We start from the raw sequence: 55,878 nt of genomic DNA, 5'->3' as shown, positions 1-55,878 counted from the left end.
CGGCGTGCCGGCGAACCCCTCGGCCGTGCTGGCAAAGCAGCTGGCGCGCCTCAAGCGCCCGGCGCTCGCGCGCTTCGAGGTGAAGGTGGTGGTGCTGCCGACCCGCTGGGACGCCCTTGATGGGCTCGGCGCGCTGATGGCGCGCGCGCGGCCGGCGGCGGTGCTGATGCTGGGGGTCGCCGCGCGGCGGCGGCAGGTCTGCGTCGAGACCCGCGCCGTGAACGCCGCCCGCGCCGCGCCCGACGCCGCGAAGGCGCATCCGCCCGGGCGCCGGCTGGCGCCGGACAAGGCGGCGGCACGCCGCGCCAGCGCCCGCCTCGCGCCCTTGCTGGCGGCGCTGCGGCGCCACGGCGTGCCGGCGCGCCTGTCGCGCGACGCCGGGCGCTATCTCTGCAACGCCGCCTACTACCGCGTTCTCGGCCTGGCGGGCGGCGCCCCGGCGGTGTTCGTCCACCTGCCCGGCCGCACGGGCCGCCCGCGCGGCACCGACGGCGCGCGCATGGGCCGCGCGCTCGGCGACCTGCTGGTCGCCCTCGCCGCCCAGGCGGTCGCCGGTTCCCGTCCCTAGGCCGGGGGGCGCGGCACCGCACCTGTGGCGGCGCACCGGCGCTCATCCCGCACCGGCCCGCGCGCGGCGCTCACGCCTCCACCAGGTCGATCCGGTCGCGCCCGCTGTTCTTGGCGCGGTAGAGCATCTCGTCGGCCCGTCGCAGCGCATCTCCGGCGGCCACCGCGGCCGGGTTGCGCACGGCGCAGATGCCGATGCTCACCGTGAGGCGCGCGAGACCGGGATCGATGCGGGCCCAGTCCTCCATGCGCAGCGAGCGGCGCATGCTGCGGGCGATCGCCATCGCCTCCTCGCCGGTGGCGTTCGGCAGCAGCACCGCGAACTCCTCGCCGCCATAGCGCGCGGCCACGTCGGCGGACTGCGTCACCGCCTCCTGCACCGCCAGGGCCACCCGGCGCAGGCATTCGTCCCCGGCCGCGTGGCCGAAGGTGTCGTTCACCGCCTTGAAGTGGTCGAGGTCGATCAACATCACCGCGATCGGGCCGCCGCGGGCATCCGCCTTCGCCCATTGCTCCGCCAGCGCCTGGTCGAACCGCCGCCGGTTGGCGAGGCCGGTGAGCACGTCGGTGGCGGCGATGGTGGCGAGCTCGTCCATGGCCCGCTTCAAGTCCGTCTGCTGGCGCTTCAAGATGGTGATGTCGGAGTGGGTGAAGAAGCCGACGCCGTTGGCCGCGCGCCGCGCGATCACCCGCCGCCAGCGCCCGCCCGGCAGGCAGACCTCGAACGGCGCCCCGGCGAAGCGCAGGTTGTCGAGCGCCGCCGCCTCCGCCGCGCGGTCCTCCTGGCCGGCCTTCAGGCACGCCTCGCGCACCACCTCGGCGAAGGTCTGGCCGATCACGGAACGCTCGTCCGGCACGTCGTAGAGCACCCGGAACTCTTCGTTGGTGGCGATGATGCGGTCCTCCTCGTCGAGCACCATGGCGCCGTCGGCGATGTAGCCGAGCAGATCGATGGGGAAGATCGCCCACTGCTGGTCGCGCAGCGGCACGGCCTGCTCGGGCGCGATGTCCTGCCAGATGCGCACCCGGTAGCCGCCCGGCGACGGCTGGGAGGCGACGCGCAGGCGCCGGCCGAGATGGCTGAACACGAACGGCCGCGTCTGGGTGCGGTGGCGCTCGATGCCCTCTTCGACATAACGCTCGATGTTGGCCTGCTCGGCCTGCGAGAGCCGGCCGCGATAAAAGCGCAGGAGATTCTCGCGATAAGGCTCGCCCGCATGGACATGGCCCGCATGCTCGGGGAAGAAGCGCAGGAAGGCGTCGTTCCAGAGCACCGTCCGGTCCTGCGGGTCGAACAGGCACAGCGCCACGTCGAGGGTGTCGAGGATCTCGCCGAAAAACGCGTAGGTCTCTCGATTCCGCACGACTTTCCCTCATCCCGCTGGACGCCATAATTGCGCGCGCCGGGGCCTACAACAAGGCGAGACTTGGGCCACCTTCGGGCTCCCGGCGGCCGGGTTTGAGCAAGGCGCCGGCCCCCCGCCTCGTCCCGTCCCCGGCGCCGCGCCGCGCCCGGGGCGGCGCCGGCCGCGCTCGGCTCCATTAAACCCATTGATTTTATTTGATAAATTATTTCCAAAAGGGCGCGGGCGGGCCCTTCAAATGGCGGCATCAATGCCGTAAAGCGCCCCCACCCCCCGCGTCGCCGCCCGCTCCGCCGCGTCATCAGGACCTGTTCCGTGACCATCTATCTGCCCATCGCCGAGCTGCCGGTCGCCGTCTTCACGATCTTCGCCATGGGCCTCGCGGTGGGATTCATCTCCGGCATGTTCGGGGTGGGCGGCGGCTTCCTGATGACGCCGCTGCTGATCTTCACCGGCGTGCCGCCGAGCGTGGCGGTGGCGAGCGTCTCGCCTTACATGGCGGCCTCCTCCTTCTCGGGCGCGCTCTCCTATCTGCGCAAGGGCATGGTGGACCTCACGCTCTCGGGCGTGCTGCTGGCGGGCGGCCTGGTCGGCACGGCGGCGGGCGTCGCGCTGTTCGCGTTCCTGCGCCGCATGGGGCAGGTCGACCTTGCCATCGCCCTCTCCTACACCGCGCTGCTCGGCGCCATCGGCACGCTGATGCTCACCGAGAGCGTGCGCGCGATCGTGCGGGCGCGGCGCGGCACCGCCGCCCTGGTGCACCGGCCCGGCACCCATTCCTGGTTCATGCGCCTGCCGCTGAAGATGCGCTTCCGCCGCTCGCGCATCTATGTCTCGGCCATCCCGGTGGTGGCGCTCGGCTTCGTCATCGGCCTGCTCGGCGCGGTGCTCGGCGTGGGCGGCGGCTTCATCCTGGTGCCGGCGCTGATCTACATGCTGCGCGTGCCGACCCAGACCTCGGTTGGCACCTCGCTCGTGCTCACCCTCGTCACCATGACCGCGGCGACGGTGCTCCACGCCGAGGCCAACGGAACCGTGGACGCGGTGCTCGCTCTGGTGCTGATGATCGGCGGCACCGTCGGCGCCCAGTTCGGCGCCCGCGCCGGCCAGACCATGCGCCCGGAATATCTGCGCCTGCTGCTGGGCCTGCTGGTGCTCTCGGTGGGGATCCGGGTGGCGGCGGACCTGGTGCGCGCGCCGACGGACGCCTTCATCGTCGCGCCCGTGGAGGGTCCGCCATGAGCCCACCTCGCGCGAGTAGCCCCCCTCTCGTCGGGCGGGCCAAGCCGGGCCGGGCCGCGCGCCGGTCGCTATGGGCGCTGCTCGCCGTCCTCGCCTTGGCCGGCACCGCGCGCGCCCAAGACGGTGCCCAAGACCGCGCCGAGGACCGCGCGCAGGGCGGGGCGGCGGAGCGGGCCGGACATCGCGGCGAGCCGGTGGTCCTGTCGCTCTCCGAGCGCGAGGTGCTGATCACCACCAGCTTCAGCGGCGCCGAGATCACCATCTTCGGCGTGGCCGAGCCGATGGCGCAGGACGGGCCGCAGCCCGACGTGGTCGTCACCGTGCGCGGCCCGGAGCAAACCTTCCTCACCTGGCGCAAGTCGCAGGTGGTGGGGCTGTGGATGAACACCGACAGCCGCGCCTTCCGCGACGTTCCCGGCTTTCTCAGAGTCCTGTCCAGCCGGCCCGCCGCGCTTTTGGCCGCGCCCGAGGTGCTGCGCGCCGAGCAGATCGGCCTCGACCGGTTCCCGCTGCTCCGGCGCGCCGGTCCGGATCCCGCCGACGCGGCGCCGCCCGATCCCTTCCGCGCCGCCTTCCTGCGCATCCAGGCCTCCCACCAGCTCTATCAGGAGGACCCGGCCGGGGTGACCTTCATCGCACCCAACGTGTTCCAGGCCCGGCTCAGCCTGCCGGGGCACGCGCCCATCGGCCGCTACGAGGTGCATCTGCGCGTGCTCCGGGCCGGCCAGGTGGTGGGCGAGGCGCGCACACACTTCGATGTCGCACGCACAGGATTCGAGCAGAGTATCGCGGCTTTTGCCCACACCAACGGGATTCTCTACGGTATTTCCGTGGCCCTGGGCAGTCTCGTCGTCGGTTTCTTCGCCAACCTTCTGTTCCGAAAAGAGTGAGCTTCGGCCCGCTCTACGACGATCGCCGCCGCCTGCCGGCGCTTGCCATCGGCGCATTGCTGACCGGCCCGGACCATTCAGTTACCAGCGGTTGAATTTGTCGATGCTGATCGACATTTTTCGCTTGAAGTTGCTCCATGGAATCGTCACAGAAGGACCGAGGGCCTATCTGCGGCCGATCTCCTTCGGGTGCCAAGCCCTGACCGGCGCCCGTTGGGACGGGACGGTGCTTCGCGGTGCCGTCCCGGCTCCCTCCTGCAGGTTTTCCCCCGCAAGATCGCTGCGATAAGATTGCTCCCTGAGGCGCGCCCGCGGGATCGCGCCGCGCCCGGCCGGAGGCCCGACGTCGCCGGACCGGGGCGGCGCCATGGCCTTGGGACCCGGTTTGCGCCATAGGTCCCCCTTGGGGCATATGTCCGCCTGGTGGCGCACGCGGCGCGACGGCGCCGGGGAGCGAGGGAGGAGCAGGTGGCGGGGACCATCCGTATATCGGTCGAGGGCGGCATCGCCCGGCTCGCGCTCTGCAATCCGGAGCGGCGCAACGCCATTTCCAGCGGCATGTGGCGCGCGCTCAGCGCGTTCGCCGCAGATGCCGGCCGCCACGGCGACATCCGCGTCGCGGTGCTGCGCGGCGAGGGCGATCTCGCCTTCTCCGGCGGCGCCGACATCTCGGATTTCGACACCGCCCGCTCCGACACGTCCGGCGTGCAGAGCTACGACGATCTGGTGGAGGCCGCGTGCTCGGCGGTCGAGAGCCTGCCCTTCCCCACCATCGCCCTGGTGCGCGGCGCCTGCGTCGGCGCGGGCGCCGCGCTGGCGGCGAGCTGCGACCTCAGGATCGCGGCCGACGACGCCTTCTTCGCCCTTCCCGCGGCGCGGCTCGGGCTCGGCTACGATCCGCGGGGGGTCGTGCGGCTGACCCGCATGTTCGGCGGCCAGAGCGTGCGCCGCCTGTTCTTCACCGCCGAGCGCATGAGCGCGGCGCGCGCCGGCGAGACCGGCGCGGTCGATTTGTGCGTGCCGGGCGCCGAGGCGGAGACCGCCACCGACCGGCTGGCCCAGCGCATGGCGGACAACGCGCCCTTGACCCTGCGCGCGGCCAAGCTCGCGATCCGCGCCAGCGAAGGCGCCCCCCAGCAGGTTCTGGCGGAGGCGCGCCGCGTCGCCGCCCTCGCCAATGCCAGCGCGGACTACCGCGAAGGCCGCCTCGCCTTCGCCGAGAAGCGCGCGCCGCGCTTCTCCGGGAGCTGACTGCCAGCAAGAAACGCCGCCCCCGCGGTGGGGAACCGGCCGGCGCCGCGCGGCGCCGGCCGGAGCGCGCTCAGCGGCTGGCCGCCGCCTTCATGCGCTTGTTGCAGGCGCTCCAATATTGCGGCCAGGTCTGCCCCTCGGGGATCTTGCCGGCCTCCTTCTGGGCGCGCCACTGCGCGCCGCAGTCCTTCATGCGCTCGCGCGCGGCGAGCTGGCCCGGCGTCGGCTCGCGCACGCCCTCGCCGGTGTCCTCGTCGTCGTCCACCGGCGGCTTGGCACCGGGCTTGGCGGCGGCCGGAGCGGGGGCCGAGGCGGGGCTGGCGGAGGCCGGCTTGGCGATCGCCGGGGTGCCGGGCTTGGCCGCGGCAGGCGCGGCGGCGGGCGCGGCAGCAGGCGCGGCGCTGCCGAGCCGCGCATTGCACTCGCTGTAGAATTTCGGCCAGGTGGCGCCGGCGGGCAGCTTGCCGCCGGCCTTGGCCTGCTTCCATTCCTCGGCGCACATCGCCTGGCGGCTTTCGCCCGACGGGGCGGCGGGCGCGGCCGGAGCCACAGCCGTCGCCGGCTTGGCGGCGGCGGCCGGGGTCGCCGCGGGCGCCGGCGCTGCCGGGGCTGCCGCTCCGGCATGGCGCGCCGCGCACTCGCTGTAGAATTTCGGCCAGGTGGCGCTGGCGGGCAGCTTGCCACCGGCCTTGGCCTGCTTCCATTCCTCGGCGCACAGGGTCTGCGTCGAATGGCCGTTGGCCGGCTTGGCCGCCGTCGCGGCCGGGGCCGCGGCGGCGGGGGCGGCGGTCTTGGCCGCGCTCGCGGGGGCCGGCGCAGAGGCCGGAGCCGCGGCGGCAGGCGCCGCGGCGGCGGGGGTCGCGGCGGGGGCCGGGGCGGCAGCCGCGCCGAGGCGCGCGCTGCACTCGCTGTAGAATTTCGGCCAGGTCATGCCGTCGGGAACCTTGCCGGCATCCTTGGCCTGCTTCCATTCCGTCGCGCATTGCTGCTGGCGGGACGGGGTCTGGGCGGCGGCGGGCAGGCTCACGGCGAGGGCGGCGCCGAACGCGGCGGCGCCGAACAATGCGATGCGCAACGTCATTGCGCTCTCTCCCCAAATCAGCCGCGCGATCTGCGCAGCGCTGCAACCTAACGCAGATCAGGATGTAAAATCGATGGCGGAATGGCGCGCGGGGGCCGCCGCGCAGCGCCGTTCACAGGCCCCCGGCCGCCGCGCCTGGGCGTTGGACATGCCGCCCGACCGAAGATATGTTCCGCCGCCGCGTTGGGGCGTAGCCAAGTGGTAAGGCAGGGGATTTTGATTCCCCCATTCCCTGGTTCGAATCCAGGCGCCCCAGCCACTGCCGGAGCCCCCCAGAGCCCCCTCTCGGCGCGCGCGGCCTGCAGAATCCAGGCCGTGCGCGGTTCTTGCTACAGCAGCTTGTCCAGCGTGATCGGCAGATCGCGGATGCGCCGTCCCGTGGCGTTGAAGACCGCGTTGGCGACCGCCGCCGCGACGCCGGTGATGCCGATCTCGCCGATCCCGCGGGCCCCGAGCGGGGAGCGCGGATCGGGGATGCCGGTCCACATCACCTCGATCTCCGGCACGTCGAGGTGGGTCGGGATGTGATAGTCGGCAAGCGAGGGGTTCATGATGCGCCCGCTGCGCGCGTCGAACAGCGTCTCCTCGGTGAGCGCAAGCCCGAGGCCCATGATCATGCCGCCGCGAAACTGGCTGGCGGCGGTCTGCGGATTGAGGATGGTTCCGCAATCGAACGACCCCAGGAGCCGGTCGACGCGGATTTCGCCCGTCACCGCGCTGACGCGCAGCGCGCAGAAGATCGCCGACGTGCTGTGCATGGCGAACTTCAGCATTTCGAGCGGCGCGGTCCCGGACGCCGTGACGCTCACCTGCGCGCGCGCCGCCCGCGCCAGGATCGACGCATAGCTCTCATGCCGGGCCGGATCGGCGATGCTGGCGATGCCCGCGCGGTCGAGCATCACCTCCCCCGCGCGCAGCCCCGCCACCGGGCTGTCATTGCCGGCGAGGCGCAGCAGCTCGCCGGTGAGCTTTTCCGCGGCGGCCATGATCGCGCCGGCCACCGATACGGTCTGGGAGGACCCGCCCGCCATCGGCGCCGCGGGCAGCGCGGAATCGCCCAACTCGAAGGCGATCGCCTCGAGCGGCAGGCCGAGGCGGTCGGCGGCGTGCTGCGCCTGCACGGTCGCCGTCCCCATGCCCATCTCCTGGGCGGAACAGGCAATATGCGCCGTCCCGTTTTGATGGAGCGTGATCCGCGCCGCCGCGCCGGGCATCCGCGCATAGGGGAAGCTGCCGGTGGCGCAGCCCAGCCCGATCTGCCATTCGCCCTCGCGCACCGCGCCCGGCTCGGCGCGCCTCTGCTCCCAGCCGAAGCGCCGCGCCCCGTCGGCGAAAGCCTGCTCCAGGGCATGCTGCGAGAACGCGGTTCCGGTGACCGGGTGCTTGTCCGGCAGGTTGCGCAGGCGCAGCGCGATCGGGTCCATGCCCATGGCGTGGGCGAGCTCGTCCACCGCGCTTTCCAGCGCGAAGGTGCCGATCGCCTCGCCCGGCGCCCGCATGAAGGTGTTGGGCACGATGTCGAGGTCGATGTGCCGCTGGACGATCTCGAAGCTCTTCGCGCCATAGAGGCCGCGGCTGGCGCTGGTATATTGCTCGGGACAGGCGCCGTAGGGCGGCATCACCGAATGGCCGGTATGGATCAGAGCGGTGAAGGCGCCGTCGGCGTCCGCGCCGAGCGCGACGCGCTGCTCGGTGGGGGTGCGCCCGCCGATGATGCGGTAGACGCCTTCGCGGCTCAGCATCAGCCGGACCGGGCGTCCGGCGAGCTTCGCCGCCGCGATGGCGACGATCTGGTGGTCCCACAGCCCCTTGCCGCCGAACCCGCCGCCCACGAACGGCGAGACGACGCGCACCTGCTCCTTCTTCAGCCCGAACAATTTGGCGAGGGCGTTCGCGCTCGGCGCGACCATCTGGGTCGTGTCGTGCACGAGCAGCGCGTCGCCCTGCCAGGCGACGGTGACCGCGTGCAGCTCGATGGCGTTGTGGTTTTGGCCCGGCGTCCGGTAGACCTGATCGACGCTGTGCGGCGCCTCGGCCAGTTCCCGCGCGGCATTGCCCACCGACAGATGGTTCTTGTCGATGAGGATCGAGGCCGGGGTGCGCGCATCGGCCTTGCCGTCCTCGAAGCGCGTCTTGGCCGGCGCCGCCGCATAGTCCAGATCGATCAGCGCGGCGGCATGGTCCGCCTGCTGCTGGGTCTCGGCGAGCACCAGCGCGACCACCTGGCCGTTATAGCGGATTTCGCCGTCCTGGAGGATCGGCAGGGCGCTGTTGCCCACGGCGGTGAGATCGGTGACCCCGATCAAAGGGACGGTGCCGAGGCGCGGCATGTTCTTGTGGGTCATCACCAGGATCACGCCCGGCGCCTGCTCCGCCGCCGCGGTGTCGAGCCGCGTGATGCGCCCGCGGGTGATCGGGCTGTGCACCAGCGCGGCGTAGGACAGATGCGCCATGGCGACTTCGGCGGCGAAGCGCGCCGCCCCGTCCACCTTCAGCGGCCCGTCGAGCCGGGACGCCTGCCGGCCGATCGCCGCCCGGCGCTCGATCAGCGGGTCCGGCGTGCCGCCCGGCAGCCACTGCGCCGGCACCCATCCGATCACGGTCCGGACGGAGCCGATGATCACGTTCTGGACATTGCTCATCGCTCGCTCCCGCAGAGAGTGGACAGGACCTCGCGCGCGGTGCGCTGCGCCAGCTCGATCTTGAAGCCGTTCCCCGGCAGCGGCACGGCGTCGGCGAACTCCGCGGCCAGCGCCGCCGCGAAGGCCGCGGGGGCAGGCTGCGCGCCGCGCAGCCGGTCCTCGGCGCGCACGGCCCGCCAGGGCTTGGGGGCGATGCCGCCGAACGCGAGGCGCACCGCGGCGATCCGGCCCTCGCGCAGGGACACGCCGGCGGCGAACGAGACGAGCGCGAAGGCGAAGCTCGCCCGGTCGCGCACCTTGCGATAGGCCCCGCGCGCGCCGAACGGCGCGGGCGGCAGCGTGATCGCGGTGATCACCTCGCCCGGATCGAGCACGGTCTCGATTTCCGGCCGATCGCCGGGCAGCCGGTGGAAGTCGGCGATCGGCACCACCCGCGCGCCGCCCGCGCCGGCGATATGGATCTGGGCGTCGAGCGCCGCGAGGGCGACGCACATGTCGGAGGGGTGGGTCGCGACGCAGGCGTCGGACGCGCCGAGGACCGCGTGGTAGCGGTTGAAGCCGCCGATCGCGTCGCAGCCGCTGCCCGGCGCCCTTTTGTTGCAGCGCGAGCCGGCGACATCGTTGAAATACACGCACCGGGTGCGCTGCATGAGATTGCCGGCGACCGTCGCCATGTTGCGCACCTGGGCCGAGGCGCCGGACAGGATGGCGCGGGAGAGCATCGGATAGCGCGTGCGCACCAGCGGGTGCGCCGCGACCGCGCTGTTGCGCGCCGCCGCGCCGATCCACAGGCCGCCGTCCGGCGCCGGCTCGATCCCGTCCGGCAGCCGCGTCACGTCCACGAGGCGGGAGGGACGCTCGACCCCCTTGCGCATCAGATCGACCAGATTGGTGCCGCCGCCCAGCAGGCGGTGGCCGTCGGCGCCGGTCAGGCGCGCCGCCTCGTCGGCGCAGGACGCGCGGGCATAGCTGAGCGGCATCATGCTGCGCGCTCCCCGGCCACGTTAAGAATGGCGTCGACGATGCCGTTGTGCGCGCCGCAGCGACACAGATTGCCGCTCATGCGCTCGCGGATCTCCTCGCGCGACAGCACCACGGACCCGGCGGCGAGATCGGCCGTGACATAGCTCGGCATGCCGCTTTCGACCTCGCGCAGCATCGCCTCGGCCGCGCAGATCTGCCCGGGCGTGCAATAGCCGCACTGGAAGCCATCGCAGGCGATGAAGGCCGATTGCAGCGGATGGGGGGCGCCCTCCCCGCGCAGCCCTTCGATGGTGGTCACCGACCGGCCGTCCGCCTGCGCGGCGAGCGTCAGGCAGGACAGCACCCGCTCGCCGTCGACCAGCACGGTGCAGGCGCCGCAGGCGCCCTGGTTGCAGCCGACCTTGGTGCCGGTCAGATGCAGGTCGTCGCGCAGCAGATCGAGCAGCGAAACCCGCGCGTCCGCGGGCGGGGGGACGTCGGTGCCGTTGATTCGTATCGCCATGGGCGCTCCATCCGTCGGCGGCGAGCGCGGAGATTGGCGCTCACAGGGCAGATAGACCGTAACTCGTATAATTCAATGATCGAAATATACGATTTTCGTGATCATCGCGATGAAGTGATCCCGCTCGGCCGGCGAAAGCCGCTCCAGCATCAGGCGATACATGGCCTGATGCGCCTGCGCCTGCGCGCCCACATAGGCCTCCCCCTCGGCCGAGAGGCGCAGGGCGACGGCGCGGCGGTCGTCCTCGGCGCGCTCGCGCTGCAGCAGTCCCCGCTTCACCAGACGGTCGGTCGCGGACGAGATCGTCGTGTTCGCCACCCCGAGAAAGCGCGCCACGTCGCTGGGACCGCAGGCGGGATGATCGCCCACATAGAGCAAGGTCTGCTTGTCGAGCTCGTTCAGCGGCTTGTCGAGCCTCAGCGCGTCCGCCAGCTTGTAGCGGCGCGCGAAGGTGTCGAACGCGGCGCCAAGGGTGGCCAGTTGCTCGTCGGTCGGCTTGGTCATGAAAACCGCATACCGCGCCAGGCCGGCATGTGGCCAGTACCTTCGCGGCCCTTTCGGGCGCGGCGCCATGACCTTTGCGATGCCGCCTCCCGCGCCCCGCTCAAGAGCCGCACGGCCGGCGGGGGCGCGCCGCGGCGCCCCGAGGCGGGCGCTCAGCCAAGAGCCGGCAGCGCATCGAGGTGCTTTTCGAGCGTGACCGGATAGTCGCGCACGCGCACGCCGGTGGCGTTGTAGACCGCGTTGGCCACCGCTGCGCCGACGGCCGCAATTGCCGAGCTCGCCGACCCCCTTCGCTTTCATGGGCGAGGACATGGGGTCGGTCTCGTCGAGGAAGATCACCTCCTGGTGCGGAATGTCCGCATGCACCGGCACCTCGTAGCCGGCGAGGTCTTGATTGACGAAGAAGCCGAAGCGCTTGTCCACCTTCAGGTCCTCCATCAAGGCCGCGCCCACCCCATGGCCATGGCGCCGATCACCTGGCTGCGCGCCGTCTCCGGGTTCAGGATCCGCCCGGCCGCGCACACCGCCAGCGTGCGCCGCACGCGGATTTCGCCGGTCGCGGTATCGACCCCCACTTCGACGAAATGCCCGCCGAAGGTGGATTGCTGGGTCGTCTTGCTGAGGTCGCCAGAGTCCAGCGTGTCCTCGCCGGTGAGGCCGGCCAGCCCCGCCGCCTGCGCCAGCGGCACGGCACGGTTGCCGACCCGCATCGCCCCGTCCGCGAACACCGCCTCGGCGGAGTTGAAGCCGAGCTTCTGCGCCACCGCCTCCCGGAGCTTGACGCAGGCGGCATAGACGCCGGCGGTCGCGCCGTTGCCGCGCGCAGGAGGATGGAGGCGCGCCGCCCGTGCGGCCGCGCCTCGTCGTCCCTCAACGCTGCACTGCGGAAATCCAATGCGCCGGCCCGACTTCACATATGAGTTGATCGAAAGTGGATGACGCAGGGGACGCCCCCTGCCGCGCAAGCGCGGGGGCGTCGGGGCGCGGCCTCACCAGCCTTCGAGCACGATCTTGCCGACGGTGCGCCCGCTCTCCAGAGCGGCATGGGCGCGCTTGAGGTTCTCGGCGCCGATGGCGCCGAAATGGGCGCCGAGCGTGGTGCGCACCAGCCCCTCGTCCACCAGGCCGGCGACCTCGCTCAGGAGGCGGTGCTGGGCGATCATGTCGGGGGTCTCGAACATGGAGCGGGTGAACATGAACTCCCAGGCGAGCGCGGCGCTCTTCTGCTTGAGCAGCCCGGCATCGAGGCTCGCCGGATCGTCGATCACGCACACCGTTGCCTGCGGCTTCAGCACCGCGGCGATCTCGCGCCAGTGCTTGTCCGTGGCGGTGAGCGAGAAGATGGCGTCGGCCTCAGGATGGCCGATGCGCGCCATCTCCGCGCTCAGGGGCTTGGAATGGTCGATCACCTGGTGGGCGCCGAGCTCGCGCACCCATTGCGCGCTCTCCGGGCGCGAGGCGGTGCCCACCACGGTCAGCGCGGTGAGGCGCCGGGCGAGCTGGACCGCCATGGAGCCGACCCCGCCGGCGGCGCCGACGATCAGCAGCACGCCGTGGTCGCCGGTCTTGCCGACGGCGAGCTTCAGACGGTCGAACAGGCCCTCGAAGGCGGTGATGGCGGTGAGCGGCAGCGCCGCCGCCTGGGCGAAGTCGAGCGTGCGCGGCTTCAGGGCGACGATGCGCTCGTCCACCAGATGGAGCTGCGCATTGGTGCCGGGGCGGGTGATGCTGCCGGCATAATAGACCGCGTCGCCGGGCTTGAAGAGGCTCGCCTTTGCCCCCACCGCCTTGACCACGCCGGCGGCGTCCCAGCCGAGGATCACCGGCGCCTCGGGCGTGCCCTGGCGGCGCATGCGCACCTTGGTGTCCACCGGGTTCACCGAGATCGCCTTCACCTCCACCAGGAGGTCGCGATCGCCCGGCACCGGATCGGCGGCCTCGAAGGCGAACAGCGCGCGCGGATCGGTGATGGGGAGGGACTCGACATAGCCGATGGCCTGCATGATGGTCTCCGTGGGTTCGCGGCGCTTGCCTTCAGGCTTCCGCGTCGCAATCTCATGTCGTCGGCGCCGGGGTTTGCGCAAGACGGCACAATCTGGTCGCGTGGTATCATTGCTGATACCTGCGGGAAGGCGGATTTCGTCCATGGCTAGGCGCCATTTCAACTATCAGGGCACGGGATGCCCGGTGGAGGCGGCCCTTGAGATCATCGGCGCCAAGTGGAAGGGCGCCACGATATATCACCTGATCGACGGCGAGCTGCGCTTTTCCGAGCTGCGCCGGCGCATGCCCAACGTCACCCAGCGCATCCTCTCCAAGGCGCTGAAGGAGCTGGAGGCGGACGGGGTGATCGCGCGCACGGTCTATCCCGCCGTGCCGCCGCAAGTGGGCTACCGCCTGACCGCCAAGGGCGAGAGCCTGAAGCCGGCGGTGCTGGCGCTGGCGGCGTTCGGGCGCGGCCATCTCAGCGCGCCGTCGTGCCCCCTGCCCCACCCCGAAGCCGGCCGCGCCGAGGCGGCGGAATAGCCCCGGGCGGGGGCCTCAGGCCACCGCGCCGGGCGCGTCCGCCCCGCCTCTGTCCCGCGCCGCCTTCACATCCCGCGCCGGCGGCAGGCCGAACATGCGGCCGTATTCGCGCGTGAACTGGGGCACGCTCTCATAGCCCACCGCGAACGCCGCGCTGGCGGCGCCGGCGCCGTCCTGCAGCATCAGCCGGCGCGCCTCGATGAGGCGGAGCTGCTTCTGGAACTGGAGCGGCGAGAGCGTGGTCACGGCCCGGAAATGCTGGTGGAAGGTGGACAGGCTCATGCCGGCGGCGGCGGCGAGGCGCGCCACCGGCACCGGGCGGGCGAATTCCGCACGCAGGATCGCCACCGCCCGCGCCACGCGCTGGGCGTGGCCGTCCGGCCAGCCGAGCCGGCGGATCGCCGGTCCATGCCGCCCCGCCAGCAGCCAATAATGCATCTCGCGCAGCAGCTGGTCCCGCAGCACCGGCAAAGCCTGCGGACGATCGAGCAAGCGCAGCAGGCGCAGCGCCGCCTCGCTCACCTCGGCCTCGGTGGGCTCGGTGCGCACCGGCGCGGTGTCGGCCCGATGGACCGCCGCCATCTCCGCGCTGAGCTCGGTGATGAGGCCGAGGTCCAGCTCCAGCACGAGCGAGTAATAAGGCCGCGCCGGGCTCGCCTCGGTGATGCGGCTCGCCACCGGGACGTCGGCGGTGATGATGAGGCTGTCCCCGGCGGCGAAGCCGAATCCGCGGTTGCCCTGGGTGACGTGCTTGCCGCCCTGGACCACCAGGCACACCAGCGGGCGCAGGATGTCGTGGGCGATGTCGGTCGGCGCGAGCGCGGTGACGGTTATCAGCCCGGCGATCGGGGTGGTGGCGATGCCGGAGGCGCCGGCATGAGCGAGGGCGTGGGCGCGGACGGCTTCGAGCAGGCTGGTCATGACGCCAAGACTAACGCAAGGGCGCCGGCCGCGCACCTGCCGCGCACCTGCGGCCCGCACCTGCCGCCCGCATCCGCCAGAGGATCAGGCAAGAAATCGCGAGGTTCCGACAACAGGACGGGCGCCGCGGGAGGCATAACCACCGCACCGAAACACCCCCCGACGGAGACCGCAATGACCTCGGCGACTTCCCCCAGGATCACCCTCATCACCGGCGGCAGCCGCGGCCTCGGCCGCAACACCGCCCTCGCCGTCGCCCGCCGCGGGGGCGACGTCGTCATCACCTATCACAGCCGGGCCGATGCGGCGCAGGAGGTGGTGGCCGAGATCACCGCCATGGGCCGCAAGGCGGCGGCGCTGAAGCTCGACACCGGCGCCGTCGCCGGCTTCGCCGGCTTCGCGGCGGCCCTGAAGGCAGCGCTCGGCGAGACCTTCGGCCGCGAGACGTTCGACCACCTGGTCAACAATGCCGGCCATGGCGACTTCACCCCGCTCGGCGAGACGACGGAGGCGACGTTCGACCGGCTGGTGGACGTGCACCTGAAGGGCGTCTTCTTCCTCATCCAGGCACTGCTGCCGCTGCTCGCGGACGGCGGGCGCATCGTCAACATCTCGTCCGGGCTCACGCAGTTCTGCTATCCCGGCTACAGCGCCTATGCGGCCATGAAGGGCGCGGTGGAGGTGCTCACCCGCTATCTCGCCAAGGAGCTGGGGTCGCGCGGCATCGCCGTGAACACCGTGGCGCCGGGCGCCATCGCCACCGATTTCGGCGGCGGCGCGGTGCGCGACGACGCCGCGATCGCCGCCCATCTGGCCGGCATCACCGCGCTCGGCCGCGTCGGCGTGCCGGACGATATCGGGCCGATGATCGCGGCGCTGCTCGGCCCGGAGAACCGCTGGGTGAACGCCCAGCGCATCGAGGTGTCCGGCGGTCAGGGCCTCTGAGCCAGCCCCGGGGCGGGGCCCGGCCTCAGCGGCCGAGCTCCGCCTCCAGGCGATCGGCCACGGTCCTGGCCACCTTCACGCGGGCATAGAGCTTGTCCTCGGCCTCCACCATGGTCCAGGGCGCGGTGGTGGTGGAGGTGCGGTCCACCATCTCGGTGACCGCCGCCTCGTAGAGCGGCCACTTCTCGCGGTTGCGCCAGTCCTCCGGGGTCAGCTTGAAGCGCTTGTAGGCGATGGTCTCGCGCGCCGCGAAGCGGCGCGCCTGCTCCTCCTGGCTGATGGCGAGCCAGAACTTCACCACGATGTAGCCGGCGTCGCTCAACTCGTCCTCGAAATCGTTGATCTCGCCATAGGCGCGACCCCAGTCCTGCGGGCTGCAGAAGCCTTCCACGCGCTCCACCAGCACGCGGCCGTACCAGGAGCGGTCGAAGATGGCGGTATGGCCGAGCGCCGGCACGCGGCGCCAGAAGCGCCACAGATAGGGCCGGGCGCGCTCCTCGTCGGTGGGGGCGGCGACCGGGTGGACGCGGAAGCGCCGCGGGTCCAGCGCGCGGCGCAGCCGCATGATGGCCGAGCTCTTGCCGGCCGCGTCGCTCCCCTCGAACACCACCACGAGCCCGCGCTTCTCGAACCCGGCCGCCGTGGTGAGGCGGGTGATGCGGTGCTGCGCGGCGTTGAGTTCCTCGCGATAGGTCTTCTCGTCCAGCTTCTTCGAAAGATCGAGCGTGGAGAGGATGGAGAAGGGCGGCAGCCCGGCCGGGGTCTCCGCCGGGTTGAGCGGCTGCGCGCGCACCGGCCGCTCGGCTTCGCCGTCGATGGCGCGCAGCATCTCCAGCAGAACGGTGCCCGTCATGGCATCCCGGTATTCCCCATCCACCGCCGGCACCACATGCCAGGGCGCGAACGGGGTGGAGGTGAGGCGCACCACCTCCTCCGCCGCCGTCCACAGGCGCTGGCGCTCCTTGGGGGTGTCGACCTGCGTCCACTGGCGCACCACGGGGCGCGAATAATGGCCCTTGTCGAGCGCCTTGAGCCGCGTCAGCGCCTCGTCGGCGCCGAGATAGAGCCACAGCTTGAGGATGCTCACGCCTTCCGCGTCGAGCATGGCCTCGTAGCGGCGGATATCCTCAAGCGTGGCGGTGAAGACGGACCGGCCGAGCCGGCCGAGCGCCCGGTCCACGAGGGCGGTCTGGTACCAGGAGCCGAGCATGATGCCGATCTCGCCGTAGCCCGGCAGATCGCGCCAGTATTTCCAGGCCGGCGGATGGGCGCGCTCGGCGCCGTCGGGCGTCTCGAACGTCAGGGTCTGGAGCTTTCTGGCATCGAGCCAGCCGTAGAGGCGGTTCAGCACCGCCCCCTTGCCGGCGCCGTCCGGCCCGTGGATCAGCACCAGCAGCGACCGGCGCTTCTTGTCGATGAGCTGGAACTGGGCGTTGAGCAGGTCTTCCCGGAGCGCCGGCTCCAGGGTCTTGAAGGCGGCCTTATCGAGCTTGTGCTCGAACTTCACGGACTCGAACATCGCTCGCCCTTTCCCGCCATCGGAGCCGCTCAGGCCGAGGCCACCTTCTCGACGCCGGAGGACGGCACCTTCACCAGCGCCTCGCCGTCGAGCACCACCTCGTCCCCCACCTTGCAGACGCAGGACAGGCGGGCGCGGAACTTCTCCGGGATCAGCTCGATCACCTTCACCTCCACGTCCACCGTGTCGTCGATGCGCACCGGCGCGCGGAAGTTGAGGGTCTGGGCGATGTAGATCGCGCCGGGACCCGGCAGGCGGGTGCCGAGCACGGCGGAGATCAGGCTCGCGGTATAGAGCCCGTGGGCGATGCGCCCGCCGAACGGGGTCTTGGCGGCGAAGTGCTGGGACAGATGGATCGGGTTGCGGTCGCCGGTCAGCTCGGCGAAGCCGACGATGTCCGAGGACGAGACGGTCTTGGAGATGCGCTCGGTGCGCCCGACCGTGAGGTCCTCGAAATGGAGGTTCTGCAGCTCGAGAAACATGGCGCGCGGGCTCCTGCGGACAACGGCGCGCAGATTAGTGCGGGCGGGCACGGGAGGGAAGCGAGGGGGCTAAAGCCAACGGGGAATCTCGGTTTGCAGGTGGTCATTCAGGCGGCGACGATCGCCCCGGCGCAGCCAGGCACCTGTTGGATGGAGGACGCTAAAGGTTGGTGCGCCCCAAAGATGGGTCTTTCTCGCCAGAATCCGACCACCTTCACCTAGAGCCACGTTCTCCGCGTCGGTCAGCCGCGGCAAGGTGCCAAGGCCGAGGACGACCATGCGCTGGGGCGCCAATGCTCGAACAATCGTCTCCGCTCGTTCCAGGCAGAACTTTTCAAGGCTGGTTCGCGTCTCGCGCGGCACCCGACGCCAATCTCTCGCGCTCGGCGCGCGAAAAAAGTTCACGTTCAAACCAGTGCAGTCATGCAGGCAAGTCTTGGTCCATACGCCGCGCAAGCGCTCAGCCAAGTCCCAGTCTGCCGTCGCATAATCGCATTGGAGGGGCCACCCTTCATGCTCTCCGTTAAGCCGCCCGGCCGACGCGCTTTCCCTGCCTCCCCCCGGCTGTAAGCCAAGGAACAGGATCGGCGCATGGACCAAAGGCGGGCCGTAGAGAATGCGGAAGCCAAAGTCGTGCTCTCCAAGCGCACTGGAATGCCGCGCATAGAGAGCCCGCGTTTCCTGGTAAATGTCGCGGCAGACCTCCTCACTCGACGGCCCGCCCCGCATCCCTCACCCCTCCTTCAGCTTGCGCATGAGGGCCTCCAGCTCGGCGTCCTTCTCCTTGGGCAGGAGGATGTTGACGCGCACCAGGATGTCGCCATGGCCGCCGGCGACGGTGGGCAGGCCCTTGCCGCGCAGGCGGAACAGGCGCCCGCCGGAGGTCCAGGCGGGGATCGACAGGTCAACCGCGCCCGTGAGCGTCGGCACGCGCACCTTGGCGCCGAGCACCGCGTCGGCGAGCGGCACGTCCACCAGCTGGCGCAGATCGTCGCCGTCGCGCTCGAAGATCGGGTGCGGCGCGTAGGCGATGGTCACGTAGGCATCGCCCGGCGCGCCGCCCATCGGGCTCGGCTCGCCCTGGCCCTTCAGGCGCATGCGATGGCCCTCGCGGGTGCCGGCGGCGATCTTGATGTCGATCTGCTTGCCGTTGGGCAGGCCCACGCGCTTGGAGGCGCCCTCGCTCGCCTCCTCGAAGCTGACGGGCAGCGAAATCTCCATGTCCGCCCCCGGCGGCGGCGCAAAGCCCCCGCCCGCCGAGCGGCGCTGCCGGCCGAAGCCGAAAATGTCGCCGACATCCTCGAAGCCGCCCGCCTCGGCCCGGCCGGCGCCGCGCCGCCCGGTGCGGCGCATGCCCTCGGGGCCGAAGGAGAAGCTCTCGAAGATGGTGTCGCCGTCGAAGCCGGAGAAGCCGCCCGGACCGCCGCGCGCGCCGCCGCCGCCGAAGCCGGCGAATTCGGGCGCGCGGGGCTTGCCCTCGGCGTCGATCTCGCCGCGGTCATACTGGCCGCGCTTGTCCTTGTCGGCCAGGATCTCGTGCGCCGTGTTCAGCTCGGAGAACCTGTCCTGGGCCTTCGGGTCGTCCTTGTTGGCGTCGGGATGCAGCTTCTTCGCGAGCCGCCTGTAGGCACGCTTGATCTCGGCCTCGTCGGCGCTCTTCGACACGCCGAGGACGTCGTAGGGATCACGCATGAAGTCTCACCTCACCGGCCGGCGCTAGATCGGGACCCGCCGACCGCCACCGCTGGCGCGCGGGCGTGTCAGCCGCAGATCCGTCTCTATCATGGATTTGGGCTGCGATCCGGTCACGGAGACCCCGAGGCGCACCGTGACCGGATCGCATCCCAGGGCGACCGGCCACCGAAGATGTGGGAGGCGGGCCCTAAATTGCAACGGCGAAGGTCAGGCCCGGCCGAGAATTCGCACCTGGTTGAGCACGTAGCCCGCGCGGGCGCGGCAGGCCTCGCCCTGGAGCCAGCGGTCGCCGGCCTTGGCGTCCACCACCGAGATCATGAAGTCGCGGCAGCCGGCCCGCGGGGCGCCGATCGGGGTGGCGGTGCCGCTCGCCCCGCTCACCTTGTTTTCCCAGGGGATGGACGGGTCCTTGTCGGGCGAGCGCAGCGCCAGATCGAGCGCGGCCTTGGCCTCCGTCCAGTCGGCCTCGGCGATGCCTTTCGGCGGCGATCCCTCGGGCAGCGGCGCGGAGGCCTGGGTCACGCGCGGGCGCACCGAGCCGGTGATGAGGTCGTCGTCCGGCGCCGGCGCCGTCGCGCAGCCGGCCGATGCGAGCAGGAGGCACACGAGCGCGGCGCCGGGGATCGCGCGCCCGCGGCGCGGGAGGGCTTCGCGCGGGCCACGCGCGCTCCTATGATGGGCGGCCTGCCGGCTCTTGCGAAGGCCGGACGGGGCGAAGGACGACACGAGGGGCTCCCACATGACCACGAGCGAGACCATGGAAGCCCACAACCCCTTAACATCCGGTGATTTTACCGAAGCGTCGGAGCCGTTCCGGCTGTTCGCCGCGTGGCTGGAGGAGGCCGCCAAGTCGGAGCCCAACGACCCCAACGCCATGACCCTCGCCACCGTGGACGAGAGCGGCCTGCCGGACGCGCGCATGGTGCTGCTGAAGGGGCTCGATGCGCGCGGCTTCGTGTTCTTCACCAACACCGAGAGCGCCAAGGGGCGCGAGCTCGCGGCGGTGCCGAAGGCGGCGGCGGTGTTCCACTGGAAGTCGCTGCGCCGGCAGGTGCGGGTGCGCGGCGCGGTGGAGCAGGTGAGCGCGGAGGAGGCGGACGCCTATTTCGCCACCCGCCCGCGTCTGTCGCAGATCGGCGCCTGGGCGAGCCAGCAGTCGCGCCCGCTCGAGGGGCGCTTCGCGCTCGAGGCGGCGGTGGCGGCGACCACCGCGCGCTACGGCCTCGGCACGGTGCCGCGCCCGCCGCACTGGACCGGCTTCCGCATCGTGCCGGTGGCGATCGAGTTCTGGCACGACCGCCCGTTCCGGCTCCACGACCGCGTGCTGTTCAACCGCGCGGGCGAAGGCGCCGACTGGGGGAAGACCCGGCTCTATCCCTGAGGGAACGGCGCTTCGACCGAGGGGACGGGCGCCCTCTCCCTCTTGCGGGAGAGGGGATCACCCGCCGGCGCCTCTCATGCCTCAGAGGGTCGAAAGCTGGCCAGGGGCTCCCGCCTCAGGCGGCCTGCTTCTCCTCCGCCGACGACCACAGGCCGAGCGCGGCGAGCGAGTTCATGCGGGCGCGGTGGGTGAAGGCGGACTGGGCGGCGGCGACGTTCTCGGCCTTGCCCGACCACGCCTTCTGCGGCGCCGCCTGGAGCGCGCGGCCGTAGGAATAAGTGAGCTTCCAGGGCAGGCCGCCGCACTTCACCATGGCGTCGAGATGGGCGGTGGCCTCCTCGTCCGACTGGCCGCCGGACAGGAAGGCGATGCCCGGCACCACGGCGGGCACGCAGCTCTTGAGCAGGCGCACGGTCTTCTCCGCCACCTCCGCCACCGACGCCTTCTTGGCGCTCTTCTTGCCGGGCACCACCATGTTCGGCTTCAGCACCATGCCTTCCAGGCGGATGCGCTGGTAGTACAGCTCCTGGAAGGTCTCCTTGAGCACGAACTCGGTGACCTCGTAGCAGCGGTCGATGTCGTGGTCGCCGTCCATCAGCACTTCCGGCTCGACGATCGGCACGATCTTGGCTTCCTGGCACAGCGCCGCATAGCGCGCCAGCGCGTGGGCGTTGGTGCGGATCGCGGTGTAGGAGGGGATGCCGGCGCCGATGTCGATCACCGCGCGCCACTTGGCGAAGCGCGCGCCGAGCTCGTAATAGGCCGCGAGCCGGCCGGCGAGGCCGTCGAGGCCCTCGGTGATGGTCTCGCCGGGGCAGAACGGCAAGGGCTTGGCGCCCGCATCCACCTTGATGCCGGGGATGGACCCGGCCTCGGCGATCAGCGTCACCAGCGGCGTGCCGTCCTTGGCCTTCTGCCGGATGGTCTCGTCGAACAGGATGACGCCGGAAATGTACTTCTTCATCGCCTCGGAGGAGCGGAACAGCAGCTCGCGGTAGTCGCGGCGGTTCTCCTCGGTCGATTCGACGCCGATGGCGTCGAATCGCTTCTTGATGGTGCTGGAGCTTTCGTCTGCCGCCAGGATGCCCTTGCCGTCGGCCACCATCTTCTGTGCGATCGTATCGAGCTCAGCGGTCATGGATCCCTCGTCCTGCCTTGCCGCCCCTCGCGGCGGGAATGCCCTTAAGAAAGTGATGTTGCGCTGCGGCGTCAACGCCGCAGCGCAGATTTCAGCGCCTGGAGCCCGCCCCGCTCCGCCTGCATCGCCGACCGAGCGGAAAACGCGGACCCGTCTTCAAGTCCGGGCGCCGGCCGCCGCGCAAATTCACGCGGATTGCCCGCATCGCGCCCGGAGCGCCTCGACGCCTGGCAGCGCCTTGCCCTCGAGCCATTCGAGGAACGCGCCGCCGGCGGTGGAGACATAGGAGAAGTCCTGCGCCGCCTTGGCGTGGTTGAGCGCCGCCACCGTGTCGCCGCCGCCGGCGACGGAGAGCAGAAGGCCCTCCTTGGTGAGCCGCGCCACCTCCTGCGCCACCTGAACCGTCGTGGCATCGAAGGGGGTGAGCTCGAACGCGCCGAACGGCCCGTTCCAGACCACCGTCTTCGCGCCCTTGAGCTTCTCGCCCACGAGCGCCGCGGTCCTGGGGCCGGCGTCGAGGATCATCTCGTCGTCGGCCACCGCGTCCACGCCGACGGTGCGGTGCGGGGCGTTGGCCTTGAACTCCTTCGCCACCACCGCGTCCACCGGCAGCACGATCTCGCAGTGCGCCGCCGCGGCCTTCTCCAGGATGTCGCGGGCGGTGCCGAGGAGGTCGTGCTCGCACAGCGACTTGCCCACCTTCTTGCCCTGCGCGGCGAGGAAGGTGTTGGCCATGCCGCCGCCGATGACGAGGATGTCCACCTTCGCCACCAGGTTGCCGAGCAGCTCCAGCTTGGTGGAGACCTTGGCGCCGCCCACCACGGCGAGCACCGGCCGCTGCGGCGCCTCCAGCGCCTTGGTCAAAGCGTCGAGCTCGCCTTGCATCGAGCGGCCGGCATAGGCCGGCAGCCTGTGGGCGAGGCCCTCGGTGGAAGCGTGGGAGCGGTGGGCGGTGGAGAAGCTGTCGTTCACATAGACGTCGCCGAGGCGCGCGAGGGCCTCGACGAAATCCGGCGCGTTCTTCTCCTCGCCGGCATGGAAGCGCGTGTTCTCCAGCACGATCACCTCGCCGGCGGCGAGGCGCTCCACCGCGTCCATCGCCTCGGCCCCGATGCAGTCCGGAGCGAAGGCGACGGCGCGGCCGAGCTCGGCCGAAAGCGCCTTGGCGAGCGGCGCCAGCGACTGGCTGTCGTCCCGGCCCTTGGGCCGGCCGAAATGGGAGATCAGCACCGCCTTGCCGCCCTTCTCCGTGATGGCGCGGATGGTCGGCAGGATGGCGCGGATGCGGGTGCCGTCAGTGACGCGCCCGCTCTCCATGGGGACGTTGAGGTCGACGCGGACGAGCACCCGCTTCTTGGCGAGGTCGGCGTCGTCGAGGGTGCGGTAGGCGATCATGATGAAGCCTCCTCCCCTTGGGTTCAGCCGAGCTTGCCGAGCGCCACGGCCGTGTCGGCCATGCGGTTCGAAAAGCCCCACTCGTTGTCATACCAGCTCATCACCCGCACCAGCGTGCCGTCCATGACCTTGGTCTGGTCCATGTGGAAGGTGGAGGAGTGGGGATCGTGGTTGAAGTCGATGGAGACGTTCGGCGCCAGCGTGTAGCCGAGGATGCCCTTGAGCGGGCCGGCATCCGCCGCCGCCTTGATGGCCGCGTTCACCTCTTCCACCGTGGTCGCCCGCTTGGCGACGAACTTGAGGTCGATCACCGAGACATTGGGGGTCGGCACGCGGATGGAGACGCCGTCGAGCCGGCCCTTCAGCTCGGGCAGCACCAGGCCCACCGCCTTGGCGGCGCCGGTGGAGGTCGGGATCATGGAGAGCGCCGCCGCGCGGGCGCGGTAGAGGTCCTTGTGCACCTGGTCCAGCGAGGGCTGGTCGTTGGTGTAGGAGTGCACCGTGGTCATGAAGCCCTTGTCGATGCCGATGGCATCGTTGAGCACCTTGGCCACCGGGGCGAGGCAGTTGGTGGTGCAGGAGGCGTTCGAGACCACGAAATGCTCTGAGGTGAGCTTATCGTGGTTGACGCCGTAGACCACCGTGAGGTCGGCGCCGTCCGCCGGGGCCGAGACCAGGACGCGGCGGGCGCCGGCGGCAAGGTGGGCCGCCGCCTTGTCGCGGGCGGTGAAGATGCCGGTGCATTCGAGCGCGATGTCGACGCCCAGCTCCTTGTGCGGCAGCGTCGCGGGATCGCGCACCGCCGTCACCTTGATCTTGCCCCGGCCCACGTCGATGGTGTCGCCGTCCACCTTCACCTCGGCCGGAAAGCGGCCGTGCACGCTGTCGAAGCGCAGCAGGTGGGCGTTGGTCTCCACGGGGGCGAGGTCGTTGATCGCCACCACCTCGATGTCGGTGCGGCCGGATTCCACGATCGCGCGCAGCACGTTGCGACCGATGCGACCGAAACCGTTGATGGCCACCTTGACGCTCATGTCCATTCCTCCACGGCCGGCTTGAAGCCCGGCCTTTCCATGTGCCCTGCGCGGCAGGCGGCGTTCCGCCCCCGCGCGCCCGTCGCGCTCCGCCGCGCGCCGAAGTTCAGTCCTGCTTCAAACGGTCGAGCGCCTTTGCCACGACCGCCTCCGGCGTAATGCCGAAATGCTTGAAAAGGTCCTTTCCCGGCGCGCTGGCGCCGAACGAGGTCATTCCCACGAAGGCGAAATCCGAGCCGAGAAGTTCGGCCCACCCCATGCGGACGGCGGCTTCTACGGCCACCTTCGCCGGGGCATCCCCGATCACCGCGGCGCGCTCGGCGGCGGGGCGTTCGAGGAACAGCTCGAAAGAGGGAACGGAGACGACGCGGGTGGGCACCCCCTGCGCCTCCAGCATCTTCTTGGCCTCGGCGGCGAGGGAGACCTCGGAGCCGGTGGCGAACAGGGAGACCTGCGCCTTGCCGTTTGCCGGCAGGATCTCGTAGGCGCCGCCCTTGGAGAGGTTCTCCGCCCCGCCGGGCGCGAGAACCGGCAGGTTCTGGCGCGACAGGATGAGCGCGGACGGACGGTCGGCGGATTCGAGCGCGATCTGCCAGCACTCCGCCGTCTCCACCGTGTCGGCGGGGCGCAGCACAAGCAGGCCCGGTATGGCGCGGAGCGCGGCGAGGTGCTCCACCGGCTGGTGAGTCGGCCCGTCCTCGCCAAGGCCGATGGAATCGTGGGTGAGCACGTGGATCACCCGCTCGCCCATGAGCGAAGCGAGGCGGATCGCCGGGCGGCAATAATCGGAGAATACCAGGAAGCCGCCGGAGAACGGGATCAGCCCGCCATGCAGCGCGATGCCGTTCATGGCCGCCGCCATGCCGTGCTCGCGCACGCCCCAGTGCACGAACGAGCCGGAGAAGTCGTCCGGCGTGATCGCCTTGGCGCCCTTGGCGCGGGTGTTGTTGGAGCCGGTGAGATCGGCCGAGCCGCCGAGCATCTCCGGCACCACCGGCGTGATGGCGTCGAGCACCATCTCCGACGACTTGCGGGTGGCGACCGCGGCCTTTTCCGCCGCCGCCTTGTCCTTGAACTGGCCGATGGCGGCGCCAAGCCCCTCCGGCAGACGGCCGGCAAGGGTGCGCTCGAACTCGGCGCGCCGGTCCGCCGGCAGCGCGGCGAGCCGCTGCTCCCAGGCTTCGCGGTGCGCCCTGCCGGCGGCGCCGGCGGAGCGCCAGGCCGCGAGCACGTCGGCGGGGATCTCGAACGGGGCGGCCTCCCAGCCGAGCGCGGCGCGGGTGGCGGCGATCTCCTCGGGGCCGAGTGGCGCCCCATGGGCCTTCTCCGAGCCCGCCTTCTTGGGCGCGCCGTAGCCGATGGTGGTGCGGCAGGCGATCAGGCTCGGCCGGCCCGAGGTCTTGGCGGCCGCGATGGCGGCGAGGATGGCGTCCGGATCGTGGCCGTCGACCCGGGTGGTGGCCCAGCCGGAGGCGGCGAAGCGGGCGAGCTGGTCGGTGGAGCCGGACAGCGAGGTCGGCCCGTCGATGGAGATGTGGTTGTCGTCCCACAGGACGATCATCTTGGCGAGCTTGAGGTGCCCGGCGAGGTCCGCAGCCTCCTGGCTGACGCCCTCCATGAGGTCGCCGTCCGAGCACAGCACGTAGGTGAAATGGTCCACCACCGCGGCGCCAAATCGCGCCGACAGCGCGCGCTCCGCCATGGCCATGCCGACCGCGGTGGCGATGCCCTGGCCGAGCGGGCCGGTGGTGGTCTCGATGCCCTCGGTGACGAAATTCTCAGGATGGCCGGGCGTGAGCGAACGCAGCTGCCGGAAGCGCCTGATCTCGTCCATGGTCACCTTGGCAAAGCCCAGCAGGTGCATGACGGAGTAAAGCAGCATCGAGCCGTGGCCGGCGGAGAGCACGAAGCGGTCGCGGTCCGGCCAGCGGGGCGCGGCGGGGTCGAGCTTCAGGACCTTGGTGAACAGCACCGTGGCGATGTCCGCCGCCCCCATGGGAAGGCCGGGATGGCCGCTATTGGCAGCCTCCACCGCATCCATGGCAAGGAACCGGATGGCATTGGCCATGCGGTCATGGCTTTGGCGGCTCGACATGTTTTTCTTGTCTCCCGCGCCCGGGCGGGCGCGCTTGGTGACGGGAGCGCCGGGACGGACCGGCCGCCCCCAGACCTCGATGGCGGTCTAGATATCAGCGCCCCGCCGGGTGTCAAACCCGCCAGATGCCGCGCCGTCAAGGCCAGCGCCGCCGCGCGCGCCCGCGCCGCATCGTCGCGGCGCCGCTCGGCGCCGGCCGCGCACGCCCGGGGACCGGTGATCGCCGGCCCGCCGGGGGTCTCACCAGCCTCCCCGCAGCGCGCACGAACCACCTCGGGATACCGCCAAGGACCGGCAGACCTTGGCGCGGCGCAAGTTTTTTCGTTGACAATCGCGTGGCCGGTGGCTCGACGCCCCGCGACTCGGCTAGACTTGATGTCATGTATGCGCTGAAGCACCGTCCGCCGCTCCAGGATACGCCCATCGAGGCCGCCACCAAGCGCCTCCACGCGGCCCTCGACGCGCTCGCCGACGCGCTGGAGCGCCGGCGCGACATGGACCGGCACCAGGAGGCGCTGCTCGCCCAGCTGCACGCGCTCGGCAATGACCGCGCCCGGCTCGCCGCCGAGCTGGACCTGTCGCAGAGCGAGGTGGAGGAGGTGGCGCAGGTGAGCCGCGAGGTGATGCGCCGGCTCGATGTTGCCATGGGCACCATCCGCGACGTGCTCGCGACCCACGGCGGATAAGGGGATGCCCCACGTCTCCGTCACCATCGCCGGACGCCACTACCGGATGGCCTGCGACGAGGGGCAGGAGGAGCACCTGATGCGGCTCGCGCGCGACATCGACACCCGCATCCTCGACCTGCGCGGCGCCTTCGGCGAGATCGGCGATCAGCGCCTGGTGGTGATGGCGGCGATCACCATCGCCGACGAATTGGCCGAGGCGCGCAACCGCATCCGCGCGCTGGAGAGCGACATTGAGGGCCAGCGCGACGCCCGCGCCTCCGCCCTCGCCCGCATCGAGGCGAGCGAGGAGGAGGTGGCGCGGACCATCGAGCAGGTGGCCGAGCGCATCGAGCGCCTGTCGGCCGATCTCACCCCGCGCGAAAAGGGCAATGTCGGCATGGGCTGAGGGGCCGGTCCGGCCGCGGCCCCGATCCCCCGGCCGCGCCGGGGGATGACCGGCGGTCCGGCAGGACCGCTTGCCGCCGAAGCGGCCCTATTGCCCTCACATGCCGATCGGACGGCGCAGGTCGAGCGTGGTGGGGAACTCGTCGGGCGCGGTCTCCGCCGGCACGTGGGCCATGCCCGGCGTGTGGCCGTAATCCTGGAACCGGGCGAGCCGGCGCGCCTCGGCCTCGTAGGAATTCACCGGGAAGGTCTCGTAGGACAGGCCGCCCGGATGCGACACATAATAGACGCAGCCGCCGCGCGAGCGCTGGCTCCAGGTGTCCACCACGTCGAACACCAGCGGCGCATGCACCGGAATGGTGGGATGCAGCGCCGACCAGGGCTGCCACGCCTTGTAGCGCACGCCGCCGACGAAGGTGCCGTTGCGGCCCGTCGGCGCCACCGGCACGCGCCGGCCGTTGCAGGTGAGCACGTGGCGCGCGGGGTTGAAGCCCTCCACCTTGACCTGCAGGCGCTCGACCGACGAGTCCACGTAGCGGGCGGTGCCGCCGGTCACGCCCTCCTCGCCCAGCACGTTCCAGCATTCGAGCGCCTGGCGCACCTCCACGTCCACGCCGCCGCGCTGCACCTGGCCGTAGAGCGGGAAGCGGAACTCGAACTGCGCCCGGAACCATTCGGGATCGAACGCATAGCCGGCGTCGGCGAGGTCCTCGAGCACGTCGAGGAAGTCCGACCAGACATAATGAGGCAGCATGAAGCGGTCGGTGAGGATGGTGCCCCAGCGGGTGCAGTTGCCGTGCACCGGCGCCTTCCACAGGCGCGCCACCAGGGCGCGCAGCAGCAGCTGCTGGGCAAGGCTCATGCGCCAGTCCGGCGGCATCTCGAAGCAGCGGAACTCCACCAGGCCGAGCCGCCCGGTGGGGCCGTCCGGCGAATAGAGCTTGTCGATGGAGATTTCCGTGCGGTGGGTGTTGCCGGTGACGTCCACAAGGATGTTGCGCAGCAGCCGGTCCACCAGCCAGGGGGCGGGCGGCAGCTCGCCGCCGGGCAGCGGAATCTTCGAGAGCGCGATCTCGAGCTCGTACAGGCTGTCGTGGCGCGCCTCGTCGACGCGCGGATGCTGCGAGGTGGGGCCGATGAACAGGCCCGAGAACATGTAGGACAGGCTCGGATGGCGCTGCCAGAACAGCAGCAGGCTCTTCAGCAGGTCCGGCCGGCGCAGGAACGGGCTGTCCGCCGGCGTCGCGCCGCCCACCACCACATGGTTGCCGCCGCCGGTGCCGGTGTGGCGCCCGTCCACCATGAACTTCTCGGTGCCGAGGCGGGCGAGGCGCGCCTCTTCATAGAGCGCGTGGGTGATCTCCACGCAGCCTTTCCAGCTCTCGGACGGGTGGACGTTCACCTCCAGCACGCCCGGATCGGGGGCGAGGCGGATGAGGTTGAGGCGCGGGTCGAACGGCGGCGGATAGCCTTCGAGGTGGATCGGCATGTTCTGCGCGATCGCCACCTGCTCCACCGCGGCGATGAGGTCCACATAGTCCTCGAGCCGCTCCACCGGCGGCAGGAACACGCACAGGCGCCCGCCGCGCGGCTCCACGCACAGCGCGGTGCGGGTGTCGGCGGTGACGATCTGGCTGTCATTGGCGGCGATGTACTGGCGCACCAGTTCCTGCGCCCGCTCGCCGACGCCGTAGGCCTCGGTGCGCGGCGCCACCTGGTAGCGCGCCCGCGCGTCGCCCGCCGGCGCGCCGTCGCGGTAGCGGGCGGAGAGCTCGGCGGCGTCGGGCAGCGGGCCGCGCGGCTCGAACGTGTCCTCCTGCACCGTGAACGGATAGCGGGTGGGCGCGAGATAGGGCATCGATTCCAGCGGCAGCCGGTAGCCGATCGGGCTCTCGCCGGGGATCAGGAACAGGAACTCGCGGCGGAAGGTCCAGGCCTCGGAGACCCAGACCGGGGCGCCGCCGGCCAAGGTCGCGCGGCGCAGGGGCAGCACCACGCCCGAGGGGTTGGCGAGGCCTTGGTTGAAGGCCCGCGCCAGCATGCGGCGCTGCACCTCGTCGGCGATGCGCGGATCGCCGGGCGGGATGTTCTCGGGAAGGCACTGCTCCTTCCACATGAAATAGATGTTGTCCTCGAACGCCGGCAGGACGAAATCGGCGCTGAGCCCGAGCTTTTCGGCGATCGCCTTGCCGAAGCGCTCGGCCTCGGCCGGGCCGACGCCATGGTCGTCGGTCTCGCCCGCGATCAGGTCCTCGCGGGTCCACATGGGCTGGCCGTCCTTGCGCCAGAACAGGTCGAAGGACCAGCGCGGCAGCGTCTCCCCGGGATACCACTTGCCCTGGCCGAAATGCAGCACGCCGTCGCCGGCGAAGCGCTTGCGCAGGCGGCGGATGAGATCGTCGGCGCGCACCCGCTTCTGCGGGCCGAGCGCCTCGGTGTTCCATTCGGGGGATTCGTAGTCGTCGATGGACACGAAGGTGGGCTCGCCGCCCATGGTCAGGCGCACGTCGCCGGCCGCGAGGTCCGCGTCCACCTTGGCGCCGAGGGCATCGAGGGCGGTCCAGGTCTCGTCCGAGAACGGCAGCGTCACGCGCGGCGCCTCGGCGACGCGGGTGACCTCCATCTCGAAGCCGAATTCCACCTCGGCCTTGCCGACCAGGCCGGTGATGGGCGCGGCCGAACCGTAATGCGGGGTGGCGGCGAGCGGGATGTGCCCCTCGCCGCACAGAAGGCCCGAGGTGGGGTCGAGGCCGATCCAGCCGGCGCCCGGCACATAGACCTCGCACCAGGCGTGCAGATCGGTGAAGTCCACCGCCGTGCCGGAAGGGCCGTCCAATGCGGCGACGTCGGGCTTGAGCTGGATCAGGTAGCCGGAGACGAAGCGCGCGGCGAGGCCGAGATGGCGCAGCACCTGCACCAGCAGCCAGCCGGTGTCGCGGCAGGAGCCGAGCTTCTTCTCCAAGGTCTCGTCGGGCGTCTGCACGCCCGGCTCCATGCGGATGACGTAGCCGATCTCCTTCTGGAGCCGCTGGTTGATCTCCACCAGGAAGTCGACGATGCGCTTCTTCTCGCGCGGCACCGAGGCGACGAAGGCGTCGAACCGCGCGCCCTCGGTCTCCAGCTCCAGATAGGGCGCGAGCTCGGCCTTCAGACCGGGGGCGTAGGCGAAGGGGAATTCGGCGGCATAGTCCTCGACGAAGAAGTCGAACGGATTGATCACGTCGAGCTTGGCCAGCAGGTCGACCTCGACCTTGAACTCGGTGGTCTTCTCGGGGAAGACGACGCGGGCGAGCCAGTTGCCGAAGGGGTCCTGCTGCCAGTTGATGAAATGTTGGGCAGGCCTGATCTTGAGGGAATATGAGGGAATGACGGTGCGGCTGTGCGGCGCCGGACGCAGGCGGATGGTCTGCGGTCCGAGCGTGACCGGGCGGTCGTAGCTATAGCTCGTGACGTGGTGCAGGCTCGCGAGGATGGACATCGGAAACACCTGATCCTGCGGGCCACGACCTGGCCCTGGTTAGAGCACTCCGAAGGTAGACAAGCCTCCGAGCGAGCGGAAGCGCGACTTTGCGGCGACACATGCTGCATCGGCAGGCATGCACGCAAGGGGAGGCTTCACACAAGAGAAATGCAACTTTCGCATAGCTCGGCGCGCGACGCGCCCGTGCCGGCCGAAAACGCCGCGGCGCGGCGGCGCCGGCGCCCGCGCGCCGACGGGCCCGGCGGCGCCGGGATCACGGGCCGGCCTCAGGCCGTGGCGGGCGCGGGCCCGCTTTCGCCGGCCGGTCCCTTCGGGCCTTCGGGCGGCTCGGGCGCGCCGGCCCCGTGCGGCCCCTGCTTCTTCTTCTTGCCGCGCTCCTCGAAGCGCTGCAGCACGGTGTAGAAGGACGGCACGAACAGCACCGCGAGGCAGGTGGAGGCGAGCATGCCGGAGACCACCGCGATGCCGATGGACTTGCGCGAGTTCGCCCCGGCGCCGGTGGCGAACACCAGCGGCAGCACGCCGAGGATGAAGGCGAACGAGGTCATGAGGATGGGGCGGAACCTGAGGCGCGCCGCCTCCACCGCCGCATCGGTGATCTCCATCCCCTCCATGCGCTTCTCGCGGGCGTACTCGACGATCAGGATGGCGTTCTTCGAGGCGAGCGCGATCAGCAGCACCAGGCCGATCTGGGTGTAGAGGTTGTTCGACACCCCGAGGCCGACGAGCGCGCCCACGGTGCCGAGCAGCGCCAGCGGCACCGCGAGGATCACCGACATGGGCTGGATCCAGCTCTCATACTGTCCCGCGAGCACGAAATAGACCAGCAGGATGGCGAGCGCGAACACGAAGTAGATCTGCGTGCCCACCGCCTTCTCCTGGAACGACATGGCGGTCCATTCGAAGCCGGTGCCCGGCGGCAGAGTGGAGGCGGCGATCTGCTCCATGAGGTCCAGGGCCTGGCCGGAGGAGAAGCCGGCGGCGTTGGTGCCGACGATGGTGGAGCTCGGATACAGGTTGTAGAGCGAGATCAGCGGCGGGCCCTGCACCACCTTCACGGTGAGCAGCGTGCCGAGCGGGACCATGGTGCCCTGGGGCGAGCGGACCTTGAGCGCCTCGAGGTCCGCCGGGGTGACGCGGAAGCCGGCGTCGGCCTGGATATAGACCTGGAACACGTTGCCGAACTTGTTGATCTGGTTGACGTAGGTCGAGCCCAGATAGGACGAGATGGTGGAGAACACCTGGCCCACGGTGACGCCCAGCGTCTCCGCCTTCACGCGGTTGATCTCCACCTCGAGCTGGGGCGCGCCGGCGCGGAACGAGCTCGAGACGTGCGAGAGCGCCGACTGGGCGTTGGCCTTGTCGATCATCGAGGTGGTGATCTGCTCCAGCAGCGTGTAGTCGAAATTGCCGTTCCTCAGCTGCGGCTGCATGGTGAAGCCGGCGGCGTTGCCGATGCCCTGGATGGCCGGCGGCACGATGATGGCGCAGTTCGCCTGCTCCACATCCGCCACCGCCTTGTTCAGGTTCTCGTACATGGATAGCAGGTCCTGGCCCTTGGTGGCGTAGCGCACGTCCCAGGGGGTCAGGGTGATGTAGATGACGCCCGCATTGGCGAGGGTGGAGGAATTGTCCAGCACCGAGATGCCCGAGATGGCGAGCGCGGTCTGCACGCCGGGCACCTTGCGCACCCGCTCCGAGACGTCCGCCATCACCTGCTTGGTGCGGTTGAGGTTGGCGCCATCCGGCAGCTGCACCGCGACCAGGAAGTAGCCCTGGTCCTCGATCGGCAGGAACGAGGTGGGCACCCGCGTCAGGCCCCATCCGGCCAGCGCCATGAGGGCAAGGGCGATGATCGCCATCAGCTTGGAGTGGTGCACCATGCGCGAGATGAGGCCGGTGTAGCCGTGCTCGGCCTTGCCGTAGATGGCATTGAAGCCGCGGTAGATGAAGTTGCGCTTTTCCGGCGGCACCGGCTTGCGCAGCCAGAGCGCGCACTGGGTGGGCTTCAGCGTCGCCGCGTTGATGGCCGAGATGAAGGCGGTGGCGGCGATGACGAGCGCGAACTGCTTGAACATCTGCCCCGACAATCCGGGGATGAAGGAGGCCGGCAGGAACACGCTCATCAGCACCAGCGTGATGCCCACCACCGGCCCGAACAGTTCGTCCATGGCCTTCTCGGCGGCCGGCTGGCCGGCCATGCCCTCCTCGATGTGCCGCGCCACGCCCTCGACGATGACGATGGCGTCGTCCACCACGATGCCGATGGCGAGGATGATGGCGAACAGCGTCGACAGATTGATGGTGAAGCCCATGGCGTCCATGGCGGCGAACGCGCCGATGATGGTCACCGGCACCGTGGTCGCCGGGACCAGCGTCGCGCGCCAGTCCTGGAGGAACATGAGGATCACCACCAGCACCAGGATCGCCGCCTCGAACAGGGTCTTCCAGACCTCGTCGATGGAGGCGGAGACGAACCACGTGGTGTTGAACGGATTCGAATAGTCGAGCCCCTCCGGGAAGTCCTTCTTCAGCTGCTCCATCTTCTGGCCGACCAGGGTCGAGACCTCGAGCGCGTTGGCCGAGGGCAGCTGGAAGACGCCGATGCCGGCCGCAGGCTTGTTGTCCTGCATGAAATCCTTGGAATAGCTCTGCGCGCCCAGCTCCACCCGGCCGATGTCGCGGATCCGCACGATGCGCCCGCCATTCTCGTTGTCGACCTTGACGATGATGTTCTCGTAGTCGGCCACGTTGTCGAGACGGCCGCGCACGTTCACCGTGTATTGGAACGAGGCGTTGGAGGGGGCCGGCGGGATGCCGAGCTGGCCGGGCGTGACCTCCTGGCTCTGCTTCTGGATCGCGTTCGACACGTCGGTGGGGGTGAGGCCCACCGCCTGCATCTTGTCCGGATCCATCCAGATGCGCATGGCATAGGTGCCGGCGCCGAACACGGCGACATTGGCGACGCCTGGCACGCGCTCCAGCTCGTTCTGGATGTTGATGATGGCGTAGTTGTTCAGGAACAGGCCGTCATAGCGCCCGTCCGGCGAGATCAGGGTCACGAATTCGAGGATCGAGGTGCCCTTCTGCAGGATGGTGACGCCCTGGGCCTGCACCTGCTGGGGCAGCGAGGCGAGGGCGATGTTGACGCGGTTCTGCACCAGCACCTGCGCCATGTTGGGGTCGGTGCCGATGGCGAAGCTGACGATCAGCGTGTAGGTGCCGTCCGAGGCCGACCAGGACTGCATGTAGATCATGCCCTCGACGCCGTTCACCTGCTGCTCGATGGGCAGGGCGACGGTGTCGATGAGGGTCTTGGCGGAGGCGCCGGGATAGGAGGTGGACACCGACACCGTGGGCGGCACGATGTTGGGATATTGCGAGACCGGCAGGCGGACGAGGGAGACCAGCCCGATCAGCACGAAGACGAGGGCGAGCACGTTCGAGAGCACCGGCCGCTCGATGAAAAAGCGCGAGATCATGGGCGCTCCCTTAGGTTCGAGGGACGGGTCAGTTCTTGGGTGCGGCGGGCGTGGCGGGCGCGGGCGTGGCGGGCGTGGCCGGGGCAGGCGCGGCGCCGCCGCCGATGGCGTCGGGAACCCCCGCGGGCTTGGTGCGCGGCGCCCCCGGCGCCACGACCGGTGCGACACCGGCGATCTTGCCGTCCTCCGGATCGATCTTCGAGCCCGGCACGGCGCGCTGGAGGCCGTTGATGATGATGCGGTCGCCGAGTTTCAGCCCGGCGGTGATGGAGCGCAGCCCGTTGGCCTGGAGCTGGCCGGTGGTCACCGTGGTCTGCGACACCACGTTGTCGGCGCTCACGGTGAGCACATAGGCGCCGAGCTGGTTGTGGCTGATGGCGGCGTCGGGCACGAGGATGGTGGGCGAGGCGTCGCCGAGCGGCAGGCGCACCCGCGCGAACAGGCCCGGCAGCAGCCCGAAGTCCTTGTTGTCGAAGATGCCGCGCACGGTGAGCGTGCCGAGGTTCGGGTCCACCTGGGGCGCGATATAATCGAGCTTGCCGGTGTGCGGGAAGCCCTCCTCGGTCTGCAGGCCGATCTCCACCGGGATGTTGCCGATGCGGCGCTCGACGCTCATCAGCGTGCGCCCGGTCTTGGCCAGCTGCTCCTTGATGTTGAGCACCTGCTGCTCGCTCAGGGAGAACCAGACATAGATCGGGTCCACCTGGACGATGGTGGCGAGCTTGGTGGGGCCGCTATAGCCCACCAGGGCGCCGACGTCCTGCAGATGGGCCGTGACGAGGCCGTCGAACGGGGCGATCACCTGGGTATAGCCGAGATTGATCTGCGCCGTCTGCACCGCGGCCTCGGCATTGGCCACGTTGGCCACCGCCTGGTCGCGCTTGGCGCGCGCCTGGTCGAGGGTGGCCTGGGAGGCGAAGTCCTGCTTGGCGAGCTGCGCCTGGCGGTTGAATTCGGCTTCGGCCTGCACCTGGAGCGCCTGATTCGCCGCCAGCGTCGCCTTGGCCTGGTCGAGGCTCGCTTTGTACTGGTCCTGCTCGATCACGAACAGCACCGAGCCCTTCTTGGCGAGCTGGCCGTCCTGGTAGTTGATGGCGGTCAGGAAGCCCTGGACGCGGGCGTTGAGATCGACCGAATTGATGGAGGCGGTGTTGCCGGTGAGCTCCAGATAGCGCGTCACCGGCTCCTGGATCACGGCGGCGACCGTCACCTTGGGGGGCGGCGGCGGCACGTAGGTGTTCTTCTCCTCGCAGGCGGCGAGCAGAAGCGCGGCCAAGACCGCAATGCCGCCACGGCGCAGGCCGGACACCCGGATTCGCCCCACCATTCCCCATCCCCCGATTGTGCAGTTGCGGCGGATACTAAGCATGGGTCCATGACGTGTCCATGAGGGGAATTGGCCACAATCGGTTCTTGCCGATGGCTTCCTCGCCGCGGCGACGCCCTCGGCCCGGGACGCGAGGCGGCGACGGCGCCGCCGGCGCCGCGCCCGGACCCGCGACGGCGCAGGCGGGGCGCAAGGCCGGGGCACGGGGGCGGTGCGCCCCACGCGAGGAGCGGCCGCGCGCCGCCCGCCGCTCGCATTGACATTGCCCCCACCCGTTCATAAGTGTCCGCCAGGATCTGCGCCCCCTGCGGCGGCAGGAGGGTCATTCGTTGCTCCGCGCGCCCTTGCGGCAGGTGCGAAGCGCCCGTTTCCCCGACTTGCTGCCGCCGCATTGGGGGTATTCAAGAACGCCCCATTTCCCGGAAGGTCCGGCGGCCCGTTCCCGCCTCCTTCGGACCCGACGGATCGGAACAGAGACTACCCATGCTAGGTGGATTTGCCCGCAAGCTCTTCGGCTCCGCGAACGACCGCCGCGTGAAGGGCTACCGCCCGCGCGTCGAGGCCATCAATGCCATGGAGAAGGAGCTGGAAGGCCTTTCCGACGCGGCGCTGCGCGCCCGGACCGAGGACTTCCGCCGCAAGATCGCCGACGGCGCCTCCCTCGACGACCTCCTGGTGCCGGCCTTCGCCACCGTGCGCGAGGGCTCCAAGCGCGCGCTCGGCATGCGCCCGTTCGACGTCCAGCTGATCGGCGGCATGGTGCTGCACGAGGGCGGCATCGCCGAGATGAAGACCGGCGAGGGCAAGACCCTGGTCGCCACCCTGCCGGTCTATCTCAACGCGCTCGCCGGCAAGGGCGTGCACGTGGTGACCGTGAACGACTACCTCGCCAGGCGCGACGCCGAATGGATGGGCCGGCTCTACCGCTTCCTGGGTCTTTCGACCGGCGTCATCGTCCACGGCCTCGACGACGACGAGCGCCGCGCCGCCTACAATTGCGACGTCACCTACGCCACCAACAACGAACTCGGCTTCGACTATCTGCGCGACAACATGAAGTATGAGCGCGGCCAGATGGTGCAGCGCCCGCATTTCTACGCCATCGTCGACGAGGTGGATTCGATCCTGGTGGACGAGGCGCGCACGCCGCTCATCATCTCCGGCCCGCTCGACGACCGCTCGGACTTCTACAACACCATCGACACCTACATCCCCCGGCTCGCCAAGGAGGATTACGAGGTGGACGAGAAGCAGCGCACCGTCACCATGACGGAAGCGGGCATGGAGAAGATGGAGCAGATGCTCACCGAGGCCGGCCTGCTGAAGTCCGAGAGCCTCTACGACATCGAGAACGTCTCGGTGGTGCACCACGTGAACCAGGGGCTGCGGGCCCACAAGCTGTTCCAGCGCGACAAGGACTACATCGTGCGCAACGGCGAGGTGGTCATCATCGACGAATTCACCGGCCGCATGATGCCGGGCCGGCGCTATTCGGAGGGCCTGCACCAGGCGCTGGAAGCCAAGGAGCGGGTCCAGGTGCAGCCGGAGAACCAGACGCTGGCCTCCATCACCTTCCAGAACTATTTCCGCCTCTACCAGAAGCTCGCCGGCATGACCGGCACGGCGGCGACCGAGGCGTCCGAGTTCGCCGACATCTACAAGCTCGAAGTGGTGGAGATCCCCACCAACATGCCGGTCTCGCGCGTCGACGACGACGACGAGGTCTACCGGACCGCGAGCGAGAAGTACAAGGCCATCATCACCTTGATCGGCCAGTGCCACGAGAAGGGCCAGCCGGTGCTGGTCGGCACCACCTCGATCGAGAAGTCGGAGCTGCTCGCCGAGCTCTTGAAGCAGGCGGGCTTCCGCCAGGTGGACTATTCCGATCCCGCCGCCGTCGCCGCCGGCCGGGACAATGCCCGCACCTTCTCGGTGCTGAACGCGCGCTACCACGAGCAGGAAGCCTACATCGTGGCCCAGGCGGGCGTGCCCGGCGCCGTCACCATCGCCACCAACATGGCCGGCCGCGGCACCGACATCAAGCTCGGCGGCAATGTGGAGATGCGCGTCCTCCACGAATTGAAGGACATGCCCGAGGGCGAGGAGCGCGCGAGCGCCGAGGCCAAGATCGCCCGCGAGGTGGAGGCGCTGAAGCAGAAGGCGCTCGCCGCCGGTGGCCTGTTCGTGCTCGGCACCGAGCGCCACGAGAGCCGGCGCATCGACAACCAGCTGCGCGGCCGTTCCGGCCGCCAGGGCGATCCCGGCCATTCCAAGTTCTTCCTCTCGCTGGAAGACGACCTGATGCGCATCTTCGGGTCGGACCGGCTCGACGGCATGCTGCAGCGGCTCGGCCTCAAGGAGGACGAGGCGATCGTCCATCCCTGGATCAACAAGGCGCTGGAGAAGGCGCAGCAGAAGGTCGAGGCGCGCAACTACGACATCCGCAAGAACCTTCTGAAGTATGACGACGTGCTCAACGACCAGCGCAAGGTGGTGTTCGAGCAGCGCGTCGAATTGATGAACGACGACGACGTGGCCGAGACGGTGGAGGACATGCGCCATGCCCTCATCACCGAGACGGTGGCGAAGTTCATCCCCGAGAACGCCTATCCCGAGCAGTGGGACGTGGACGGCCTCGACGCCGCGGTCAAGGAGCTGCTGGGCATCGAGCTTCCGGTCAAGGACTGGGCCAGGGAAGAGGGCATCGCCGGCCCCGAGGTCACCGAGCGCATCATCCGCCGCGCCGACGAATGGATGGCCGCCAAGACCGGCCAGTACGGGCCGGACATCATGCGCTACGTGGAGAAGTCCATCCTTCTCCAGACCCTCGACCATCTGTGGCGCGAGCACATCGCCATGCTGGACCATCTGCGCCAGGTGGTGGGCCTGCGCGGCTATGCCCAGCGCGATCCGCTGAACGAGTACAAGTCCGAGGCGTTCAACCTGTTCTCGGCGCTGCTGAACCGCCTGCGCGAGATCGTCACCGCCCAGCTCATGCGGGTGGAGATCGTCACCCAGCCGCCGCCGATGGGCGAGCTGCCGCCCATGGAGGCGCACCACGAGGACCCGCTGACCGGCGAGGACGAGATGGCCGGCGCCGGCGCCGCCCTCGGCAGCCGTCCCCAGCCGCTGCTCTCGGGCGACCTCGCCGTGGCCGAGCGCAATCCGGACGATCCCTCGAGCTGGGGCAAGGTGGGGCGCAACGAGGCCTGCCCCTGCGGCTCGGGCAAGAAATACAAGCACTGCCACGGCCGCTTCGCCTGAGCCGGCGGGAGGGCGCGCGCGTCCGTCGCGGCGGGGGAACCCCCGACCCCCGATTGCTCAGGCCCCGCCCGCTCGGCCCGCTCAGCTCCCGCCCGCCGGGCCCCGGCGCGCCAGGAAGCGATCGAGCGCCACCAGCGCCAGGCCGACAATGAGGAAGCCGGCCGCCAGCAGCACCGCGCTCAGCGCCAGGTGCGCCGCGCCGAGCTTGGTCGGATCCAGGAACCAGTAGGCATACCACCCGTCATAGGCGCCGCGCGCCAGCGCGTAAGCGAGGTAGAGCAGCGGCAGCACCATGGCCCACAAGGCGTCGCTGAAGGCGAGCCCGCCATGGGGGAACAGCGCCCAGGCGATAAGGAACAGCGGCGGCAGCACGTCGTGCAGCGCGTGGTCCGCCACCGCCTGCCAGCCGGTGGGGTTCCACACGTGCCGCAGCAGCAGCGAATAGACGATGCCGATCAAAAGGATCGCGACCGCCGCCGAGAGCCGCGCCCGCGGCCCGGCGGCGGCGCTCTGCGGCGCCAGCGCCATGGCGAGCGCCACCACGGCGGCGAAGATGTTGCCGAGAATGGTGAAATAGCCGACGAAGCGCCACAGGCCGGAGGCCAGCGCCGGCCCCGGCGCGAGCCCGGCCGCCGCCTCCTTCACGACGATGATGCCGTACTGCAGCGCGAGCGCCGCGAACCCGATTAGCGCCACGGCGAGCGCGGCCCTCCTGCCCCAACGTTCCATGACCACCCGTCCCCCGCCGGACGCGGCCGGACCCGACCGGCCGTTCCATGGCCCCGCTGGAGCTTAAGACGCGATCCGCCCAGAGGGAACCGCCGCGTGACCCCTCACGGGCGGTGAGCCCGGCTCGCGCGGGCGGCCGGCGCCAAGCCCCCCGGACTGCTGGGCTATTGGGAGAAGCTGCCGGTGGAGACGATCGGCATCGCGCCCGTGAGCCCGGCCGGCGGCAGCAGGGCGGTCGACTGGCTGGCGCCGGATGCGGCGCCGGGGGTGGTGGGCTTTGCGGGAGGCTTCGGCGCCGGCGGGGCGGCGTTGGTGCGCAAGGCGGCGGTCTCGGCGGCCGAGGGCGCGCCCGATGCCGGCCTGGCGGCGGGGGGCGCAGGAACGGGGGCCGGCGCGACCGAGGCCACGCGCGGGCCGGCGGCGGGGGCCGGGACGGGACGGGCGGACAGCGTGCCGGTTTCCGCAGGGGCGGGCGACGGCGCGCTGGCGACGGCCGCGCCCGCCTCGGCGGTGCCGGTGTCGTCCTCGCCGCGCGGCGGACGGGTGGTTTCGGGAACCGTGCCGGGCGCCTGGGGCGCGAAGGCGTATTCGCCGCTGCCGCCCGCCTGCTTGCGCTTGAACTCGGCGAGGAAGACCGGGTGCATGCCGCCGTCGCGGCCGGTGCGCACCGGCGCCACGGGCGCGCTCTGCGACAGCGCGGCCACCTGCGCCTCGTCGGCGCGGCTCTTGGCGGCCACCGCCTGGGCCACCTGCTCGTCCACCCGGTAGGGCGGGCACGCCTGCTGGGCGTTGAAGGTCTTGCCGAGGTCCGGCTCGGCGTCGAACACGTAGCGGCGCTCGCACACGTTGACCCGCGGCTCCTGCCGGGTCACCTCGAAATGGTCGTAGCCCTCCTTCAGGTTCTTCCAGAAGGCCAGGTTCGGGTTCTTGCGGTTCTCGGCCAGGTTCTTCGGCGTCATCCGGAAGGGATAGGCCTGCACCTGGAAGGCGCGCTGGCCGCCGGCGAAGCTCTCCCGGGCGAGCGAGAAGATCTCGGAGATCTGCTCGTCGGTCATGGCGTAGCAGCCCGACGACGAGCAGTCGCCGTGCACCATCAGGAATTCGCCGGTGCGCCCGTAGGCTTTGTCGAACGCGTTGGGAAATCCGAGATTGAATGAGAGATAGTAGCCCGAGTTCGGGTTCATCTGGCCGGGAGCGATGGTGTAGAAGCCCTCGGGCGCCTGGCGGTCGCCCACCTTCACCTTGGGGCCGAGTTCGCCCGACCAGCGGCAGATGGGGTAGGTCTTCAAGAGCGCGTACTGGCCATCCGCGGTCTCTTTCCAGACCTCGAGCTCGGATTCCTTCTTGAAGATGCGCACCAGGATCGGGCTCGAGGGCGCCATCTGCTTCTGCGAGAGCAGCGAGAGCATCTGCGGCGTCAGCGGCTTGTTGGCCCGGCGCGAGGCCTCGTCGGTCTGACTGCAGGCTGCGAGCGCAAGCGCCACCGTGGCGGCGACGGCCACCGTTCGCACGCGCGCTCCAAATCTCGTCATCGGACGGCTCAACGCGGAACTCCCAACGTCCGTACCCGAACCCACTGAAGGCCAAGAGCGGACGCCAAGTCCATCGGTTAGACCCTGTAGCCTTGACGAGTGGTTACCGCAAGCGGTCCCGAGGACCCCCGTGCAGCGCGGGAACCTACTGCGTAAGAACGATAATTCCGCTCCCAGGCGTGCCCGTGCGACCATCGGCCGTTCACGACATCGCGATCCGCAGGCAAGCGGGAAAATGCGGCCAAGATGAGATGGCGGCGCGGGGCCGCGCCGGGGCCGGCGTCAGAGGTTGCGGCCGATGGCCAGGAACTTCTCGCGCCGCGCCTTGCGCACCGCGTCGCCGTCGAGGCCGGCGAGGGACGAGAGCGCGTCGGCGATGGCCTCCCCGGTCGCGGCGATGGCGGCCTCCGGATCGCGGTGGGCGCCGCCGGCGGGCTCCTTGACGATGCCGTCGATGATGCCGAAGCGCAGCAGGTCCTGCGCCGTGATCTTCATGCTGGTGGCCGCGTCCTGTGCCTTGGCGGTGTCGCGCCACAGGATGGAGGCGGCGCCCTCGGGCGAGATCACGCTGTAGATGGCGTGCTCCAGCATCAGCACCTTGTTGGCGGTGGCGAGTGCGATCGCCCCGCCGGAGCCGCCCTCGCCGATGATCACCGCGACGTTGGGCGCCCGCAGCAGGAGGCAGGCATCGGTGGAGCGGGCGATGGCTTCGGCCTGGCCGCGCTCCTCGGCGCCGATGCCGGGATAGGCGCCGGCGGTGTCCACCAGCGAGATCAGCGGCGTGCCGAAGCGGTCGGCGAGCTCCATGATGCGCGCCGCCTTGCGGTAGCCCTCGGGGCGCGCCATGCCGAAATTGTGGCGGATGCGGGTCTCGGTGGTGGAGCCCTTCTCGTGGCCCAACACGCACACCGCCTCGCCGCGGAAGCGGGCGAAGCCGCCGATGATGGCTTCGTCCTCGCCATATTTGCGGTCGCCCGCGAGCGGGGTGAAGTCCTCGAACAGGGCCTTGGCGAAATCGGCGAAGTGCGGGCGCGCGGGATGGCGCGCCACCAGGGTCTTCTGCCAGGGGGTGAGGTTGGCATAGAGCGCCACCAGCGCCTCGCCGGCCTTGGTCTCCAGGCGCTGCACCTCGTCGCCGATGGCGACGCCGTCCCCGGCGGCGGCGAGGGCGCGCAGCTCCTCCACCTTGGCCTCGAGTTCGGCGACCGGCTTCTCGAAGTCCAGATAGCTGCGCATCGTCATCCGCGAGATTAGACGGGCGTTGAGCCCGCGCCCCCACAAGGCGGCCGGAAGCTGCCTGTGCGCGCCGCCCAAGTCAAGGGCGCGAGTCAAGGGCGCGGGTCCAGGGCGCGGCTCTGCGGGCGAGTCTTGAGCGCGTGACGGCGCGGCGGGAACGGGAGGTGCGCCGGCGTCGTTGTCTCCCATGGCCGTCAACCCCTTGGGAGATGACACATGGCACAGAGCAAACGCCCCGCCGCCCCGGCTAAGGACCGGGCGCGGCCCAAGGCCACGGGCCGCCCGCGCCCGGCCGGCGGCAAGCGGCGGCCCATCGCCGCCCCCGACGTGATGCCGGCGGCCGGCCCCCATGCGCAGGGCCACCTGACCGACCCGGCCAAGACGCCTGGCGCCGGCACCCTTGGCGATCCCGCCCGTCCGCAGGACGGCAACGCCACCAGCGGCTAGCCCGCGCGCTTTGGTGCCGCAGCGCCCTTGTTCGATGCCCCTCGGGGAGGCTATTGCTTCTCGCGAACCTTCCCGGGGACCCATCCAGCCATGCGCGCGCTGCTCGACATCATCCTCATCATTCTCCAGATCTACGTCTGGGTGCTGATCGCCGCGGCCGTGCTGTCCTGGCTCGTCGCCTTCAACGTGGTGAACTCCCACAACGGCTTCGTGCGCAGCGTGGGCGAGTTCCTCTACCGCGTCACGGAGCCGGTCCTGGCGCCCATCCGCAACGTGCTGCCGAGCTTCGGCGGCATCGATCTGTCGCCGATGGTGCTGATCCTCCTCATCTTCTTCATCCAGCGCGTGATCGCCTACTACATCTACCCGAACGTGTTCTGACGGCGCCGCGCCCGGTGGCGTGCTGGCGCACCACGGCGGACGGCGTCGAGGTGACCGTGCGCGTCACCCCGAAGGGCGGGCGCGACGCGGTGGACGGCGTCACCGCCTTGTCGGACGGGCGCGAGGTGTTGAAGGTGCGGGTGCGGGCGGCGCCGGAGGACGGCGCGGCCACGAAGGCGGTGATCAAGCTTGTGGCGGCGGCGGCCGGGGTCTCCCCCTCCCGCGTCGCCCTCGCCTCGGGCGCCACGGCACGGGTGAAGGTGCTGCGCATCGACGGCGATCCCGACGCGCTCGGCGCGGCGCTCGCCGCGAAGGCGGGGGCGTAGGACGCAAAAGGCTCTTGCTGCTCCAAGAGTCGGTCTCGCCGAATGGCCTGGAACAACATCCCCGATCGCGCCCCCGCTCCCGCAAGGGGAGAGGGGAGGAGCGTTCGGATCGCGGCGCACAGCCCCCTACCCCTTCAGGAAATCCGCCCGCATGGGGGTGAACACGTCCACCAGCACCCCCGGCTCGATGCAGACGGCGCCGTGATGCACCCCCGACGGCACGTAGAAGCTGTCGCCCGCCTTCAGCCGCTCGGTCCGGCCGCCGATGGTGAGGTCGAACACGCCGCTCTCGACGCTGGTGATCTGCACGTGGGGATGGGAATGGGGGGCGCCCATGGCGCCCGGGGCGCGGGCGATGACGCGCACCAGCATGATCTCGTCGTTGAAGGTGAGGATCTGACGGCTCACGACCGCGTCCAAGACCTCCACCGGCGCCTCGTGCGCGAAGGCGAAGACGTCGCCCTTCATGGTCATGCCTTTCTCTTTCAGCGCGCGAGCCAGCCGCCGTCCACCGGCAGCACGATGCCGTGCACGTAGTCCGACGCGCGGGAGGCCAGGAACACCGCCGCCCCGCCGAGGTCGGCGGGCGCGCCCCATTGGCCCGCCGGGATGCGGGCGAGAATGGCGGCGGACCGCTCGGGGTCCGCGCGCAGGGCCTCGGTGTTGTTGGTGACGAAATAGCCGGGGGCGATGGCGTTCACGTTGATGCCGCGGCCCGCCCATTCGCAGGCGAGCAGGCGCGTCAGGCCGGCAAGGCCGCTCTTGCTCGCGGTGTAGGAGGGAATGCGGATGCCGCCCTGGAAGGACAGCAGCGAGGCGATGTTGATCACCTTGCCGCCGGCCCCGTCCGCCAGCATGCCGCGCGCCACCGACTGGGTCAGGAAGAAGGCGGACTTGAGGTTGACGTTCATCACCTCGTCCCAGTCGGCCTCCGTGAAGTCGATGGCGTCGGCGCGGCGGATGATGCCGGCATTGTTGACCAGGATGTCGATGCGCCCGCCCGCCGCCGCGCTCTCGACGATGCGCGCCACCGGCTCCAGGCTCGAAAGGTCGGCCCGCACCGCGGTGAAGGCGGCGCCGGCGCGGCGCACCCGGTCGCCGGTCTCGTCCATGGCCGCGCGGCCCACCGCGACGATGCCGGCGCCGGCCTCTGCCAGCGCCACGGCGATCGCCTGACCGAGCCCGGTATTGGCGCCGGTGACGATCGCCCGGCGGCCGGAGAGGTCGAACGGGGACGCCACGGCGCTCACCTGAGCTCCGCCATGGGCACCATGTCCATGTCGGTGTAGTCGATATTGTCGCCGCCCATGCCCCAGATGAAGCTGTAGGCGCGGGTGCCGCAGCCGGAATGGATCGACCAGGGCGGCGAGATCACCGCCTGCCCGTCCGCCACCACGATGTGGCGGGTCTCGTCCGGCGCGCCCATGAGGTGGATCACGCGGGCGTCCTCGGCGAGGTCGAAATAGAGATAGACCTCCGAGCGCCGGTCGTGGACGTGGCAGGGCATGGTGTTCCAGATGTTGCCCTCGGCGAGCTGCGTCAGGCCCATCACCAGCTGGCAGGACTTGACCACGTCCGGATGGATCATTTGGAAGATGGTGCGCCTGTTGGCCGTGGCCTGGTCGCCGAGCGGCATCGTCCTGGCGTCCGCCACCTTCACCACCTTGGTCTCGTAGCGGGCGTGCGCCGGGGTGGAGAGCAGATAGAAGCGCGCCGGGTGGGCGGCGTCGTCGGAGGAGAAGGCGACCTCCTTGGTGCCCATGGCCACATAGGCGGCGTCGCGGCGACCGAGGCGCAGCACCTGCCCGTCCGCCGTGACCGCGCCGGGCCCGCCGATGTTGAAGACACCGAGTTCGCGCCGGTCGAGGAAATGGGGCGAGCCGATGGTGGCTTTGTCCGAGCCCAGCTGCAGGGGCGCCATCAGCGGCACCGCGCCGCCGACGATGAAGCGCTCCACATGGCTGTAGGTGAGGCGGATGCGTGCCGCCTCGAACAGGTCCTCCACCAGGAAGCTGCGGCGCAGCGCCTCGGTGTCGAAGGCGCGCACGGCCTCGGGATGATGCACCTGGCGCACGTCGATCTTCATGGCGGAAACCTCGTCGGAAAGCCGGAGTGAAGGCTCAGCGGAACAGCGCCGGGAGCCAGAGCGAAAGGCCGGGGATGTAGGTGACCAGCAGCAGCACCGCCACCGAGGCGCCGAAGAACGGCCAGATGGTCTTCATGGCCTCGCCGATGGTGATCTTGCCCACCGCGCAGCCCACGAACAGCACCGAGCCCACCGGCGGCGTGTTGAGGCCGATGCCCGCATTGAGGATCAAGATCACGCCGAAATGCACCGGATCGATGCCGAAGGCCTTCACCAGCGGCAGGAAGATGGGGGTGCAGATGATGATCATCGGCGCCATGTCCATGAAGGTGCCGAGGACGAGCAGGATGATGTTGATCAGCAGCAGGATCACATAAGGATTGGACGAGAGCTGCTGCATCAGCTCGATGGTCGCCTTCGGCACCTGGAGGAAGGCCATGAGCCAGCCGAAGGAGGCCGCCGTGCCGATCACGAGCAGCACCATGGCGGTGGTGCGCACCGCCCCCAGCGTCGCCTCCACGAAGGCGTGCCAGTCCATCTCGCGATAGACGAGCGTGGTCACCAGCAGCGCGTAGATCACCGCGATGCACGAGCTCTCGGTGGCGGTGAAGACGCCCGAGCGCACGCCGCCGAAGATGATGCCGATGAGCAGGATGCCCGGCACCGCCGCGACCACCGCGCGGGCGACGCCGGGCCAGCCGGGGAAGGTGCCGGCGGGATAGCCGCGGCGGCGCGCCACCACATAGGCGGCAACCATCAGCGCGGCCGCGAGCAGGATGCCCGGCACGATGCCGGCGGTGAACAGATCGGCGATGGACACCGTGCCGCCCGCCGCCAGCGAATAGATGATCATGTTGTGGGACGGCGGAATCATCAGCGCGATGATCGCCGCGTTCACCGTGACGTTGACCGCATAGTCGCGGGCATAGCCGTGGCGCGCCATCTGCGGGATCATGATGCCGCCGATCGCCGAGGCGTCCGCCACCGCCGAGCCGGAGATGCCGCCGAACAAGGTGGAGGCCACCACGTTCACCTGGCCGAGCCCGCCCCTGAGGTGCCCCACCATCGCGGCGGCCATGCCGATGAGCCGGTCGGCGATGCCGCCGCGCATCATCAGGTCGCCGGCGAAGATGAAGAACGGGATCGCCAGCATGGAGAATGCGTTCATCCCCGAGTTCAATTGCTGAAACACGACGATGGGCGGCAGGCCGAGATAGACCACGGTCGCCACCGAGGCGAGGCCGAGGCAGAACGCCACCGGCATGCCGATGAGCAGCAACACGGCGAATGTGCAGAACAGAACGGCGATGGCCATCGGTTGCTCCCGCCTCAGTCGATGGGGTGCTCGGCGTGGAGCGGCACGTTCGCCTCCTCCACCCCGGCGAGGTCCTCGATGAGCTTTTCAAGCGAGAACAGGGCGATGAGGGCGCCGCCGCCCACCAGCGGCAGGTAGTCCACCCCCTGGGGCAGGTCGATGCCCGCCATCTTGGCGCTCCAGGTGCCCATGGCGAGGTCCCAGCCGTAGAACGCCATGGCGCAGCCGAACCCCATGACCAGCAGGTTGGTGACGGTCTCCATGCCCCGGCGCACGGCCGGCGGGGCGAAATGGAGGCCGATCTCGAAGCCCAGATGGTCGCGCTCGCGCACGCCGACCGCCGCCCCGAGCAGGATGAACCAGCTCATGAGCAGCAGCGAGAACGGCTCGGTCCAGCTGGGCGAGGAATTGAGCACGTAGCGGCCGATCACCTGCCAGAACACCACCCCGGTCATGACCACGAGGCCGCCGCCGGAGATCCACAGCGCGATCCGCGAGAGCTGGCGCACCAGCCGGCGCAGCGGCCGGAGCGCGGGGAAGGGTCCGGACGAACGTCCCATGGGGTCGGATCTCTTCATGGCTTCGGCGGGCAGCGTTTCGGCGTTCATGGCAGTCGTCCCGGGTCCGCCGGCGGCGCCTGGAGCGCGCCGCCGCACGACGTCCCCCCCGGCGCGTGCCGGGGGGAACGCCTCACTGCACCGCCTTGATGCGGTTCACGAGGTCCTTCATCTTCTCGGACGTGACGAACTTGTCGTAGACCGGCGCCATGGCGTCGATGAACGGCTTCTTGTCCACCTCGTTGATCATGGCGCCGCCCTTGACCACCCGCTCCTTGGCCTCGGCATCGCGCTTGGCCCAGAGCTCGCGCATCTTCTTGGTGGCCTCCCTGCCGGCCTCCTTGAACGCCTTCTGCTCGTCCGGGGTCAGCTTGTCCCAGGACTTCTTCGACATCACGAAGACTTCCGGCGCGAGCGAGTGCTCGGTGAGCGAATAATACTTCGCCACCTCGAAGTGCTTCACCGAGTCATAGGAGGGGTAATTGTTCTCCGCGCCGTCCACGAGGCCGGTCTGCAGCGCCGAATAGACCTCGCCGAACGGGATCGGCGTCGCGTTGGCGCCGAGCGCGTTGATCATGGAGATGAACAGGTCCGACTGCTGGACCCGGATCTTCATCCCCTTCATGTCGGCGAGCGTCTTGATGGGCCGCTTGGAATTGTAGACCGAGCGGGCCCCGCTGTCGAAGAAGCCCAGCACCACGAGGCCCTGCGGCTCGAACGCCTTGGCGATCTCCTCGCCGATCGGTCCGTCCACCACCTTGTACATGTGGTCCACGGAGCGGAACAGGAACGGCATGCCGAGCACCGCCGTCTCGGGGATCAGGTTGTTGAACGGCGCCGTGTTGATGCGGTTCATGTCGATGACGCCGAAGCGCGTCTGCTCGATGGTGTCCTTCTCGCCGCCGAGCTGGCCGGCGAAGAACAGCTGCACCTTGTACTTGCCGTTGGTCTTCTTCTCGACCAGCTCGCCGAAATACTTCACTGCCTCGACGGTGGGGTAGCCGTCGGGATGGATGTCGGCGGACTTCAACGTGGTCTGGGCAAAGGCGGGCACGGCCGGCGCGGCGCACAGCAGCGCGGCCAGTGCGAAAGCATGGCGTCGGTTCAGCATGGCGTTCTCCCTTCTCGACTGTCGGTCTTGTTTGGTCTTGACCACGGGATGGCTTGGCCTCACCGAGGGCGGTTGGAGCCCCGCGCCTTGCGCCGCCGGGGCCCGGATGCCGCCCAAGGGGGTGATTTTCCTTCTTGAGCGCCGATTGTATGGTAGTGTTCACTGGTATGCAACAAAGGAGGCCGACGATGGACGCTCTCAATGCGGCCGCCCATGGGTCGGCGGCGCACCGCCTGGAAGCGGAACTCCGGCGCGCCATCGTCGCGCTGGAGCTGAAGCCCGGAACGCGGCTTTCCGAGCAGGAGATCGCGCTGCGCCACGGCGTCTCGCGCCAGCCGGTGCGCGAGGCCCTCATCGGCCTCGCCCGCACCCGTCTCGTGGAGATCCAGCCCCAGCGCGGCACGGTGGTGGTGAAGATCTCGGTCAAGAAGATGATGGAGGCCCGCTTCGTGCGCGAGGCGGTGGAGTGCGCCGTAGCGCGCCGGGCCGCGGAGGCGTTCGATCCCATGGCGCGCCAGCGCATCGAGGACCTTCTGGACCTGCAGGAGAAGACCGCGCGCCGGGGCGACCATGTGGCCTTCCAGCGCTATGACGAGATGTTCCACGCCGCGCTCGCGGAGGGCGCCGCCTGCCCGCTGGCCTGGGAGGCGGTGGGCGACATCAAGGCCCACATGGACCGCGCCTGCCACCTCACCCTTCCCGGAGCCGAGGCGATGCTGCCGCTGGTGGCGCAGCATCAGGCGGTGATGGCCGCCATCGACGCCCGCGACCCGGACGGCGCGGCGGCGGCGATGCGCTTCCACCTCACGGAAATCCTGCGCGCGCTGCCGAAGGTCGAGGCCGAGCATCCCGAGCTGTTCGAGTAGCGCCGCGCGGGCCATCACATCACCGCGCCGATCTGCCAGGGCACGAACTCGGCGTCGCCATAGCCCAGGGCCTCGGACTTGGTGCGCGCGCCGGAGGCGACCGCCAGCACGGCGGAAAAGATCTCCCGGCCCTTGTCCTCAAGGCTCACGCCATCGAGCACGTCGCCGCAATTGATGTCCATGTCCTCCTCCATCTTGCGAAAGATGTCGGAGTTGGTGGCGAGCTTGAGCGAGGGCACCGGCTTGCAGCCGAAGGCGGAGCCGCGCCCGGTGGTGAAGCAGATCAGGTTCGCCCCGCCCGCCACCTGCCCGGTGGCCGCCACCGGATCGTAGCCGGGCGTGTCCATGAACACGAAGCCGCGCGCGGTCACCGGCTCGGCATATTCATAGACCGCGTTGAGGGTCGCGGCACCGCCCTTGGCGGCCGCGCCCAGCGACTTCTCCAGGATCGTCGTGAGCCCGCCGGCCTTGTTGCCGGGCGAGGGATTGTTGTTCATCTCCCCGCCGTTTCGGGCAGTGTAGTCCTCCCACCATTTGATGCGGGCGACCAGCTTCTCGCCCACCTCCCGGGTGGCTGCGCGCCGCGTGAGCAAATGCTCGGCGCCGTAGATCTCCGGCGTCTCGGACAGGATCGAGGTGCCGCCGTTCGCCACCAGAAGATCGGAGGCGACGCCCAGCGCCGGATTGGCGGTGAGCGCCGAATAGCCGTCCGAGCCGCCGCACTGGAGCGCCAGCACGATCTCGGACGCCGGCCGCGCCGTGCGCCGCGCGGCGGCGGCCTTCGGCAGCATCTCGGTGAGCGCGCCGACGATGTGCTCCACCGTGCGCCGCGTGCCGCCCTCCTCCTGGATGGTCAGGGTGCGGAAGCCGTCGCTCTCGTCGATGCCGTAGTCCGACTTGAAGCGGGCGATCTGGAACATCTCGCAGCCGAGCCCCACCATCACCACGGCGGCGAAGTTGGGGTGGGTGGCGTAGCCCCATAGGGTGCGCGAGAGCACGTCGAAGCCCTCGCCCTTCGAGGCCATGCCGCAGCCGGTGCCGTGGATGATCGGCACGATGCCGTCGATGCCGGGGAAATCGTCGAGCGCGCCCGAGCGCTCCAGCGCCTGCGCCGCGAACCGCGCCACCGAGGCCGAGCAGTTCACGCTGGTGAGGATGCCGAGATAATTGCGCGTGCCGGTGCGTCCGTTGGAGCGGCGGAAGCCCTGGAAGCTCGCTTGCTCGGCCTCCGGCAGCAGCGCGTCCGCGCGGGCGTCGGCGGCGAACGCATAGTCGCGGGCGAAATCGTGCAGAGCGACGTTGTGGGTGTGGATGTGGGCGCCGGGCGCGATGGGCGCGCTGGCGAAGCCGATGATCTGCCCGAGCTTCACCACCGGCGCGCCGGCGGCGATGGGCGCGAGCGCGAGCTTGTGGCCCTTCGGGATGCGCGCCAGCGCCCGCACCCCCTCGACCAACGCCCCCTCCGGGACCTGGTCGAGCGCCACCGCGAGGTTGTCCTTCTCGGACAGACGCAGGGTTCGCGGGGATAGGCCCGCCTCCGCCACCTGAGCCACGCATCCTCCCTGGCGTCGCGGGCGCCCCGCGTTGACGTTGTTGATATGCTAATATATTAGTATCGAAGCATCCGCAAGAGCCGCCCGCCGCGCTTCGGCCCGGTCCGGCCCGCGGGCGCGGCGCGAGGACGCCGCGACAGGCGGTGCACAGGAGGGGCGAGGCGCCGTGGACGTGACGCGCAAGGTTTCTGCGAAGGGCGCTTCCGGACGGGCCGAGAACGTCCGCGCCATCCCCGCCTCGGCGCGCATCCACGAGGCGCTGCGCGAGCAGATCATCGCCATGGCGCTCACCCCCGGCGCCGCGCTCCAGGAAAAGCAGATCGCCCTCGCCTACGGGGTCTCCCGCACGCCGGTGCGCGAGGCGATCCTGAAGCTCGCCGACGAGCGGCTGGTGGACATCTTCCCCCAGTACGGCACCTTCGTCTCGCGCATCTCGGTGCCCTCGGTGCGCGACGCCATGGTGATCCGCCAATCGCTGGAGCGCACCGCCGTGCGCGAGGCGGCGCTCAAGGTCGCGGGCACGCCCGAGAAGGCGCGCAAGGCGCTGCTCGCCGATCTGCGCGAGCTGGTGGCGCGCCAGCGCAGCGCCCACCGGGCCGGCGACCTCGCCGCCTTCCACGCCGCCGACGAGGCCTTCCACCAGGCCATCGCCGAGCTGGCGGGGCACCCCAACATCTGGCGCGTGATCCGGCAGGAGAAGGCGCATGTGGACCGCTGCCGGCTGCTCACTCTGCCTGCGGTCGATCGGCGCGCCAGCGTGATCGCCGAGCACGCCGCCATCCTCGAGGCGATCGCCGCCGGCGAGGCCGACGCCGCCGAGGCGGCGGTCGCGGCCCATCTCGGCCGGGTGATCCCGAGCGTCGCCGGGCTGGTCGAGACCTATCCGGACTATTTCGCCGAGACCGAAATTCTCGCCGACGCGGCGGGCGATCCGCCCGCCCCCCGCATCAGGACCCTTTGAGAATGCTCAATCATCCCGACCGCCTGCTGCCGGCCGATCCCAATGTCCGTGCCGTGGCGCGGCGCCTGCTGGGCGAGGTCGAGGGGCTTCCCATCGTCTCGCCGCATGGTCACACCGACCCGAGATGGTATGCGGAAAATGCCCCTTTTCCCGATCCCGCCCGGCTGTTCGTGGTGCCCGACCACTATGTCTTCCGCATGCTCTTTAGCCAGGGCGTGCCGCTCGAGGCGCTCGGCGTGCCGCGCCGGGACGGCGGCGCGAGCGAGCAGGACGGGCGCGCCATCTTCCGTCTGTTCGCGGCCCATTATCACCTGTTTCGCGGCACCCCGACGCGCCTGTGGCTCGACCATGCCTTCGCAACCCTGTTCGGGCTCACGCAGCGGCTCGGCCCCGCCAATGCGGACACCTATTACGATACCATCGCCGCGCACCTCGCCCGCGACGATTTCCGCCCGCGCGCTCTGTTCGAGCGATTCAACATCGAGGTGATCGCCACCACCGAGAGCCCGCTCGACGACCTCAAATGGCACGCCATGATCCGCCAATCGGGATGGGGCGGGCGCGTCGTCACCGCCTACCGGCCGGACCCGGTGGTCGACCCGCAGTTCGAGGGCTTCCGCGACAACCTCGCCCGGCTCGGCGCGCTGACCGGCGAGGACACCTTCTCCTATCGGGGCTACCTCGACGCCCACCGCAAGCGCCGGGCCTTCTTCAAGAGCTTCGGCGCCACCTCCACCGACCACGGCCACCCCACCGCCGCCACCTTCGACCTTCCCCCCAGCGAGGCGGAGGCGCTGTTCCGGCGCGTCACCGGCAACGGCTTGGTGTCGGCGCAGGACGCCGAGCTGTTCCGCGGCCAGATGCTCACCGAGATGGCGGCCATGAGCCGCGACGACGGCCTGGTGCTGCAGATCCATCCGGGCGCGCTGCGCAACCACAACGGCGCCATCTTCGCCCGCCACGGCCGCGACATGGGGGCGGACGTGCCGACCGCCACCGATTACGTGCGCGCGCTGCGCCCGCTGCTGGAGCGCTTCGGCAACGACAAGGACCTCACCGTCATCCTGTTCACGCTGGACGAGACCGCCTATGCCCGCGAGCTCGCGCCCCTCGCCGGGCACTATCCGGCGCTCCGACTCGGGCCGGCCTGGTGGTTCCACGACAGCCCGGAGGGCATGCGGCGGTTCCGCGAGATGACCACGGAGACCGCCGGCTTCTACAACACCGTCGGCTTCAACGACGACACCCGCGCCTTCCCCTCCATCCCGGCCCGGCACGACGTGGCCCGGCGCATCGATTGCGGCTTCCTCGCGAAGCTCGTCTGCGAGCACCGGCTCGACGAGGACGAGGCAGTGGAGGTGGCGCGGGAGCTGGCCTACGGGCTCGCGAAGCGGGCCTACAAGCTGTGAGCGGCGGCGGTCCACACGGTGGCGACACCCCCACCCCTGCCCCGCCCCACCCGGGGGAGGGGTTCGCGTCGGGGCAAAGGGAAAGGCCGGCGCGCCTGTCGCTGGAGACGCTCGGCAGCCGGCCCGCCGCCGTGGCGCGGCCGGGCTATGACGTGGCGGCGGCCGAGGTGGGCGTGGTGCATCTGGGCGTCGGCGCCTTCCACCGGGCGCACCAGGCGGTCTATCTCGACGAGGTGATGGCGCGGGGCGCCAAAGGCTGGGCCATCGCCGGCGCGAGCCTCAGGGCGCCCGACACGTTCGACGCGCTCGCCCCGCAGGACGGCCTCTACACCCTCGCCGTGCGCTCGGGCGCGGGCGACGCGCTGCGTGTGGTGGGATCGCTGCGCCGGCTCCTGGTCGCCCCGCGCGACCCCGAGGCGCTGCTGACGACGATGTGCGACCCCAAGGTGCGCATCGTCACCCTCACCGTGACCGAGAAGGGCTATTGCCACGACCCGGCGAGCGGCACCCTCGACGCGGCGCATCCCGACATCCGCGCGGACCTTGCGAGCCCCCTTCGCCCGAGGAGCGCGCCTGGCTTCCTGGTGGAGGCGCTCGCCCGCCGCCGCGCCGCCGGCACCCGCCCCTTCACCGTCCTGTGCTGCGACAACCTGCCGGCGAACGGCGAAACCGTGGCGCGCGTCACCGCCCGCCTCGCGGCGCTGCGCGACCCGGACCTCGGACGGTTCGTAGCCGGCGAGGTGGCCTTCCCCTCCACCATGGTGGACCGCATCGTGCCCGCCACCACCGACGCCGACCGCGCCTTGGTGGCCGGCGCGCTCGGCGTCGCCGACGCCTGGCCGGTGATGGCCGAGCCGTTCAGCCAGTGGGTGATCGAGGACCGCTTCCCCGCGGGCCGCCCGCCGCTGGAGGAGGTGGGCGCGCAGATGGTGGCGGACGTCGCCCCCTACGAGCACATGAAGCTGCGGCTGCTCAACGGCGCCCATTCCACCCTGGCCTATCTCGGTTTTCTCGCCGGGCACGAACATATCGCCGACGCGATGGCGGACCCGCCGTTCGCCCGCCTCGTCGAGCGCCTGCAGGACGAGGAGATCACCCCCACCCTGACAGTGCCGCCGGGCGCCGACATCGAGGGCTACAAGCGCGCGCTGCGGGAACGCTTCCGCAATCCGGCGCTCCGGCACCGCACCTGGCAGATCGCCATGGACGGCTCGCAGAAGCTGCCCCAGCGCCTCATCGCCACCGCGCGCGACCGGCTGGCGGCGGACGCGTCCATCGACTTCCTCGCTTTGGCCATCGCCGGCTGGATGCGCTATGTCGCCGGCCGCGACGAGCAGGGCGGCGCCATCGACGTGCGCGACCCGCTCGCGGCCAAGCTGCGCGCGCGCGCCGACGAGGCCGGGCTCGCCGCCGACCGGCTCGCCCCCGCTCTGCTCGCGGTGCGCGAGGTGTTCGGGGCGGACCTGCCCGCCGATCCGCGCTTTTCCGGCGCCGTCACCGCCGCGCTCGACGACCTTCTGCGCGGCGGCGCCGCCGGCGCCGTCGGCCGCCTGGTCACCCGCTGAGCCGGCCCAAGCCCCGCTGCCGGGCGCGGGGGCGGCTCAGTTGCCGCCGTCGTTGTCCGCCTCGTCGCAGGTGTAGCCGATGAAGCAGCGCGGATTGTCGTCGGTGGGCACCCAGGCGGGGGAGCCCACCTGGTCCTCCTGGCACAGCGACTGGTCGCGCACATAGCGCTGGGCGTTGCCGCCGCCGGTGGGGATCAGCACGAAGCCGTTGCGCTGCACCATGGCGGCGAGCGGGCCGCAGGTGGCGGGCGGCACCGGGATCGCCATGTAGCCGGAGGGCGGCGCGCCGCCATAGATCGCCGTGCCGTCCGGCGGCACCGGCACGCCTTGCGCGCCGAGGTCCGGCGGCGGCATGAGCGCATCCTGCGCCAGCGCCGCGGCCGGCATGATGAGCGCGGCCGCCAGAATGATCGAACGCATGGTCCCCTCCCCGTGAGCGGCCCCATTTAGAGCGCGATGCGACCGGAGGGAAGCGCCTGCTGCTCCCGGCGGTCGTCCTTGCCGTCGCGATCGATGACGCGGCAGGATGTCCGCGGCCGTGACGATCCGGCTCCGCCCATGGCGGGCGCGGCCGCGCGCGCCGCGGCGTCGCCGTCGCCGGGGGGCGGCGCTAGCTCGCAGCCGCCATTCCGCCGGCGCGCCGCACGCGGTACGCCTCGGGCAGTTCGACCACCTCCTCCACCGGCTTGCCGCGATAGCGCAGCAGCAGCGGCACGGTGAGCGTCATGGGATGGCTGACGCCGTGCTCCCACAGCCCGTCCTCGCCCCAGCAGTCGCCGTGGTCGGCGCACACCAGCACCGTTGCGTCGGCGAAGCGCGCGAGCAGCGGCGCCAGCACGTCGTCCACATATTCGAGGCACTGGCGCTGGCGCGCGCGGCACTCGGCGGCACGGTCCACGCTCTGGAACGGCACGCAGGGATTGTCCGCGGCCGGCCACGGCGCGCCCTCGAAATGGTAGGGCACATGGGTCTCGCCCACATTGATGAACACGAACGCGTCGTCGCGCCGCCGCCGGGCG

General features: G+C 70.5%; 49 protein-coding genes, 1 tRNA gene and 1 pseudogene (2 of these 51 only partly in view). 18 read left to right on the top strand and 33 right to left on the bottom strand.

What is annotated here, in order from left to right:
• Nucleotides 1–568, top strand: the 3' portion of a protein-coding gene (locus ABLE88_RS10370; protein WP_348831482.1) for a pyroglutamyl-peptidase I family protein. 44 nt of this gene lie to the left of the window's left edge; the window shows 568 of its 612 coding nt (coding positions 45–612); its start codon lies beyond the left edge, outside the window; the stop codon is at nucleotides 566–568.
• 70 nt (nucleotides 569–638) lie between these two features.
• On the opposite strand, the gene ABLE88_RS10365 is transcribed toward ABLE88_RS10370, so the two are convergent.
• Nucleotides 639–1,931 (bottom strand): GGDEF domain-containing protein, encoded by a 1,293-nt coding sequence (locus ABLE88_RS10365; RefSeq protein WP_348831481.1) that lies wholly within the window; start codon nucleotides 1,929–1,931, stop codon nucleotides 639–641.
• A 315-nt stretch (nucleotides 1,932–2,246) separates the two neighbouring features.
• On the opposite strand from ABLE88_RS10365, the gene ABLE88_RS10360 reads away from it, so the two are divergent.
• The 3 genes from ABLE88_RS10360 to ABLE88_RS10350 all read left to right on the top strand — a co-directional run bounded on the left by ABLE88_RS10360 (nucleotide 2,247) and on the right by ABLE88_RS10350 (nucleotide 5,314).
• Nucleotides 2,247–3,173, top strand: a complete 927-nt coding sequence (locus ABLE88_RS10360) for a sulfite exporter TauE/SafE family protein (RefSeq protein WP_348831480.1) — start codon at nucleotides 2,247–2,249, stop codon at nucleotides 3,171–3,173.
• Between the two features lie 95 nt (nucleotides 3,174–3,268).
• Nucleotides 3,269–4,063, top strand: coding sequence for a TIGR02186 family protein (locus ABLE88_RS10355; RefSeq protein ID WP_348831479.1), 795 nt, complete (start codon nucleotides 3,269–3,271; stop codon nucleotides 4,061–4,063).
• 468 nt (nucleotides 4,064–4,531) lie between these two features.
• Complete coding sequence (locus ABLE88_RS10350; protein WP_348831478.1) at nucleotides 4,532–5,314, top strand: enoyl-CoA hydratase-related protein; 783 nt, start codon at nucleotides 4,532–4,534, stop codon at nucleotides 5,312–5,314.
• A gap of 70 nt (nucleotides 5,315–5,384) precedes the next feature.
• On the opposite strand, the gene ABLE88_RS10345 is transcribed toward ABLE88_RS10350, so the two are convergent.
• A complete protein-coding gene (locus ABLE88_RS10345) occupies nucleotides 5,385–6,395 on the bottom strand; it encodes a hypothetical protein (protein WP_348831477.1) in 1,011 nt (336 codons plus the stop codon).
• A 184-nt stretch (nucleotides 6,396–6,579) separates the two neighbouring features.
• Between ABLE88_RS10345 and ABLE88_RS10340 the strand changes: the two genes are divergently transcribed.
• Nucleotides 6,580–6,654: transfer RNA gene (locus ABLE88_RS10340), tRNA-Gln, on the top strand.
• Between the two features lie 70 nt (nucleotides 6,655–6,724).
• Here ABLE88_RS10340 and ABLE88_RS10335 read toward each other — a convergent pair.
• The 6 genes and pseudogenes from ABLE88_RS10335 to ABLE88_RS10310 all read right to left on the bottom strand — a co-directional run bounded on the left by ABLE88_RS10335 (nucleotide 6,725) and on the right by ABLE88_RS10310 (nucleotide 13,030).
• Complete coding sequence (locus tag ABLE88_RS10335) at nucleotides 6,725–9,037, bottom strand: xanthine dehydrogenase family protein molybdopterin-binding subunit (RefSeq protein WP_348831475.1); 2,313 nt, start codon at nucleotides 9,035–9,037, stop codon at nucleotides 6,725–6,727.
• Nucleotides 9,034–10,020: an FAD binding domain-containing protein gene (locus ABLE88_RS10330; protein ID WP_348831474.1), complete on the bottom strand. Its 987-nt coding sequence runs from the start codon at nucleotides 10,018–10,020 to the stop codon at nucleotides 9,034–9,036. Before ABLE88_RS10330 ends, ABLE88_RS10335 begins: the two co-directional genes overlap by 4 nt.
• Nucleotides 10,017–10,523: a (2Fe-2S)-binding protein gene (locus ABLE88_RS10325; RefSeq protein ID WP_348831473.1), complete on the bottom strand. Its 507-nt coding sequence runs from the start codon at nucleotides 10,521–10,523 to the stop codon at nucleotides 10,017–10,019. Before ABLE88_RS10325 ends, ABLE88_RS10330 begins: the two co-directional genes overlap by 4 nt.
• A gap of 72 nt (nucleotides 10,524–10,595) precedes the next feature.
• Nucleotides 10,596–11,027 carry a MarR family winged helix-turn-helix transcriptional regulator gene (locus ABLE88_RS10320; protein WP_348831472.1) on the bottom strand — a complete coding sequence of 144 codons (432 nt, stop codon included), beginning with the start codon at nucleotides 11,025–11,027 and terminating at the stop codon, nucleotides 10,596–10,598.
• A gap of 152 nt (nucleotides 11,028–11,179) precedes the next feature.
• Nucleotides 11,180–11,842 (bottom strand): annotated as a pseudogene (locus tag ABLE88_RS10315) (molybdopterin cofactor-binding domain-containing protein); the annotation flags it as partial.
• 174 nt (nucleotides 11,843–12,016) lie between these two features.
• Entirely contained in the window at nucleotides 12,017–13,030 is a 1,014-nt protein-coding gene (locus ABLE88_RS10310) for a zinc-binding alcohol dehydrogenase family protein (RefSeq protein ID WP_348831470.1), read from the bottom strand.
• Nucleotides 13,031–13,172: 142 nt separating this feature from the next.
• On the opposite strand from ABLE88_RS10310, the gene ABLE88_RS10305 reads away from it, so the two are divergent.
• Nucleotides 13,173–13,553: a winged helix-turn-helix transcriptional regulator gene (locus ABLE88_RS10305; protein WP_348831469.1), complete on the top strand. Its 381-nt coding sequence runs from the start codon at nucleotides 13,173–13,175 to the stop codon at nucleotides 13,551–13,553.
• 15 nt (nucleotides 13,554–13,568) lie between these two features.
• Here the strand turns inward: ABLE88_RS10305 and ABLE88_RS10300 are convergent, their stop codons facing one another.
• The gene (locus tag ABLE88_RS10300) at nucleotides 13,569–14,474 is read right to left on the bottom strand and encodes an AraC family transcriptional regulator (RefSeq protein ID WP_348831467.1); all 906 of its coding nucleotides are present in this window, start codon (nucleotides 14,472–14,474) and stop codon (nucleotides 13,569–13,571) included.
• Between the two features lie 174 nt (nucleotides 14,475–14,648).
• Between ABLE88_RS10300 and ABLE88_RS10295 the strand changes: the two genes are divergently transcribed.
• On the top strand, nucleotides 14,649–15,419 hold the full coding sequence (locus ABLE88_RS10295) for an SDR family oxidoreductase (RefSeq protein WP_348831466.1): 771 nt from the start codon (nucleotides 14,649–14,651) through the stop codon (nucleotides 15,417–15,419).
• Between the two features lie 25 nt (nucleotides 15,420–15,444).
• Here the strand turns inward: ABLE88_RS10295 and pap are convergent, their stop codons facing one another.
• From pap to ABLE88_RS10270, 5 genes are all read right to left on the bottom strand, one after another.
• Entirely contained in the window at nucleotides 15,445–16,938 is a 1,494-nt protein-coding gene (gene pap / locus ABLE88_RS10290; RefSeq protein ID WP_348831465.1) for a polyphosphate:AMP phosphotransferase, read from the bottom strand.
• A gap of 29 nt (nucleotides 16,939–16,967) precedes the next feature.
• Complete coding sequence (locus tag ABLE88_RS10285) at nucleotides 16,968–17,420, bottom strand: MaoC family dehydratase (RefSeq protein WP_348831464.1); 453 nt, start codon at nucleotides 17,418–17,420, stop codon at nucleotides 16,968–16,970.
• A gap of 69 nt (nucleotides 17,421–17,489) precedes the next feature.
• Nucleotides 17,490–18,149, bottom strand: coding sequence for a hypothetical protein (locus tag ABLE88_RS10280; RefSeq protein WP_348831463.1), 660 nt, complete (start codon nucleotides 18,147–18,149; stop codon nucleotides 17,490–17,492).
• A 3-nt stretch (nucleotides 18,150–18,152) separates the two neighbouring features.
• Nucleotides 18,153–19,112, bottom strand: coding sequence for a DnaJ C-terminal domain-containing protein (locus tag ABLE88_RS10275; RefSeq protein ID WP_348831462.1), 960 nt, complete (start codon nucleotides 19,110–19,112; stop codon nucleotides 18,153–18,155).
• A gap of 210 nt (nucleotides 19,113–19,322) precedes the next feature.
• Nucleotides 19,323–19,874 (bottom strand): RT0821/Lpp0805 family surface protein, encoded by a 552-nt coding sequence (locus tag ABLE88_RS10270; RefSeq protein ID WP_348831460.1) that lies wholly within the window; start codon nucleotides 19,872–19,874, stop codon nucleotides 19,323–19,325.
• Here ABLE88_RS10270 and pdxH point away from each other — a divergent pair.
• The gene (gene pdxH / locus ABLE88_RS10265) at nucleotides 19,855–20,496 is read left to right on the top strand and encodes a pyridoxamine 5'-phosphate oxidase (RefSeq protein WP_348831458.1); all 642 of its coding nucleotides are present in this window, start codon (nucleotides 19,855–19,857) and stop codon (nucleotides 20,494–20,496) included. The two genes, ABLE88_RS10270 and pdxH, sit on opposite strands and share 20 nt — an antisense overlap.
• A gap of 115 nt (nucleotides 20,497–20,611) precedes the next feature.
• On the opposite strand, the gene ABLE88_RS10260 is transcribed toward pdxH, so the two are convergent.
• The 4 genes from ABLE88_RS10260 to tkt form a co-directional block, all read right to left on the bottom strand.
• Nucleotides 20,612–21,634, bottom strand: coding sequence for a class I fructose-bisphosphate aldolase (locus tag ABLE88_RS10260; RefSeq protein WP_348831457.1), 1,023 nt, complete (start codon nucleotides 21,632–21,634; stop codon nucleotides 20,612–20,614).
• Between the two features lie 186 nt (nucleotides 21,635–21,820).
• Complete coding sequence (locus ABLE88_RS10255; protein ID WP_348831455.1) at nucleotides 21,821–23,029, bottom strand: phosphoglycerate kinase; 1,209 nt, start codon at nucleotides 23,027–23,029, stop codon at nucleotides 21,821–21,823.
• Between the two features lie 23 nt (nucleotides 23,030–23,052).
• A complete protein-coding gene (gap, locus tag ABLE88_RS10250) occupies nucleotides 23,053–24,063 on the bottom strand; it encodes a type I glyceraldehyde-3-phosphate dehydrogenase (protein ID WP_348831454.1) in 1,011 nt (336 codons plus the stop codon).
• 106 nt (nucleotides 24,064–24,169) lie between these two features.
• A complete protein-coding gene (gene tkt, locus ABLE88_RS10245) occupies nucleotides 24,170–26,158 on the bottom strand; it encodes a transketolase (RefSeq protein ID WP_348831453.1) in 1,989 nt (662 codons plus the stop codon).
• Between the two features lie 380 nt (nucleotides 26,159–26,538).
• On the opposite strand from tkt, the gene ABLE88_RS10240 reads away from it, so the two are divergent.
• Nucleotides 26,539–26,844, top strand: coding sequence for a DUF4164 domain-containing protein (locus tag ABLE88_RS10240; protein WP_348831451.1), 306 nt, complete (start codon nucleotides 26,539–26,541; stop codon nucleotides 26,842–26,844).
• A 4-nt stretch (nucleotides 26,845–26,848) separates the two neighbouring features.
• Complete coding sequence (locus ABLE88_RS10235) at nucleotides 26,849–27,232, top strand: cell division protein ZapA (protein ID WP_348831450.1); 384 nt, start codon at nucleotides 26,849–26,851, stop codon at nucleotides 27,230–27,232.
• A 96-nt stretch (nucleotides 27,233–27,328) separates the two neighbouring features.
• Here ABLE88_RS10235 and ABLE88_RS10230 read toward each other — a convergent pair whose 3' ends face one another.
• The 3 genes from ABLE88_RS10230 to ABLE88_RS10220 all read right to left on the bottom strand — a co-directional run bounded on the left by ABLE88_RS10230 (nucleotide 27,329) and on the right by ABLE88_RS10220 (nucleotide 35,521).
• Entirely contained in the window at nucleotides 27,329–30,709 is a 3,381-nt protein-coding gene (locus ABLE88_RS10230; protein WP_348831449.1) for a transglutaminase family protein, read from the bottom strand.
• Nucleotides 30,710–30,978: 269 nt separating this feature from the next.
• Nucleotides 30,979–34,194 carry an efflux RND transporter permease subunit gene (locus ABLE88_RS10225; protein WP_348831447.1) on the bottom strand — a complete coding sequence of 1,072 codons (3,216 nt, stop codon included), beginning with the start codon at nucleotides 34,192–34,194 and terminating at the stop codon, nucleotides 30,979–30,981.
• A gap of 28 nt (nucleotides 34,195–34,222) precedes the next feature.
• Entirely contained in the window at nucleotides 34,223–35,521 is a 1,299-nt protein-coding gene (locus tag ABLE88_RS10220) for an efflux RND transporter periplasmic adaptor subunit (protein WP_348831446.1), read from the bottom strand.
• 483 nt (nucleotides 35,522–36,004) lie between these two features.
• On the opposite strand from ABLE88_RS10220, the gene secA reads away from it, so the two are divergent.
• Nucleotides 36,005–38,785, top strand: coding sequence for a preprotein translocase subunit SecA (gene secA / locus ABLE88_RS10215; protein WP_348831445.1), 2,781 nt, complete (start codon nucleotides 36,005–36,007; stop codon nucleotides 38,783–38,785).
• Between the two features lie 81 nt (nucleotides 38,786–38,866).
• On the opposite strand, the gene ABLE88_RS10210 is transcribed toward secA, so the two are convergent.
• The 3 genes from ABLE88_RS10210 to ABLE88_RS10200 all read right to left on the bottom strand — a co-directional run bounded on the left by ABLE88_RS10210 (nucleotide 38,867) and on the right by ABLE88_RS10200 (nucleotide 42,282).
• Entirely contained in the window at nucleotides 38,867–39,514 is a 648-nt protein-coding gene (locus tag ABLE88_RS10210) for a Pr6Pr family membrane protein (protein WP_348831444.1), read from the bottom strand.
• A 164-nt stretch (nucleotides 39,515–39,678) separates the two neighbouring features.
• On the bottom strand, nucleotides 39,679–41,025 hold the full coding sequence (locus ABLE88_RS10205) for a murein L,D-transpeptidase family protein (protein ID WP_348831443.1): 1,347 nt from the start codon (nucleotides 41,023–41,025) through the stop codon (nucleotides 39,679–39,681).
• A 303-nt stretch (nucleotides 41,026–41,328) separates the two neighbouring features.
• Nucleotides 41,329–42,282, bottom strand: coding sequence for an acetyl-CoA carboxylase carboxyltransferase subunit alpha (locus tag ABLE88_RS10200; protein WP_348831442.1), 954 nt, complete (start codon nucleotides 42,280–42,282; stop codon nucleotides 41,329–41,331).
• 216 nt (nucleotides 42,283–42,498) lie between these two features.
• Here ABLE88_RS10200 and ABLE88_RS10195 point away from each other — a divergent pair, with 216 nt between their 5' ends.
• From ABLE88_RS10195 to ABLE88_RS10185, 3 genes are all read left to right on the top strand, one after another.
• Nucleotides 42,499–42,729 carry a hypothetical protein gene (locus tag ABLE88_RS10195; RefSeq protein ID WP_348831441.1) on the top strand — a complete coding sequence of 77 codons (231 nt, stop codon included), beginning with the start codon at nucleotides 42,499–42,501 and terminating at the stop codon, nucleotides 42,727–42,729.
• Nucleotides 42,730–42,819: 90 nt separating this feature from the next.
• Nucleotides 42,820–43,110: a YggT family protein gene (locus ABLE88_RS10190; protein ID WP_348831440.1), complete on the top strand. Its 291-nt coding sequence runs from the start codon at nucleotides 42,820–42,822 to the stop codon at nucleotides 43,108–43,110.
• A gap of 14 nt (nucleotides 43,111–43,124) precedes the next feature.
• Nucleotides 43,125–43,436: a DUF167 family protein gene (locus tag ABLE88_RS10185; protein ID WP_348831438.1), complete on the top strand. Its 312-nt coding sequence runs from the start codon at nucleotides 43,125–43,127 to the stop codon at nucleotides 43,434–43,436.
• Nucleotides 43,437–43,562: 126 nt separating this feature from the next.
• On the opposite strand, the gene ABLE88_RS10180 is transcribed toward ABLE88_RS10185, so the two are convergent.
• From ABLE88_RS10180 to ABLE88_RS10155, 6 genes are all read right to left on the bottom strand, one after another.
• Entirely contained in the window at nucleotides 43,563–43,910 is a 348-nt protein-coding gene (locus ABLE88_RS10180) for a cupin domain-containing protein (RefSeq protein ID WP_348831437.1), read from the bottom strand.
• 11 nt (nucleotides 43,911–43,921) lie between these two features.
• A complete protein-coding gene (gene kduD / locus ABLE88_RS10175; protein ID WP_348831435.1) occupies nucleotides 43,922–44,686 on the bottom strand; it encodes a 2-dehydro-3-deoxy-D-gluconate 5-dehydrogenase KduD in 765 nt (254 codons plus the stop codon).
• Nucleotides 44,683–45,522, bottom strand: coding sequence for a 5-dehydro-4-deoxy-D-glucuronate isomerase (gene kduI / locus ABLE88_RS10170; protein ID WP_348831434.1), 840 nt, complete (start codon nucleotides 45,520–45,522; stop codon nucleotides 44,683–44,685). The genes kduD and kduI overlap by 4 nt, the downstream gene beginning before the upstream one ends.
• Before the next feature lie 34 nt (nucleotides 45,523–45,556).
• Nucleotides 45,557–46,837 (bottom strand): TRAP transporter large permease, encoded by a 1,281-nt coding sequence (locus tag ABLE88_RS10165; protein WP_348831433.1) that lies wholly within the window; start codon nucleotides 46,835–46,837, stop codon nucleotides 45,557–45,559.
• Nucleotides 46,838–46,851: 14 nt separating this feature from the next.
• The gene (locus tag ABLE88_RS10160) at nucleotides 46,852–47,445 is read right to left on the bottom strand and encodes a TRAP transporter small permease (RefSeq protein ID WP_348831432.1); all 594 of its coding nucleotides are present in this window, start codon (nucleotides 47,443–47,445) and stop codon (nucleotides 46,852–46,854) included.
• Nucleotides 47,446–47,527: 82 nt separating this feature from the next.
• Entirely contained in the window at nucleotides 47,528–48,505 is a 978-nt protein-coding gene (locus tag ABLE88_RS10155) for a TRAP transporter substrate-binding protein (protein ID WP_348831431.1), read from the bottom strand.
• A 188-nt stretch (nucleotides 48,506–48,693) separates the two neighbouring features.
• Between ABLE88_RS10155 and ABLE88_RS10150 the strand changes: the two genes are divergently transcribed.
• Nucleotides 48,694–49,371, top strand: coding sequence for a GntR family transcriptional regulator (locus tag ABLE88_RS10150; RefSeq protein ID WP_348831430.1), 678 nt, complete (start codon nucleotides 48,694–48,696; stop codon nucleotides 49,369–49,371).
• 14 nt (nucleotides 49,372–49,385) lie between these two features.
• Here the strand turns inward: ABLE88_RS10150 and ABLE88_RS10145 are convergent, their stop codons facing one another.
• The gene (locus tag ABLE88_RS10145; protein WP_348831429.1) at nucleotides 49,386–50,924 is read right to left on the bottom strand and encodes a D-arabinonate dehydratase; all 1,539 of its coding nucleotides are present in this window, start codon (nucleotides 50,922–50,924) and stop codon (nucleotides 49,386–49,388) included.
• Nucleotides 50,925–51,090: 166 nt separating this feature from the next.
• Here ABLE88_RS10145 and ABLE88_RS10140 point away from each other — a divergent pair, with 166 nt between their 5' ends.
• The 3 genes from ABLE88_RS10140 to ABLE88_RS10130 all read left to right on the top strand — a co-directional run bounded on the left by ABLE88_RS10140 (nucleotide 51,091) and on the right by ABLE88_RS10130 (nucleotide 54,859).
• Nucleotides 51,091–51,885, top strand: coding sequence for a GntR family transcriptional regulator (locus tag ABLE88_RS10140; protein WP_348831428.1), 795 nt, complete (start codon nucleotides 51,091–51,093; stop codon nucleotides 51,883–51,885).
• Between the two features lie 2 nt (nucleotides 51,886–51,887).
• Nucleotides 51,888–53,294: a glucuronate isomerase gene (uxaC, locus tag ABLE88_RS10135; protein WP_348831427.1), complete on the top strand. Its 1,407-nt coding sequence runs from the start codon at nucleotides 51,888–51,890 to the stop codon at nucleotides 53,292–53,294.
• Between the two features lie 131 nt (nucleotides 53,295–53,425).
• Nucleotides 53,426–54,859 carry a mannitol dehydrogenase family protein gene (locus ABLE88_RS10130; protein WP_348831426.1) on the top strand — a complete coding sequence of 478 codons (1,434 nt, stop codon included), beginning with the start codon at nucleotides 53,426–53,428 and terminating at the stop codon, nucleotides 54,857–54,859.
• Between the two features lie 36 nt (nucleotides 54,860–54,895).
• Here the strand turns inward: ABLE88_RS10130 and ABLE88_RS10125 are convergent, their stop codons facing one another.
• Together ABLE88_RS10125 and ABLE88_RS10120 are read right to left on the bottom strand one after the other, a co-directional pair.
• Nucleotides 54,896–55,279 (bottom strand): hypothetical protein, encoded by a 384-nt coding sequence (locus ABLE88_RS10125; RefSeq protein WP_348831425.1) that lies wholly within the window; start codon nucleotides 55,277–55,279, stop codon nucleotides 54,896–54,898.
• A gap of 190 nt (nucleotides 55,280–55,469) precedes the next feature.
• A protein-coding gene (locus ABLE88_RS10120; protein WP_348831424.1) for a sulfatase-like hydrolase/transferase crosses the window boundary here: on the bottom strand, nucleotides 55,470–55,878 show its 3' end. The gene runs 476 nt beyond the window's last position; only the last 409 of its 885 coding nucleotides appear in the window; its start codon lies off the right edge, out of view — the gene reads right to left on this strand; its stop codon occupies nucleotides 55,470–55,472.

Origin of the sequence: Xanthobacter luteus, from assembly GCF_040049235.1 — a bacterium.
GTDB lineage: Bacteria > Pseudomonadota > Alphaproteobacteria > Rhizobiales > Xanthobacteraceae > Xanthobacter.
This window is presented reverse-complemented; position numbering and strand designations above follow the sequence as displayed.

Bases quoted from the DNA above. Each gene is read 5' to 3' on its own strand.
- ABLE88_RS10195 (WP_348831441.1), top strand. From the start codon at position 42,499: ATGGCACAGAGCAAACGCCCCGCCGCCCCGGCTAAGGACCGGGCGCGG.
- kduI (WP_348831434.1), bottom strand. From the start codon at position 45,522: ATGAAGATCGACGTGCGCCAGGTGCATCATCCCGAGGCCGTGCGCGCC.
- ABLE88_RS10240 (WP_348831451.1), top strand. From the start codon at position 26,539: ATGTATGCGCTGAAGCACCGTCCGCCGCTCCAGGATACGCCCATCGAG.
- ABLE88_RS10325 (WP_348831473.1), bottom strand. From the start codon at position 10,523: ATGGCGATACGAATCAACGGCACCGACGTCCCCCCGCCCGCGGACGCG.
- ABLE88_RS10300 (WP_348831467.1), bottom strand. From the start codon at position 14,474: ATGACCAGCCTGCTCGAAGCCGTCCGCGCCCACGCCCTCGCTCATGCC.
- gap (WP_348831454.1), bottom strand. From the start codon at position 24,063: ATGAGCGTCAAGGTGGCCATCAACGGTTTCGGTCGCATCGGTCGCAAC.
- ABLE88_RS10225 (WP_348831447.1), bottom strand. From the start codon at position 34,194: ATGATCTCGCGCTTTTTCATCGAGCGGCCGGTGCTCTCGAACGTGCTC.
- ABLE88_RS10210 (WP_348831444.1), bottom strand. From the start codon at position 39,514: ATGGAACGTTGGGGCAGGAGGGCCGCGCTCGCCGTGGCGCTAATCGGG.
- tkt (WP_348831453.1), bottom strand. From the start codon at position 26,158: ATGTCGAGCCGCCAAAGCCATGACCGCATGGCCAATGCCATCCGGTTC.
- uxaC (WP_348831427.1), top strand. From the start codon at position 51,888: ATGCTCAATCATCCCGACCGCCTGCTGCCGGCCGATCCCAATGTCCGT.
- ABLE88_RS10255 (WP_348831455.1), bottom strand. From the start codon at position 23,029: ATGATCGCCTACCGCACCCTCGACGACGCCGACCTCGCCAAGAAGCGG.
- ABLE88_RS10280 (WP_348831463.1), bottom strand. From the start codon at position 18,149: ATGCGGGGCGGGCCGTCGAGTGAGGAGGTCTGCCGCGACATTTACCAG.
- ABLE88_RS10305 (WP_348831469.1), top strand. From the start codon at position 13,173: ATGGCTAGGCGCCATTTCAACTATCAGGGCACGGGATGCCCGGTGGAG.
- ABLE88_RS10295 (WP_348831466.1), top strand. From the start codon at position 14,649: ATGACCTCGGCGACTTCCCCCAGGATCACCCTCATCACCGGCGGCAGC.
- ABLE88_RS10150 (WP_348831430.1), top strand. From the start codon at position 48,694: ATGGACGCTCTCAATGCGGCCGCCCATGGGTCGGCGGCGCACCGCCTG.
- ABLE88_RS10180 (WP_348831437.1), bottom strand. From the start codon at position 43,910: ATGACCATGAAGGGCGACGTCTTCGCCTTCGCGCACGAGGCGCCGGTG.
- ABLE88_RS10160 (WP_348831432.1), bottom strand. From the start codon at position 47,445: ATGAACGCCGAAACGCTGCCCGCCGAAGCCATGAAGAGATCCGACCCC.
- pap (WP_348831465.1), bottom strand. From the start codon at position 16,938: ATGTTCGAGTCCGTGAAGTTCGAGCACAAGCTCGATAAGGCCGCCTTC.
- ABLE88_RS10190 (WP_348831440.1), top strand. From the start codon at position 42,820: ATGCGCGCGCTGCTCGACATCATCCTCATCATTCTCCAGATCTACGTC.
- ABLE88_RS10200 (WP_348831442.1), bottom strand. From the start codon at position 42,282: ATGCGCAGCTATCTGGACTTCGAGAAGCCGGTCGCCGAACTCGAGGCC.
- ABLE88_RS10230 (WP_348831449.1), bottom strand. From the start codon at position 30,709: ATGTCCATCCTCGCGAGCCTGCACCACGTCACGAGCTATAGCTACGAC.
- ABLE88_RS10320 (WP_348831472.1), bottom strand. From the start codon at position 11,027: ATGACCAAGCCGACCGACGAGCAACTGGCCACCCTTGGCGCCGCGTTC.
- ABLE88_RS10165 (WP_348831433.1), bottom strand. From the start codon at position 46,837: ATGGCCATCGCCGTTCTGTTCTGCACATTCGCCGTGTTGCTGCTCATC.
- secA (WP_348831445.1), top strand. From the start codon at position 36,005: ATGCTAGGTGGATTTGCCCGCAAGCTCTTCGGCTCCGCGAACGACCGC.
- ABLE88_RS10235 (WP_348831450.1), top strand. From the start codon at position 26,849: ATGCCCCACGTCTCCGTCACCATCGCCGGACGCCACTACCGGATGGCC.
- ABLE88_RS10125 (WP_348831425.1), bottom strand. From the start codon at position 55,279: ATGCGTTCGATCATTCTGGCGGCCGCGCTCATCATGCCGGCCGCGGCG.
- ABLE88_RS10345 (WP_348831477.1), bottom strand. From the start codon at position 6,395: ATGACGTTGCGCATCGCATTGTTCGGCGCCGCCGCGTTCGGCGCCGCC.
- ABLE88_RS10155 (WP_348831431.1), bottom strand. From the start codon at position 48,505: ATGCTGAACCGACGCCATGCTTTCGCACTGGCCGCGCTGCTGTGCGCC.
- ABLE88_RS10330 (WP_348831474.1), bottom strand. From the start codon at position 10,020: ATGATGCCGCTCAGCTATGCCCGCGCGTCCTGCGCCGACGAGGCGGCG.
- ABLE88_RS10260 (WP_348831457.1), bottom strand. From the start codon at position 21,634: ATGACCGCTGAGCTCGATACGATCGCACAGAAGATGGTGGCCGACGGC.
- ABLE88_RS10285 (WP_348831464.1), bottom strand. From the start codon at position 17,420: ATGTTTCTCGAGCTGCAGAACCTCCATTTCGAGGACCTCACGGTCGGG.
- ABLE88_RS10270 (WP_348831460.1), bottom strand. From the start codon at position 19,874: ATGGTCTCGCTCGTGGTCATGTGGGAGCCCCTCGTGTCGTCCTTCGCC.
- ABLE88_RS10275 (WP_348831462.1), bottom strand. From the start codon at position 19,112: ATGCGTGATCCCTACGACGTCCTCGGCGTGTCGAAGAGCGCCGACGAG.
- ABLE88_RS10335 (WP_348831475.1), bottom strand. From the start codon at position 9,037: ATGAGCAATGTCCAGAACGTGATCATCGGCTCCGTCCGGACCGTGATC.
- ABLE88_RS10310 (WP_348831470.1), bottom strand. From the start codon at position 13,030: ATGCAGGCCATCGGCTATGTCGAGTCCCTCCCCATCACCGATCCGCGC.
- pdxH (WP_348831458.1), top strand. From the start codon at position 19,855: ATGACCACGAGCGAGACCATGGAAGCCCACAACCCCTTAACATCCGGT.
- ABLE88_RS10220 (WP_348831446.1), bottom strand. From the start codon at position 35,521: ATGGTGGGGCGAATCCGGGTGTCCGGCCTGCGCCGTGGCGGCATTGCG.